Raw genomic sequence first — 55,611 nt, 5'->3', positions numbered from 1 at the left:
GCGGGACCTCGGCGTACGTCACTTCTCGGCGCTCTCCTATCCCCATAAGCCCGGGATGGCGAGATGGCTGAACGAGTGGGGTGCGGAGTTCGCGGCCGACAAGCCGGACTGTCTGCAGTCCGCGACGTTCTTTCCGGAGCCGGAGGCGGGCGAGTGCGTGCGTGAGGCGGTCGAGGCCGGGGCGCGGATCTTCAAGGCGCACGTCCAGGTCGGTGACTACGACCCGAACTCGCCGCTGCTGGACCCGGTCTGGGAAGTGCTCTCGCAGTCGCGTACGCCGCTGGTGATCCACTCCGGGCACGGGCCCGCTCCGGGCCGTTTCACCGGCCCGGCCGGCATGGAGACGCTGCTCGATCGCTATCCGGACCTGGTGCTGATCATCGCCCACATGGGGCTTCCCGACTACTCCCGATTCCTCGATCTGGCGGAGAAGTACGACGGGGTCCACCTGGACACGACGATGGCCTTCACCGCCTTCACCGAGGCGATGTCCCCGTTCCCGGCCGAGGAGCTGCCGCGCCTGAAGGCACTGGGGGAGCGGGTGCTGTTCGGGAGCGACTTCCCGAACATCCCCTATCCCTATCTGGAGGCGGTCGACGCCGTCCTGGGGCTCGGGCTCGGGGACGAGTGGGCGCGCGGGGTGCTCTACGAGAACGCTGCGCGGCTCTTCCGGGTAGGAGACACCGTCTAGCCCTGGGCTCGGTCCAGGAACGTGCGGGCCGTGTCGACGACCTGGGTGAGCGCGGCCCGCGACTCGTTCCGTCCCTGCCCGAACTCCTCTGAAGAGATCCGGGGCATCATCGCGTCGACGGCCTCGAGCGCCAGCAGACATCGCTCGCGGAGCTCTAGGTCATCGACCAGCAGCTCGACTCGCAGTCGTGCCGACACGGCTGCCGCGCGCACCTCGTAGTCGTGCCGCCGGAGGGCGTCCTGGTCATCGCGACCCTCGTCGACGGAGTGCCACCGGTCCATCTTGACGCGCCGGTAGGTGGTGAGAGCCTCGGCATAGGCCGATATCGCGTCCACCCGTTCCTGACGTCGGCGTTCTGCTCCGGCCAGTGCCTGCTGCTGACGAATGGTGCTCCGTTGGATCGCGTACGTCGCCAGAGAGCCCAGGAGGGTGCCGAGCACTGCCACCACGCTCGCGAAGATCGCTGCCACCCGCGTAGCCAACCAGGTCGGTGCGCGTCCGTGTGGGCTTTGGCGCAAAGTGTCCCGCGTGGAGGATCGATCAGGCCACGGCGGTCTCGTCGAAGCTGTCGGTGAGGAGATGGACGAGGTCGGGGTAACCGAGCGCGAGCCGGTTGAACCGCGGCGACTCCGCGGCGACGGTCAGATGCTTTGCTAGCTCCAGCTCGTCCCGGGTCTACGGGATCAGCCCGGCACGGTCCAGGTTGGCCGAATTGGCGGCGCCGTGCCCGGAGATCGAGCGGTACGTGATCACCGGGGTGCCCGAGGCGAGCGCCTCGAGCGAGGTGAAGCCGCCGGCGTTCTGGACGACGCAGGCGCTGGTCGCCATCAGCGCGCGTACGTCGGTGCGCCAGCCGAGCGCCACGACGCCGGGGATCCGCTCCAGGCGGCGCTCGAGACACGAGTCGGTCGCACAGAGGACCACCGGGGTCATGTCGCTGTGCGCGAGGATGTCGCGGGCGGTCTGCTCGAGCGCCCGAGCCGCTCCGAGTCGATGGACATGCGCCGGAATCTGTAGGCAGGCCGTGACGTCGTGGTGAACGAGACGCCCGACCGCGTCACTCTTCACCATCGGTTCGTCTCGCCGAACCTCTGAGCGTTCTATGGTTCATCCTGTGATCACGGCCCAGACGTTGCGCGATCGAGCGCGATCGGCGGTGGCCGAGCTGGGCGGCGGCCGTGTGGCGGTGGCCGTGGTGATGCGCCAGGTCGTGCGGCGGTTCGCGGTGTCGCGGGGGCTGGTGCTCTCCGATACTGCGCTCGACGCTGCGGGGCTGCTGCTCGTATCGAGCACCGCAGACCATCCCTGGTCGGATCATCTGCTCTCGGACTATCTCTTCCCAGACGGGATGTCGGCGGACGATCTCGTTCTGGAGGAGATCGGTTACGTCTACGAGGCTCTGCTCGAAGACTCCTCGCGACGTGACAACGGCGCCCACTACACCCCGCCTGAGCTCGCCGACGAGATCGTCGCGCACACCCTCGCGCCGGTCGCCTCCCCAACGGCGACCGTGGTCGACATCGCCGCCGGGAGTGGTGTCTTCCTCCTCGCCTCCGCCCGCTATCTGGCGTCCTCGTGCCAGGTGCCGGTGGCCGAGATCGTGACCGGCTGTCTCTACGGCGCCGACATCGACCCGGTCGCGGTCGACATCGCCAAGCTGTCCCTCTGGTTACTCTGCGAGGACCCCGCGCTCCCGCTGACCTTTCTCGACGACCGCATCCTGTGCGGCAACTCGCTGGTCGGGCTCCTCGACCCGGCGGAGCTGCCCGCCGGCGTACGCGACCCGAGGGCCTACGCCGACGCCATGGTCGCGGTCGCGCTGCCGCTGGGCGGCCGGCCGGGACGACGGCTCGAGGAGGCGTACGCAGCGCTGCGCAGGGGCCGCCGCCTGCCCGTTCCTGCCGTCCGACCGATCCACTGGGCGTTGGTCGCCCCCGAGGTGATGGCGCGCGGCGGCTTCGACGCGGTCGTCGGCAACCCGCCCTACCTCGGGGTGAAACGGGTGCGGGACGCGATCGGCCAGGAGCTGCGGGACTACCTCGCCCACACGCTCGCCGGGGGCACCACCAGACGGGCCGACTACGTCATTTACTTCCTGCTTCGCGCCGCTGCGCTCAGCCGCGGCGAGATCGGGCTGATCACGACCGACTCGGTCAGCGAGGGCGACACGGCGCGGTTCGGCCTCGGGGCTCTCCTGGACCGTGGCTGGCAGGTCGCCCGAGCGGAGCGTTCGGCCCCGTGGCCGACGGCGGGGGTGCGGTTCGCGAAGATCTGGCTCACCACCCGACCGCTCGACCGCGCGTGGCTCGACGGAGGTCCGGTGCCCGCGATCACCGGGACGCTCGAGGACGGTCTCTCCCTCCCGGAGCCGGCACCGCTGGATCTCGACGTCCCGTTGCCGCACGGCTATCAGGGCACGATCGTGCTCGGCCGCTCGCTGGTGCTGACGCCGTCCGAGGCGGAGGCGTTCGCCCGCGGTCCGCTCGGGCACACGGTGCGGCCCTATCTGAGCGGGGAGGACCTGGTGAGACCGTGCGGCTCGATCGCCTCCCGCTTCGTCGTGGACGTCGGCAAGCTGGGGCTCGAGGAGCTGGCCGAGGACCGCGCGCTCGCCCGCCTCGTACGGTCGAAGGTACGTGCCGAGCGCCGTCGCCAGTTCGCGAAGTATCCCCAGCTCAAGGAGCGTTGGTGGGGCTTCCTCAGCCCGGTCGACGAGCTCTACCGTGACGCCGCGGCGCTATCGCACGTCATCGCGTTCAGCAAGCACAGCAAGCACCTGTGGCCGGTGCTCGTCGGTGCCGACCATGTGTTCTCCAACGGCCTGGTCGTCTACCCGACGCAGGATCCGGCCGCGTACGCGTTCCTGGCCTCCGACCTCCATCGCGTCTGGGCGATGCGCGCCGGGGGCACGATGCTCAACACCGCCTACCGCTACAACCCCTCGCGCCTGCGCGCCACCTACCCGTTCCCCGCGGATCTCAGCCCGCTCCGGCCGGCCGGCGAAGCGCTCCTGACAGCCCTGGACCGCGTCGGCACCGAGCGCCGGGTCGGCATCACCGGCGTACTCAACCTCGTCGGCGACCCCGTCACCCACGACCCCGCGACCACCGACCTGCGCCAAGCCATCGCCGACGTCAACCGTGCCACCGCCCGCCTGCAGGGCATCGACGAGTCCCTCGCCACCCCCGACCTCACCCCCACCGGCTTCGGTCTCACCCCGATCCGCCAGCGAGCCTTGATGGCCGCCCTCGTCGACCAGAACCTCACCCTCGCCGAGACGTCAGGTACGTCGGCCGAGACGTCAGGTACGTCGGCCGAGACGTCACCACGGTGACATCTCGGCCGACGCGAGCGACGTCTCGGCCGACGGGGGTGACGTCTCGGCTAGACGGGGGTGGCGGGGCCACCCTCGACAGGAGCGGTGAAGTCGACGGTGCGCTTGGCGTTGGCCAGGGCGGTGACGGTGGCGGTGCCGATGGTGCCCTCGCGGTCGAAGACCTCGGCGGTGCCGACGGAGATGCCCTCGTGGGCGACATGGTCGATGGTGGCGAGGCCGACCTCCATCCCGGCGGGGCGGCGGGCGAGGGCGAGAGAGATGTCGGTGTTGATCCACTCGACACCGTTGCTGCCCCAGTTGGTGACCATCGAGGTGGCGTCGGCGATGGAGGCGACGGTCTGGAACGGGGTCATCGGCTCGCCGGCGACGGTGGGCACCGCGACCTGCCAGGTGACGTGGCGCCCGGCGTTCTGGTGCTTGCCGAAGTCGTCGGACCAGGGGTTCTCGGAGACGAAGAAGGGTACGTGCGGCTCGGACGTCGGCGGGGCCACCTCGAGCGGCGGGGGAGTGGCGCGCTCGGTCGCCGACCAGACCTCCCCGGCCGGGTTCTCGCCGGCGAGCAGGTAGGTGCAGGTCGCGCGCGCCACGACCCGCTCCGAGCCGTCGCCGGACGACTGAACCATTTCGGCATCGAGCAGGGCGATGCGCGGGCCGTTGCGTACGACCCGCGTGCGGATCTTCGTCGGCGCCATCCGCGGCGGTCGGAACAGGTCCACGTGGTAGCGCGAGGGCACCAGTTCCGAGGCACGTCCGAGCTCCTCGATCTGGTCCTCGAGGCCACGGGCGATCAGCCCGCTGGCGGCCACGCCGTGCATGTGGTCCTCGGCCCACATGCTGCGAGCCATCGGCGTAGGCTCGAAGGCGTTGTCGGTGCGCCGGAAGAATGCAAGATCCATGCGGACATTCTAGAACGTGTCCTAACTTCGGATTCAGTTGCGAAATCCGGTAAAGAGTGTCGGTTCCGTCATCAAAAGTGCCTGAAAACCACGTACCATCGCACCAAAGCAGCCCCGATCGAAGAGGATGACGATGAGCACCACGCCTCCCTACCAGGTGACCGACCCCGCAACCGGCGAGGTGATCGAGACGTTCCCGTTCGCCACCGATGCCGAGGTGGAGGAGGCGATGGACCGGTCCAAGAAGGCGTACGAAGCCTGGCGCTCGACCCCGATCGAGGAGCGTTCCGCGATCGTGAAGCGCGCCGCGGACCTCTTCACCGAGCGTGCCGCTGAGCTCGGGAAGATCATCCGCACCGAGATGGGCAAGAAGGCCTCCTCGGGTGCCGGCGAGGCCGAGTTCTCCGGCGAGATCACCGCCTACTACGCCGACCACGGTCCCGAGCTGCTCGCGGAGACCGACCTGCCCGGCCACGAGGGCAAGGCGGTCATTCAGCGCCTCCCGCTCGGCCCGGTGCTCGGTGTCATGCCGTGGAACTACCCCTACTACCAGGTCGCCCGCTTCGCCGCGCCCAACCTGGTCGCCGGCAACACGGTCATCCTCAAGCACGCCGAGAACTGCCCGCGTTCCTCGGCCGCGATCGCGAAGATCTTCGCCGACGCCGGCCTTCCCGAGGGCGTCTACCAGAACCTCTACGCCACCCACGAGCAGATCGCCACGATGATCGCCGACCCGCGGGTCCGTGCGGTCTCCCTGACCGGTTCCGAGCGTGCCGGCACGGCGGTCGCCGAGGCGGCCGGCCGCCACCTGAAGAAGGTCGTCCTCGAGCTCGGCGGCTCCGACCCCTACATCATCCTCGACTCCGACGACATCGACGAGGCCGCCGAGACCGCCTGGGCGACCCGGATGGAGAACGTCGGCCAGGTGTGCAACGGCAACAAGCGGATGATCGTGAACGAGGGCGTCTACGACGACTTCGTCACCGCCCTCACCAAGCGCGCGGCGGCGATGAAGCCGCTCGAGGGCGAGGACGGCGACGACACCGTCTACTCCCCGCTGGTGGCCCGCAAGGCGGCCGAGGCGCTGCGCGAGCAGATCCAGGACGCCGTCGACAAGGGTGCGACCCTCCACGCCGGCGGCGAGATCTCCGACGGCCCCGACGCCTTCTTCGCCCCCGCCGTCCTCACCGGCGTCACCCCGGAGATGCGCGCCTACACCGAGGAGCTCTTCGGCCCGGTCGCCGTCGTCTACAAGGTCAGCACCGACGAGGAGGCCGTCGAGCTGGCCAACGCGGTCGAGTACGGCCTCGGTGGCGCCGTCTTCTCGACCGACGAGGCCCGCGCGATCGCCGTCGCCCAGCAGCTCGACGTCGGCATGGCCAACGTCAACACGCCGGCCGGCGAAGGCGCCGACGTCCCCTTCGGCGGCACCAAGCGCTCCGGCTTCGGCCGCGAGCTCGGCCCGCTCGGGATCGACGAGTTCCTCAACAAGCGCCTGTTCTACGTCGAGCGCTGAGCGAGCGCTCCGGCCGGACTCTGCAAGAATCCGAAGTGTGGCTGAGAAGGTGACCTTCGCGAGCATGTCCGGGCCGATGCTGGCCGGCCTCATCGACCTGCCTGAGGGTGAGGTGCGTGGCTGGGGAGTGTTCAGTCACGGCTTCACCCTCGGCAAGGACTCGCCGGCCGCGGCGCGGATCTGCAAGCAGCTGGCTGCCGAGGGCATCGGGATGCTTCGTTTCGACAACCTCGGGCTCGGCGACTCCGAGGGCGACTGGGGTGACGGCTCCTTCACCCACAAGGTCGCCGACACCGTGGAGGCCACCCGGTTCATGGCCGAGCGCGGCACCCCGGCCGAGCTGCTCGTCGGTCACTCCTTCGGCGGTGCGGCGGTCCTGGCTGCGGCCGGTGACGGGGTCGGCGTCGACGCCGTGGTCACCGTCGGTGCCCCGTTCCAGCCGGCGCACGTCGAGCACAACTACGACGCGGTGCTCTCCAGGGTGCTCGAAGAGGGCCAGTCACCGTGGATGGCCGGCGGCAAGTCGCTGACCCTTCGGGAGCACTTCGTCCACGACGTACGCCGCGCCGACCTGCGCCACAAGATCATGCAGCTCAAGAAGCCCCTCCTGGTCATGCACAGCCCCACCGACACCACGGTGGGCATCGAGAACGCCTCCGACATCTTCAACACCGCCCGCCACCCGCGCTCCTTCGTGGCATTGGAGGGCTCCGACCACCTCCTCACCAGGAAGGGTCAGGCCCGTCGGGCCGCGCGGATCATCTCGGCTTGGGCGGACCAGTACCTGGTGGACTGAGCCCGATGTTTGATCAATTGACAGAAAACGCGGAACGAGACTTCCGCTAACAGGTGTGGGTGGGGTTACACTCGCTGCAAGCGCCCGGCTCGTGGACGTTCGTCGTGGGGACCGAACGAGTCACTGGCCCGGTCGATGAGGCGCCGATCGCGCGTACCCGCTGTTTGGATGCGGTCGTCAGTCGTCTGCCATCGATCTGCGTGAGCCCTGGGAGGGCGACCGGCCGATGAGGTCGGTATCTGGACATGCCACTCACCCGTGCGTGGCCCCAAGGAGGATTCAGTTGGCTCAGGGAGCCGCTACCCGGCGCAACAACCGGTCCGGCCGTTCGCGAAGCAACGGCAGTGCTGGCAAGTCCGGGCAGAACGGTCGCCGCAAGGGCGTCCATAAGGACAACGAGGGCATCATTCCGGTGCTCGCTCAGGTCGTCCGCGAGGTTGAGTCGGCCGTGCAGCGCCGCTCGGCCATGCCCGACGTACGCACCAAGTTCCAGGTCGTCGCGCTTCTCGCCCGAGACGAGCGCCACCGGGTGCTCGAGGACGAGACCCTCAACGAGGGCCGCCGCGCCGAGCAGCTCAAGCGTCTGGACGGGATCGCCACGATCCTCGCCAAGACCGCGACCATGGACTCGCGCCTGTTCGAGCTCCTCGCCGAGGACGCCGAGATCTCCGACGCCGCCGTCGACCTCAAGCACGAGCTGATGGCCCGTGGCGGCGTCGACGTGCCGGAGGACGAGGAGGACGACGAGGACGAGACCCCCGCTGTCGCGGTTCCCGACAAGCGCGTGGTTCCGACGAGCGTCATCCAGCGCCAGCTCTCCAACCCGTTCCTGGCGCCCGACTTCACCAACGCCCGCCCGCCGGTGCACGCCCGCCGCCTCTCCGGCTGGGAGCTCCTCGGGCCGCTGTTCCGAAGCTTCGAGTACGCCGACTCCGGGCCCTCCTGCATGCCGCTGCCCGAGCCGCCCGCCTACGGCCCCGGTCACATCGACGCGCCCGGCACCCGTGAGCTCATGCATCACCAGGCGCAGCTGGTCGCCTCGGCGGCCGAGGGACACCGCTCCTACCTGCTGGCCGACGAGCCTGGGCTCGGTAAGACCGCGCAGGCGCTGCTCGCTGCCGAGGCGGCCGACGCCTACCCGCTGCTCGTCGTCGTACCCAACGTCGTCAAGGCCAACTGGGCGCGCGAGGTCGACCTCTGGACGCCGTCCAAGAAGGCGACCGTCGTGCACGGCAACGGCGAGGACATCGACGGCTTCGCCGACATCATCGTGGTGAACTACGAGATCCTCGACCGCCACGTCGGCTGGCTCGGCGAGTTCGGCTTCAAGGGCATGGTCGTCGACGAGGCCCACTTCATCAAGAACAAGTCCTCCCAGCGCTCCCAGCACGTGCTGGCGCTCTCGGAGAAGATCCGGCAGCGTACGGCCAACCCGCTGCTGATGGCGCTGACCGGCACCCCGCTGATCAACGACATCGAGGACTTCCGGGCGATCTGGCAGTTCCTCGGCTGGATCGACGACGTCAAGCCGCTCAACGGCCTGCTCGAGGGGCTCGAGGAGACCGGGCTGACCCCGCAGGACAACAGCTTCTACGGCGCCGCCCGCCGCGTCGTCGTCAACCAGGGCATCGTGCGCCGCCGCAAGATCGACGTCGCCAGCGACATCCCCGCGCGCCGCGTGGCCGACCTGCCTGTCGAGCTCGACGACGCCGAGGGTCGCTCGATCCGGGCCGCCGAGGCCGAGCTGGCCAAGCGGATGATGCAGCGCTACGACACCGCGATCGAGACCCGGGTGACCGGTGCCAAGCCGGCCCCTGGCGAGCTCGACCTCGAGCTGATCCGCCGCGTTGCCACCTGGGAGCGCGAGGACCAGGACGCCTCCACCGGCGAGAACGTCTTCGGCATGATGCGCCGCATCGGTCGCGCGAAGGCCTCGCTGGCCGCCGACTACGCCGCCCAGCTGGCGCGCAACGTCGGCAAGGTCGTCTTCTTCGCCAAGCACATCGAGGTCATGGACACCGCGCAGAAGCTCTTCGATGAGCGCGGCATCCGTTACTCCACGATCCGCGGCGACCAGACCTCGAAGGCGCGCGAGAAGGCCATCGATGAGTTCATGAACGACCCCGAGGTCAAGGTCATCGTCTGCTCGCTCACCGCCGCCGGTGTGGGCATCAACCTGCAGGCCGCCTCCAACCTGGTCCTGGCCGAGCTCTCCTGGACCGACGCCGAGCAGACCCAGGCGATCGACCGCGTCCACCGCATCGGTCAGACCGAGCCGGTCACCGCGTGGCGCATCATCGCGAGCCAGACCATCGACACCCGGATCGCGGAGCTGATCGACTCCAAGGCAGGCCTCGCGGCTCGCGCCCTGGACGGCTCTGACGAAGAGGTCACCGACTCCGCCGACGTACAGCTCGAGGCCCTGGTCTCGCTGCTCACCGATGCCCTCCGCAAGCGGGAGTCCGGCCGCCGGAGTCGCCGGACCGCCTGATCCGTCCGACGGCTCCGATCAGGCGCCATCTCAGGGAGAATCCTGAGGTGGCGCCTGGGTGCACCGGCGTAGGCTGGATCACATGTTCTGGATCATTCTCCTCGTCATCGCGGCTGCTGTCGGCGGCTACGTCTTCCGAGTGCCGATCGTCGCCAAGCTGACCGGTCAGCCACGCAGCCGCATCGAGCGTCAGATCGGGCCGAAGAGCAAGCGCCTTCCCTGATCCCCGCGGGGAATCCTCAGCAGCACGCGTGCGTTGAGGCGTACGTGTCCGCCGATCTGGCGCGCACGTGACTCCAGACCGGAAGTGAGACTCCCATGCCCACCGTCGAGCTCGGCGCAGAGAACTTCGAGAGCACCGTCACCGACAACGAGATCGTCCTCGTCGACTTCTGGGCGTCCTGGTGCGGCCCGTGCCGCCAGTTCGGCCCGATCTACGACGCCGCCTCCGCGGAGCACCCCGAGATCGTCTTCGGCAAGGTCGACACCGAGGCCGAGCAGGCGCTCGCCGGCGCCGCCAACATCACCTCGATCCCGACGCTGATGGCCTTCAAGAAGGGCAACCTGGTCTTCTCCCAGCCCGGTGCGCTCCCCGCGCCGGCCCTGAAGCAGGTCATCGACGCGGTCGTCGAGCTCGACATCGACAAGGCGCTCGCCGAGCAGGCCCCGGAGTCCGGCGAGTAAGACCGGTCGGAGCTCCGGGACTCGCATCAGGTTTGATAGCGCTGTGACCGAAGACGCCCACGACGAGCTGCTGCGCCTGCGCGGCAGCATCGACAACCTCGACGCCGCCCTTGTCCACCTTCTCGCGGAGCGCTTCAAGTGCACCGAGCAGGTCGGACGACTGAAGGCGCGCGCGGGCTTCCCCCCGGCCGACCCGAGCCGTGAGGCGGTCCAGATCGAGCGGCTCCGCCGGCTCTCCGACGACGCCGGCCTCGACCCCGAGTTCGCCGAGAAGATCCTCAACGTGATCATCGCCGAGGTGATCCGCAACCACCGCCAGTTCGTCGAGGACTGACAAGGTCGGGGTAGTCCGGTAGCAAACTGCCCATTTACTCGTCGGTAATAGGCAGTTTGCTACCGGACTACCCCGAAATGTCAGCCGAACACCCGATCCAGCCACGCGTTCCAGAACCGGCGGTCGGGGTCGAAGCGGCGTACGAGGTCCTTGAAGTCGTCCCATCGCGGAAACTCGGCACCGGGGTCCTTGGTGGTGAACAGCTTGCCCCAGTGCGGCCGGCTGCCGGCCGGAAGCCGCTGCTCCAGATCGGGCAGCAGCTCGCGTACGCCGCCGGGGTCGGCCTTCCAGGTGAAGTGGAGCGCCAGCGCGTCGGTGCCGTAGGCGGGGGAGAGCCAGAGCTCGTCGGCGGCGACGGCGCGGATCTCGCTCACCTGCAGCAGCGGCCGCACACGGTCGGCGAGCGATCGGACGGCGTCGACCGCCTCCTGCGCGCGTTCGATCGGCACCAGGTATTCGCTCTGCAGTTCCGCCCCGACGCTCGGCTGGAAGTCGAGTCGGAAGTGGGGCAGCCGCTCGTGCCACGGCCCCGGCAGGCCGAGCTGCTCGGTGCACGGGGCGGCATCCAGCCCGGGGACGACGTGCCGCGGCTGGCTCGCGAGCACCGTTCCAGGGATCTCCGGAGCCGTCGAGCGCGACTTCGCCCAGACGCGACCGACCGACCCGTCGGGCTCGTCGGCCCACCGGGTGAAGATCGACACCGAGTAGGCCGCGCCGAGGATCTCGCTGACATGTTCTCGCAGGTCAGCGAAGGTGAGACCCTCGTGGACCGTCTGTGCGATCTGGTAGGTCGGCGAGGTTCGTAGGTCGAGATGAGTCACGATCCCCAGGGCGCCGATGCCGACCACGGCCCCCGCGAAGTCGGGTGAACCGGACTCCAGACGCACCAGGTCACCCTGGCCGTCGATGATCTCGACGGCGGTCACCGAGGTGGCCAACGAGCCGTTGCCGATCCCGGAACCGTGGGTGCCGGTGGCGACCGCGCCGGCGACCGAGATGTGGGGGAGCGAGGCGAGGTTGGGCAGCGCCCGGCCACGCTCCTGCAGCCAGGCGGCGAGCTCGCCGTAGCGCATCCCACCAGGCACCCGGACGACGTCACCGGCCATGGTCGGTGGCTCCTCGAAGCCTTCGAGAGAGACCAGCACCCCGGCGGTGTCTGCGAGGTCGGTGAAGGAATGCCGAGACCCCAGCGCGCGCAGGCCTGGCTCGCGCAGCACGAGGTCGCGTACGTCATCCACGGAACGTGGTCGCACCAGCTCGCGCGCGGTGTAGTCATAGCTGCGAGCCCACGTCGATCCGGGGGCCTCGGGGAGGGAAGGCATGCGTCGGATCGTAGCGATGACACGCGCTTGAAGTCGGTGGTCTACTGGAGTTCGAGCACGTCGATCTGAGCGAGGGGTAGATGAGCGAGTACGCAGCAGAGGCAGATCTCGAGGAGCAGGCGACCGATCTCGTGACGGAGACCGTCGACGACGAGGCGCCGCTGGACGCCGAGGAGACGATCACCTCGGCGCCCGACGATGTCAACGAGGCCGACTACGCCGAGCAGAAGCTCGACGCGGGCAGCCCCGACGATGTCGACGACTACTGGGCCTAGGGCAGCCTAGGAGTTCTGCGGGAACCCCAGGTTGATCCCGCCGTGTGACGGGTCGAGCCAGCGGGTGGTGACCGCCTTCTCCCGGGTGAAGAAGTCCAGCCCGGCGGGGCCGTACGCCTTCGCGTCCCCGAACAGCGACGACTTCCAGCCACCGAAGGAGTGGTAGGCGACGGGCACCGGGATCGGGACGTTCACGCCGACCATCCCGACCTGCACCTCCCGCTGGAACCGGCGGGCGGCGCCGCCGTCGTTGGTGAAGATCGCGGTGCCGTTGCCGAACTGACCGGAGTTGATCAGCTCCAGGCCCTCCTCGTAGCCGGAGACGCGGACGACCGAGAGCACCGGGCCGAAGATCTCCTCGGTGTAGACGGTGGACGTCGTGGGGACCCGGTCGACAAGCGTCGGCCCGACCCAGAACCCGTTGGGATCACCGTCGACCTCGATCCCTCGTCCGTCGACGACGATCTCGGCGCCGTCTGCCGCGGCCACGTCGACGTAGCTCGCCACCTTGTCCCGGTGGGTCCCGGTGATCAGCGGCCCCATGTCGGTCTCGCGGGTGCCGTCGCCGGTCTTGAGGGTGGCCATCCGGGAGGTGATCTTCGAGATCAGGCTGTCGGCGACCGAGTCGACCGCGAGCACCACCGAGATCGCCATGCAGCGCTCACCTGCTGACCCGAAACCCGCGTTGACGGCCGAGTCGGCGACCAGGTCGAGGTCGGCGTCGGGCAGCACCAGCATGTGGTTCTTGGCGCCCCCGAGCGCTTGGACCCGCTTTCCGGCGGCGGTGCCGCGCTCGTAGACATAGCGGGCGATGGGGGTGGAGCCGACGAAGGAGATCGAGGCGACGTCGGGGTTGTCGAGGAGCGCGTCGACCGCCTCCTTGTCGCCGTGGACGACGTTGTAGACGCCGTCGGGCAGCCCCGCCTCGGCCCACAGCTCCGCGATCCAGCTCGAAGCGGTCGGGTCCTTCTCCGACGGCTTGAGCACGACGGTGTTGCCGGCCGCGATGGCGATCGGGAAGAACCACATCGGCACCATGGCGGGGAAGTTGAAGGGGCTGATGATGCCGACCACGCCGAGCGGCTGCTTGAGAGTGGTCACGTCTACGCCCGAAGAGACCTGCTCGGAGACGGTGCCCTTGAGCAGGTGCGAGAGCCCACAGGCGAACTCGACGACCTCGATCCCGCGGGCGATCTCACCGGCGGCGTCGGAGAGCACCTTGCCGTGCTCGGCCGTCAGGATCTCGGCGAGCTCACCCTTGCGGGCGTTGAGCAGCTCACGGAACTTGAAGAGCACGGCCGTACGCCGGGTGAGCGAGGTCTCGCTCCACTCTTCGAATGCCTTCTTGGCCGCCGAGACGGCGGTGTCGACGTCGGCGGCCGCCGCGAAGCGTACGTGCTTCTGGACGGTGCCGAGCGCGGGGTTGTAGACGTCGCCCAGACGGGTGCCGGTGCCGGGGTTGGTGGCCCCGCCGATCCAGTGGTCGAGGATGGGGAGATCGGTCATGTGAGGAGTCCTTAGTAGAGCTGTTACAGCGAGCCGAGCACGTCGTCGTAGATCGAGATCGCCTCGGCGACCTCGTCAGGAGTGACGACACATGGGGGCACCACGTGGATGCGGTTCTCCATGGTGAACGGGATCAGGTTGCGGGCGATGAGGTCGCACTTGATCCGGCCCATCGTCGCGGCTGGGAGCGGCTCACGCGTCTCGCGGTCGGCGACCAGCTCGAGGGCCCAGAAGACCCCGGTGCCGCGAACCTCGCCGATCACGTCGTGCTTCTCGGCGAGCGAGGCGAGGCCGGGAGCGATGTGGTCGGTGCCGATGGTCGCGGCGTTGTCGACGATGCCCTCCTCGTTCATCGCCTCGATGGTCGCCACGATGGAGGCCATCGCGAGCGGGTGGCCGGAGTAGGTGAGCCCGCCGGGGAAGACCTGGTCGTCGAAGGTCGCCGCGACCGGGTCGGAGATGATCACCCCGCCGGCAGGTACGTAGCCGGAGTTGACGCCCTTGGCGAAGGTGATCAGGTCGGGAACGACGTCGTAGGCATCCAGGGCCAACCACTCCCCGGTGCGGCCGAAGCCGGCCATGACCTCGTCGAGGATGAGCATGATCCCGAACTCGTCGGCCAGGGCACGGACCCCGGGGAGGTAGCCCGGCGGCGGGATCATGATCCCGGCGGTGCCGGGGATGGTCTCGAGGAGGATCGCGGCGATCGAGGAGGGCCCCTCGGACTCGACGACCCGGCGCAGGTGCTGCAGGGCGCGCTCGGCCTCCTGCTCGGGCGTGGTCGCCCAGAACTCCGAGCGGTAGAGGTAGGGGCCGAAGAAGTGGACGTGGCCGCGGGCGTACTCGTTCGGGAGCCGTCGCCAGTCGCCCGTCGCGACGATCGCCGCACCGGTGTTGCCGTGGTAGGAGCGGTAGGTCGAGAGCACCTTGTCGCGGCCGGTGTGGATGCGGGCCATCCGGATCGCGTTCTCGACCGCGTCTGCGCCGGCGTTGGTGAAGAAGACCTTGTTGAAGCCGACCGGCGCGATGTCGGTGATCCGCTCGGCCGCTTCGCCGCGGGCCAGGTTGGCCGTCGTGGGTGCGATCGTGGTCAGCGTCTCGGCCTGCTTCTTGATCGCCTCGACCACCCGCGGGTGCTGGTGGCCGATGTTGGTGTTGACCAGCTGGGAGGAGAAGTCCAGGTAGGTGTGCCCGGAGTCGTCCCACACCCGCGAGCCCTGCCCCCCGGCGATGACGAGCGGTTTCAGCGACCCCTGGGCGGACCAGGAATGGAAGACATGGGCTCGGTCGAGGTCGTAGGCACGGGCGTCGCTGGCGCTGGTCAAGGCTGTCCCCTGGGGTGCGTGGATGGACATGGATCTGGATGATCACTCTACGCCGGAAGCAGCGGGGTCACCGCTGATCCGTGATACTGATTACGACGGTATATCAGGCATCCGCCTACGTTTTCGTTACATTCTCAGGCGCCGAGCAACGAAATCGCGCGCTCATGCCTTCGCGGTCGCCGGTAGGTTGACCCGGGGGATCACCCGATCGCCGTACGCAGCCAGGGTCTGGTCCATCGCGTCGTGCTGCAGATAGACGGCGAACTGGTCGACCCCGAGGCTCTTCAGCTGCTCGAGCTTGGCGACCTGCTCCTCGACCGAGCCGAGGATGCAGAACCGGTCGACGATCTCATCGGGCACGAAGTCCGTATGGGTGTTTCCGGACTGCCCGTGCTCGTTGTAGTCGTAGCCTTCGCGGCCCTTGATGTAGTCGGTGAGCGTCTGCGGGACCGCGCCGCTCCCGTACTTGGCGACGATGTCGGCGACGTGGTTGCCCACCATCCCGCCGAACCACCGGCACTGCTCGCGGGCATGATCCAGCGCCTCGGGCGACCCGTCGGTGACGTACGCCGGTGCGGCGACGCAGAACGTCAGCGACTCCGGGTCGCGGCCGGCGTCGGAGGCCGCCTTCCTGACCGCCCCGATCATCCACTCGGTGATGTCGGGGTCGGCCAGCTGCAGGATGAACCCGTCGCCGACCTCCCCGGCGGCCTTCAGTGCGAGCGGGCCGTAGGCCGCGATCCACACCTCCAGCTCGGAGCGCTTGGCCCACGGGAACTGCAGCGTGGTGCCGTTGATCTCGACCGGGCGCCGGTTGGCGAGCTCCCGGATGACCCGGGTCGCCTCGCGCATCTCCTTGATCGTCGACGGCTTCCCGTTGAGCACCCGCACGGCCGAGTCGCCGCGACCCATCCCACAGACGGTGCGGTTGCCGTACATCTCGTTCAGGGTCGCGAAGACCGACGCGGTCACCGTCCAGTCGCGCGTCGCCGGGTTGGTGACGAACGGGCCGACCTTGATCGTGCGGGTCTCGGCGAGGATCTGGCTGTAGATGACGTACGGCTCCATCCACAGCAGGTGGCTGTCGAACGTCCAGACGTGGTCGAAGCCGTACGCCTCGGCCCGCTTCGCCAGGTCGACGACCCGCCAGGCGGGCGGGTTGGTCTGGAGGACGACACCGAAGTCCATGACGTCACACCAGGTACTGGGAGAGGTCGCGCTTGAGGTAACTGCCGTGGCCCGTGGTGCCCTTGAACTCGCCCTCGGCGACGACCACGGAGCCACGGGAGAGCACCACATCGACATGCCCGTCGATCTCGTAGCCCTCCCAGGCGGAGTGGTCCATGTTCATGTGATGGGTCTTGCCGACTCCGATGGAGGTGTGGCCGTTCGGGTCGTAGACGACGATGTCGGCGTCCGCTCCCGGCGCGATGACGCCCTTGCGGCCGTAGAGGCCGAACATCCGTGCGGGCGTGGTCGCGATCAGCTCCACCCACCGCTCGAGGGTGATCTGCCCGGTCACCACACCCTGGTAGAGCAGGTCGACGCGGTGCTCGATCGAGCCGATCCCGTTCGGGATCGCCCGGAAGTCGTCCTTGCCGAGCTCCTTCTGCTCCTTCATGCAGAAGGGGCAGTGGTCCGTGGAGACCATCTGCAGGTCGTTGGTGCGCAGCGCCTGCCACATCGCGTCCTGGTGGCCCTCCTCGCGCGAGCGCAGCGGTGTCGAGCAGACCCACTTGGCGCCCTCGAAGTCGCCCCACTCCTCCGACCTCGCGCCGAGCTGGTCCTCGAGGGAGAGGTAGAGATACTGCGGACAGGTCTCGCCGTAGACGTTCTTGCCGCGGTCGCGGGCTGCGGCAAGCTGCTCGACCGCCTGCTTGGCGCTGACGTGCACCACGTAGAGCGGTGCCCCGGTCACGTCGGCGAGCATGATCGCCCGGTGGGTGGCCTCCTCCTCCATCTGCCAGGCCCGCGCGATGCCGTGGTAGTAGGGCGACGTCTTGCCGGACTCGGCCAGCTGCGCGGCGAGCACGTCGATCGCCGGCCCGTTTTCGGCGTGCATCATGGTCAGCAGCCCGTGGTCGGTCGCCTTCTGCATCGCCCGCAGCACCTGCGCGTCGTCGGAGTAGAAGACGCCCGGGTAGGCCATGAACAGCTTGTAGGAGGTGATCCCCTCGTCCACGAGGGTGTCCATCGCCTTGAGCGCGTCGTCGTCGACCCCGCCGATGATCTGGTGGAACGCGTAGTCGATCGCGCAGTTGCCGGCGGCCAGCTCGTGCCAGTGGGCCAACCCGTCCTGTACGCGTTCGCCGTAGCGCTGCACCGCGAAGTCGATGATCGTCGTGGTGCCGCCCCAGGCCGCGGCCCGGGTGCCGGTCTCGAAGGTGTCGCTGGCGTTGGTGCCGCCGAACGGCAGCTGCATGTGGGTGTGGGCGTCGACGCCGCCGGGAATGACGTACTTCCCGGTCGCGTCGATGGTGACGTCGGCATCGATCGAGCCGAACGGGCTGGCACCGGGGGAGATGAGCGCGACAATCTTCTCGCCGTCGACGAGCACGTCAGCAGTTGTGCGGCCGGTCGACGAAACGACCGTCCCGCCTTTGATGAGCGTGATCACGGGGTGCTCCTTCTCTCCGCTGGTCGAGCCGCCGGAGCCGCAAGGCGGAGGCGTGTCGAGACCAACACAGTCGCTTCAGGGTCGGGGGATAGCCGTGTACGAATCGGGCCGCCGGTCGCGGTAGAACTGCCAGTCGTCGCGCATCTCCTGGACCATGCTCATGTCCAGGTCGCGTACGAGCAGCTCCTCCTTCTCGCCCGAGCCGAGCTCGCCCACGTAGTTGCCGCGGGGGTCGACGATCTGCGACATCCCGTAGAAGTTGACCGCCTCTTCGCCGTACTCGTTGTCCTCCAGGCCGACCCGGTTGGGCGCGAGCACGAAGTAGCCGTTGGCGACCGCGGCAGCCGGCTGCTCGATCTCCCAGAGCCGGTTGGAGAGCCCGGGCTTGGTGGCGTTGGGGTTGAAGACCATGTGGGCCCCGTTGAGCCCGAGCTCGCGCCAGCCCTCGGGGAAGTGGCGGTCGTAGCAGATGTACATCCCGACCTTGCCGACCGCGGACTCGAAGACCGGGTAGCCCAGGTTGCCGGGGCGGAAGTAGAACTTCTCCCAGAACTTCTCCACGTGGGGCAGATGGTTCTTCCGGTACTTGCCGAGGATCGTGCCGTCGGCGTCGACGAGCACGGAGGTGTTGTAGTAGACCCCGGTGTCGGCCTCCTCGTAGATCGGCAGCACCATCACGATGCCCAGCTCCTTGGCCAGGCTCGCGAAGCGCTGCACGATCGGGCCATCGGCCGGCTCGGCGTAGCGGTAGTACTTCTTGTCCTGGCTGATCCCGAAGTAGGGCCCGTAGAAGAGCTCCTGGAAGCACATCACCTGGGCGCCCTGGGCGGCGGCGTCACGCGCGAAGCCCTCGTGCTTGTCCAGCATGGAGGCCTTGTCCCCGGTCCAGGTGGTCTGGCTGATTGCCGCTCTGACGATGCTCATGCAACTACCTCCCCCTCAATAGAAGCATGCCGCTGCGACCCGTGGGGCTACAGCGGCATTTTTCTTCGGAACGACGAGGTCGTTGAAACTCTTCTGCTCTACGGAGCCGTCGCCGGATGACGTACGACCACGTGCTCGACCGCCTTGGCGAGCTCCTCGCGGAGCTCGGGCGCGAGCTGGGGACAGTCGACGGAGAGGAACAGTTCCATCGCGGAGCGGGTCGCGCGGGCGCGCTCGCCGGGTGATCGCTCAGGAAGACTCGGCGCGATCTCGGCGAGATGGGCGCTGGTCTCGACCACGGTGTTGCAGTCGTGCGGCGTGAGTGGGGCGCGGGCCTCGCGGCCGGCGCGGACGAGGACGCTGAGAACCTCCACCTTGGCGGCGGTGGTCAACGACATAGCGCTCCTCGACGAGTCGAACAGATGCGACCCCACACCGTTCGCGTTGTGCGACGACATGTATCTCCTCGGTGGGACGTGTGCCTCCCCCGAGGCACTCTCGCCCACTCCAACGAGCGGGGGAAGAGATCGGTGACGCCCTTGGGCGCTTTGTAACCCACCTGTGGGCCAACCCGTGGGTAGCCGACAGGTATGCGGTCAGGTCGTGGAGATCTTCTCGATCAGCGCGGTGGTGGAGATCGCCGGCGTACGCGGCAGGTAGACGACCTCGCAGATGTCCTTGAACTCGTCGAAGCGCCCCGCCCAGTCGTCGCCCATGACCAGCACATCGGCCTGGTGCTTGAGCAGGTAGTCGCGCTTGAGCTCGAGGCTCTCCTCGAGGAAGACCTCGTCGACCGGCTTCAGCGCTGAGACGATCGCCAACCGCTCGTCCTCGCTGAAGACGGGGTAGCGGCTCTTCTTCTTGAAGTTGAGGGCGTCGGCCGAGACACCGACCACCAACCGGTCGCCATACTCAGCCGCGCGCTGGACGATGCGCAGGTGTCCGACGTGGAAGACGTCGAAGGTGCCGAAGGTCAAGACCGTGCGGGGGAAAGACATGCCGGCCAATGCTGCCATAGGTGGGCACCATTTGTTCAACTGGCGTTCCACAATCCACCTCCTTCCCGGTGCCCTTCCCGATGTCTCAGTGCGTCGCTGCGCGCCACCTGGTGCGACCCGGCACAATTGAGCCCATGAGTTCTCCTGGGGGCGCCGGGATCGGCGGCCTGATGGTCGAGACCGAGGCCGATGTCGTACGCCGCCAGGCACTGCGACGGATGCGGATCGTCGCCACCGGGCTGCTGGTCGTGGCGGCCATCGTCTACCTGCTGACCCTCGGACGGGACGGGTTCTGGGGGTTCGTGAACGCCGGTGCCGAGGCGTCCATGGTCGGCGCGATCGCCGACTGGTTCGCGGTCACCGCGCTGTTCCGCCACCCGTTGGGCCTGCCGGTGCCGCACACCGCCCTCATCCCGAAGCGAAAGGACGAGCTCGGCGCCAGCCTGGAGGAGTTCGTCCAGGACAACTTCTTGCAGGAGGAGACGATCCGCGAGCGCCTCGGCGTGGCGATGCCGTCGCTGCGGCTCGCGTTGTGGCTCTCCGAGGAGCCCAACGCCAAGCGGGTCGTCGACGAGGTCTCCACCGTGGTCGCCGACGGGCTGTCCCGGATCAGCAACCGGCACATCGTCGAGATCATCCAGGACGGGTTCGTACCTCGCCTGCGCGAGGAGCAGATCGCGCCGCTCCTCGGGGGCACGCTGCAGGCGGCGCTGGACGACGGCGTACATCACGGTCTCGTCGACCTGGCCCTCGTCGAGCTGCACGGCTGGCTCGAGGAGAACGAGGAGATCGTCACCGAGGTGCTCGGTGAGCGGGCGCCGTGGTGGACGCCGCAGGTGCTGCGCGAGCCGGTCACCGCCCGCATCCACGTCGAGCTGGTCCGCTGGATCGCCGACATCCGCGACGACCCCGAGCACCGAGCCCGCAAGGCGATCGATGCCATGCTCGCCGACCTCGCCGACAACCTGCAGCACGACCAGGCGACCATGGAGCGTGCCGAGCGGCTCAAGGAGCGCGTGCTCGAGCACCCGGGCGTCATCAACACCGCCATCTCCATCTGGGACGCGCTGCGCCGCGCGCTGACCTCCTCCCTGCGTGACCCCGAAGGCGTCGTCCGCCTCCGCGCCCTCGACGAGGTCATCCGCTACGCCCAGAAGGTCGTCCTCGACGAGACGCTCCAGCGTCGCTACGACGCGCTCGCCTCCGACGTCGCCGTCTACGTCGTCAAGCGCTACGGCCGCGAGGCCACCACCGTCATCACCCACACCATCCAGCGCTGGGACGGCAAGCAGGCCGCCAGCCGCATCGAGCTCTTCGTCGGCCGCGACCTGCAGTTCATCCGCATCAACGGCACCATCGTCGGTGGCCTCGTCGGCGTGATCATCCACACCGTCGCGGTCCTGATGATCTGACCCGCCGAGGCGTCACTCCCGTCGGCCGAGACGTCAACGCCGTCGCACGAGACGTCACATAGGTCGGCCGAGTGGTCAATGTGTGCCGACTCGAACGACGTGCGTGACGTGTCGACCGACGTGTGTGACGTGTCGACCGACGTGCGTGACGTGTCGACCGACCTCAGTGACGCCTCGGCCGACCTATGTGAGGTGTCGAACGACAGGGGTGACGTCTCGGCCGGTATTTGTGACGTCTCGGCGGGCGGGGGAGGATGGCATCGTGAGTGAGCCTTTCGACGTACCCATCTCCGACGAGGTCATCCGGCTCGGTCAGTTCCTGAAGCTGGCCAACCTGGTCGAGGCCGGTTCCGAGGCCCGACCGGCGATCGTTGCCGGCGAGGTGAAGGTCAACGGCGAGATCGAGCTCCGCCGCGGCCGCCAGCTTCGACTCGGTGACGTCGTCGAGTACGCCGGCCAGGCGGCCCGGGTCTCCGACGAGGCCGACTTCGACGTCCCCTGGTAGGCGGAAATGGGAGCGAGGCGGTGACCCCGAAGGGTCACCGCCTCGCTGCGTACGAACTGCTTACTTCTCGACCTTGACCAGGTCGCAGACGAAGATCAGGGTCTCGCCGGGCTTGATCGCGCCGCCGGCGCCGCGGTCGCCGTAGCCCAGGTGGGGCGGGATGACGAGCTGGCGGCGGCCGCCGACCTTCATGCCGAGGATGCCCTGGTCCCAGCCCTGGATGACCTGGCCGATGCCGACGCGGAAGTCGAGCGGCTCGCCGCGGTTGTAGGACGCGTCGAACTCCTCGCCGGTGGACAGCGCCACGCCGACGTAGTGGACCGAGACGCGGTCGCGCTCGGTGGCCTCGTCGCCGTCACCGATGGTGATGTCCTTGATGACGAGGTCGGTCGGAGGGGTCGGGTCGACGAAGTCGATCTCCGGTTTGCGTTCTAGCATCGTTGCTCCATGAAGTCTGGGGAGGGCGAATGACAGACCGAGCCTACGTGCGAATCAGTCTTGACACCGAAGCGTCGGCTTCGATCACCAAGCAGCGTGATCGGCTGACCAAGAAGGTTCTTGGGGATGACGGCGACCCCGACAAGATCGCCTGGTATGAGGACAGGTCGGTATCGGGGAGCAAGGTTGCGTTTCGAGATCGCCCCGAGGGCGGACGGCTCTTTCGCGAGCTGAAGCAAGGCGACCGCGTGCTGGTGACGAAGATCGACCGAGCCGCGCGGAACGTCGAGGATCTGCTGGGACTGGTTCGCTTCGTGGAGGAGACCGGAGCGACCATCACATTCGCCGACGACGACATCGACACCAAGAGCAACAGTGGCAAGTTGATCCTGACCGTTCTCGCTGCCATCGCAGAGTTCGAGGCACGACTGATCGGTGAGCGTCGCCGGCAGTCACTTGAGGTGATGAAGAAGGAGGGGCGTCACGCTGTCGGCTCTGCTCCGTACGGCTTCGTCGCCATCAAAAACCCCAACGGCAGGGGGCTGGTGATCCGACCAGACCACGAGGTTCGGATCCCGTTCCGTCTCTCGCCCGCTGAAGCGCTGCGCGATGCGGTGATGGCGGTCATCAACGGTAAGACGTACGAAGAGGCGAAGGCTGCCCTGCCGGTCTCGATGTCCGGCTTCAAGCACCTGCTACACAACCCACGACTGGCAGGAATGACGCCAGACCACGACTACGAGATCTACACGACCAGCACCGGGCGGGAGGCGTATCGGCTGAGTCGAGCCAGTGAGGGCGTGCTCATGGTCGACGGCACGCCACTGATCGACCCCGACATGGCTCTATTGACGATGGCCGAGTGGATGGCGCTGCGGGAGATGCTGGAGAGCCGCAAGTTGAAGGCGTGGGAGGTTGCCAAGGGCTACGGCTCCGGGATGACCTGCGGCGTCTGTGGGGAGAGGCTGTATCGCCACCACACCGACAAGCGACCGAGCAAGACTGCACTTGCTTGCATCAGGAAGAAGCACGCCAAGGGTGATCCGGGCGTCTCGATTGCGGAGCACCGAGTGAATCCGTACATCGAGGAAACGTTCCTCAGGCTGTACGGACAGCGCGAGCACGTCGAGCACCAGACCATCGAGGAGAGTGCCGTACGGCTGGAGGCGATCTCTCGCGCCAAGGTGGCCCTGATCGAGGCTCAGAAGGCGCTCACAGCGGCCGTGGACGATGCCGAGGAGGACGAGGCGTACCAGGCCGTTCGAGCCGCCAAACGAGCCGTCCGCGAGGCCGAGGCGATGCCCACCGAGCGCGTCACGAAGCTCGTACCCACTGGGGAGACTTGGGGTGACCTGTGGGAGTCGTCTGACGACCTAGAGCGTTGTGAACTGCTTCGCCTCGCCGGCACTTGGGCGGTGGTGCCTGGACGAGGGCTTGCTCTGGACAAGAAGATCGTTCACACGCAGAAGCCGTTCGGGATCGCCGTTGACGGCGAACGTGTCGTCATGCCGGCGGATCTGTTGGAGACGATCACCGCTGATCCGGAGATCCGGGAGGATCTTGCGAGCCTCTGGGAGTCGATCAAGTAGGCGAACACAACGCGCATCGCGGTACGTGCATCGAGGGTGGCATCACTCAACGCGTCAGGCTCGCCTCGGTGAATCTTTACGAGATCCTTCGACGCCTTGTCGTAGATCCTCGTATGCCATGGCCCCTACGCTCCGGAGTTCGAGCATAAGGTCGTCAGTGACGACCTTGTCTGTATCGATGCCCAAATCGACTCGCATCAGTATCAGATACACGCGCATTGCACGAAAAAAGACTTCTATCTGCTCGCGCGCCCTCTGTGGAGCTTCTGAGTGAATCATTGCGTTGACGGCGACCACGGCCTCCTTGGCGGCACGGGCACTCTCAGGCGATCCGTAGACCTGCACCTGAGACTGTAGGCGAATCAAGCCTCTGCCAGCTTCACCCCATTCCGCATCGTCACTAGACACATCGCCTCGCTGCCTACTCAATCGCATCTGATGGACTTGGTCCGCAACGATGTGGACTTCGTCCATGAACGCGGCATGGGCAGTCCGTTTCGCCTCGAAGAGCCGATCCTGCGCTTGACGTTCCCACGCACGTTCAGCCTCGGCGCGGGACGAGCGCCGCTGGAGGATGGTCTGGAGGAGGCTCATCCCGCCTGTGGCGAGTGCGCCGATAACCACGCCGATGATCGCCCAGAGTTCTGTGCTCATGTCCCAGCATGGTGTCCTACGAGCCACTGAGAGGACAGGGACCTCCGTAGTGTGGCTACCCAACGTTGGGGACGCGATCTCGCTCGGTGAGTGGCGCTCAGCGTCTCGCCGAAGGATTCGGACCGTGGACGAGACCCAAGTCGTTGTAGTCGCTGCCGTCGTCGCTGCTGTTGCTGCTGTACTCGCCTCTGCTGTCGGTGCCGGCGGCGCGATCCTGGCGCAGATGCTCACCGTTCGGGCAACCGACAAGGCGAGCGCCAAACGGTTCGAGTGGGAGCAGAAGCAGGCGATCCGACGCGAGAAGGCCGAGCGTGATGCCATCTTCGCTGAGACCACGCGTGAGCTCTTTTCCAAGTACCTTGCGGCCCACTACGAGTATCGACTCGAACTTGCGCGGTCTTGTTTTGAAGACTCTTCGACGGTTGTGGAAAAGATGGATGCCGCAGTAGAGAAGTACGCGGGCGAGATTCTTCAGATTCAATCTGAGATCGCTCTCATTGCTCCTTCGTTGGCCGATGCGACCCAGGAGTTGCTGTCAATGGGTGTCGATGCCGGCCAAGCGATGCGTAAAGCGGCGGAGAAGGACGGCGCGACTGGAGCCAAAGGTCTTCGTGGGGAGTTTGACGCCTTTCATGACTCGGTTGAAGACTGTCGAGAAGCCATGGCGGCTCACCTGCGGGGCGAGCCCATTCCCGAAGCCTGATCCTGCCGAGTTCCAGGCGACTAGGGCGCACAGCGCGTGCTGGCAGGCCGGGTTCTGTCGACTGTGAAAGATAGAGTTCATCTTGTCGGTGGGGACGCCGCCGGGCGATGTTCTATCCTGGCGTCCATTACGGCAGTCTATAAAATCTGTCGGTGGCGGATGATAGCGTTCTTCTTGTTGGCGGGAAATCCTGCCGCAGAAGAGCATCTGCACGTGTGTGATTCCGGTAGTCACGGAAACTGTCGCTAGTGCCAAGTATTGTTCTTCTTGTTGGAGCGCAAGCCCCAACATCTTCCCAGATCTTCCGCGCCGCTGGTTCTGCCTCGCCAGCGTTGAATGCGGAACAGGCTCGCACCGCGACGCGAGCCGAATGCACGGCAGGGCTATGCCCGTTCCTTACTCCTGTTCAGGGGTAGCCCTGCCGTGCCCTCATTGCCAAAGCAATCACTTGTTCGCTAACCAAGAAAGGAAGTGAGTCACCGACTGTGAGCCAAGTACAACCCGAGGGCTACGAGCCGCCCGACTGGACCAGGACCGAGTACGAGCCGCCCAAGGCCATAGAGGCCAAACGGTTGGCGAAGGACCAGCTACAGAAGAAGTGGGAGCGCCAACGACAGAAGAGGGAGGCTGCATGACGAAGTTCGACCCGTGGCAGGAAGCCAGAGACAAGCTCGTACGACGCTATGAGGACGGCGATACGACGATTGCTCCGTATCTGGTCGAGCGGATCCGCGAGTGGAAGCAGAAGCGGCTCCTGGACGCTGCTCACACGTTCGTCATGGCAGCGGACGGTGACGAGTGACCAACGGCGCGACCGACATGTGGCAGTGGCTCTACGCCACGTACGCCGCGGAGGAGGCGAACGCTCGGTTGCTGAGGCCCAGGCCGGCCGACTCGATCGACACTGGGCAGCAGGCGTTCACGGACGCGTGGCACTCGCGCCTGCACGCAATCACGGGGCTGTCGAGGCGCGAGGAGAAGGCGCGAGACTTCGTGGCGTACTACTTCCTCCAGCCCAGCCGCACGATGAAGAGCGCCACCGAGTCGTACGGCATCAAGCGCGACACCGGAGCGGGCTACATGAAGGTAGCCATGAGTAAGGGCTGGGTCGCAGCAGGAGAGACCCCGATGCAAGTGGGGGAGCGGACGCCAGGACGGATCTACCGTCGCGTGCTCTTCTGGTCAGACTCATTCTGGGAAGACGCCGCGAGCCCAGCGGCGTAAGCGTGCCCGAAAAAACGGGCACAAAAACGGGCACTTATAAAACCCGGAGCGTAGGCGAGCGTGCGAGCCGTTCCGCGACGGGTTCGGCAAGCGACTCCTAGCGCTGAGCGACCCATGAAGCGCCTTCGGCGGACTCATGCTCGCGCTCCGTTGCTCTTGCTGGCAGTGGAGGAGAAGAAGGACTAGGACCTAGATCTTCGTCTTTGTCTTCTAGTTTCCCTCCACTGATCGAACGTCACGCATTACGGATCCGCCTTTGGCGAGTCCGTGGATCCGTGCTGCCAAGACACATCACCAACTGAAAAGGAGAACAACACCAAGTGACACCAACCCAGTACAAGCAGGTCCCGCCTGAGATTCAGGCCGACCTTCGATCCAACGGCCTTCTAGCGGCTCCAGGAGAGCGCTGGGAACACCCTGCCGGCTCGTTCCATCTCCAGGCCCTTCCCAGTGCCTTCAACGCTAAACAGCGGCGTCGGGGATCACATCCCTTCACCGTCCGCACTCACCGCACCATCACCAACTGAACAGGAGAACACCAGAATGACGAAGAACACCCTCTCGCCGCGTATGGCGAAGGCAAAGGCCGACTACATCAACGGCGGCACTCTCTCGCGCAATGAGGTCATCAACATCTACTTCGAGGAGATCCTCGATGAGTGGCGAGCAGAGCGCGCCGCCAAGGAGCAGGCCGTCCTCCTCGCCGAGATGGATTCGTGGACGACGGAGATCGCTGACTTCGTTGTCGCTGTCCTTGAGGACGCCGATGGACTCGGCATCCCACGCGCGGCTGTAATCACCACCGACCCCGAGCAGATCAAGGACGGCAACCCTGCCGTTTTGGTGAAGCGGCATGGTCCTGTCGAGCACACTGGCTACGGCCACGCCAGCGGTGGCGTGTGGCTTGAGTTCTACGGTGGCGTTGAGCCAACCCGCAAGGCGCTGAAGTCGCTGTTCGAGTCGCGTACGACGCGGAAGGTCGGGCTGTTCACCGTCCCCTCGCTCAAGTATCAGGGCAAGGACTTCAAGCAGCCGGGTCTCGGGTTCTCGTCTGATGGCTGGATCCTGTCCAAGCCGTTTATCGCTCACCCCTCCGCTGCCGGCCTCGCCCGTGTGCTCGGTCAGTCCCTGGACTCGATGGGACAGTCGTATGACCCTGCAACGGGTGCCTTCGTGGAGACGCTTGGCGTCTACGTTCAGCACGAGATCGGCGTCTCGGAGGTCGCGAGCATCGACGGTGACACTGCAGTGCTGCGCGGTCGTCTGGCTGTGCATAGTCGGTCGAGTCACCCGTCGGTGGTTCCCTTCTCGATCAACGAGCTGAGCGAGAAGGCCGAGCGGGAGTGCGCTGAGATCACCAAGCGTGGTGGCTTCGTGCAAAACGTCGGCTTCGTGCAGGACGCCAAGGTGACCAAGACCGAGCCCTTCCAGATCGAAGAGGCGAACGGCAAGGCTTTCGGCGTCAGTGTCGAGTTCGAGGTCACCGCGACCGCGAGCTACGGCACCGAATGAGGGGACAGCGCCGGAGACTGCCTCCCATCCAAGTTGGCGAGCAGTACGGGGTGCTTACCGTGCTGAGTGAGGCTGAGGCTGTCAGGAACGGCAACACTCATCGGCGCAGATGGCATGTGTCGTGCTCAAACTGCGGCCAGGACAGCACTGTTCGGCAGGACGACCTGCGGCGCGAGAGTCGCAGGAACACCTGCTGCGTCAAGTGCCGCATGAGCGCAGGAACGAACCCTCGATGGACTCCTGAGCCGACCTACGCCGCTATGCACCTTCGGGTGAAGAGCGAGCGCGGAGCCGCTGGCGATCACGAGTGCATCGACTGCGGTGGACAGGCTGCTGACTGGTCCTACGTCCGCGGCTGCTCCGAGGAGCGCCTCCCGATCGACTCCTACGCGCGAGCCAAGGGCAACCGTTCCCCGTACTGTCCTCACGAGGAGCACTACGCGCCCCGTTGTCGGGGTTGTCACGCCAAGATGGATAAGGGCGAGCTGCACTCTGTTCGGCGGCTGCGAACCGTCCTTCTCGCCAACCTCGGAGATGCCGATGAGTGACGAACCGAAGGGGATCGCATGCCCCTATTGCGGCGATACCGTCGTGGTGCCGTTCCCCTGGACGCCGCGCAAGTGCGACGCCTGCGATGACGCCACCATGTCGTCCATGGGACGCCCACAGAGGCCATTCAACGGCCAGCGTGGCTCGTGGAGGCCGGCTGGAGCGGAAGCCAGAAAACAGAGATACGACCGGAAGCGAAACTGACGAAAGCGCCCCTTGGAGCCTAGAAATAGGCCCTGAGGGGCGTTTCGCGTCTTTGAGGCCCGGAAACCTGCGCAGTCTCATCGACTTCAAAACTGTGGCGGAATCTTTGACGCTATGACGGGGCGGTGGGGGCTGCTCGCGTGAAGGGGTCATACCCCTATACCCAGTCGACTTACTAGTCAATGGAGCATGCCGGCTGCGAGCTGTGCATTGTCGAGTGAACTTGTGGACTATCCAGGGCATGCACCGTGGCGTACCCCGTGAGTGCGTGCCTATGGGGCCGATGGAGGCAGGCATGAGAGCGCGTGCATGCCGTTCTGTGGGCCACACAAGGAGCGTGTGGAGGATTGCTTTGTGCATGCCCCGATGGGCCGTTAGAGGGGCATGCAAGAGCGACTCTTCCAAACTTTTTTCTGCCGTCTGATCTGCGGTTATTGCTGATCCGGAGAACTAATCCTCGCGTTCGACTTGCATGGATGTACGTACATCCTCTAGTGTTCTTTCCTGTCAGCGAGAACGGGACGGGCCGAAAGGCCGAAAGCGGCTCGCATGACAGGGCAAGACTTGAGAACTCAATAGTGGTCACGTGGTAGGCGCGGAACTCTCGCGTCGACAAAGGATTAGGTACGTAGGTACGGACTACGTTGCACGCTCGCAATCGTGAGCGATGCGCGATCGGTAGGGGTCTCCCTCTCGCGTAGCAAGCGGAAACGGAATCGCCAGAGTCGACGGCAGAAACGCCCGGTAGTGAGAGACCGGGATTATGAGCCCGTTCAGAACGTGACGAGATGAAACGGTCGAGGATCGGAGCCAGCAAGAGCGCCGATTGTGCGATGACCCGAAGAGCCTCTCTCTTTCGGCGAGCGTGACGGGCTAGGTGCAAGTCCTAGGCGATCCACTGAGCAAGTCCGACAGGGGCTTGCCTTTCCGAGAGGGATACAAGATGACCATTGCTGCCGTACGAACCGATGTCATGCCGCAGGTATGGCTCGGCTGCCTTGCCTGCTACAACGACGGCAAGTTGGTGGGCGAGTGGTATAACGCCGACATTGCGGACGGGATCACTGCAAAGCGACTCCACGCTGCATGCGGGATCACGACCGACGAGGCGGGCTACGTCTCTGGCGAGGAGATCTACGGCCCGCATGAAGAGATGTGGGTGATGGACCACGAACTCCCGATTGAGGGGGAGTGCTCGCCGTCGACCGCTGGCAAGTGGGGTGCGCTGTTCGGCGAACTGATGCCATGGGAGTACGACGCGTTCCGGGCGTATGTCCGCACGGGACTCGGGTCGGTCGATGGTGACGGACTTCCTGATCTTGCCGAGTTTCAAGAGGGGTACGCCGGGGAGTGGTCATCGTTCGATGACTACGCCGAACACCTTTGGGACGAGATGGGATACGACGACGAGATCCCCGAGCACCTTCGTCCCTACATCGACATGAGTAGGTGGAGCTCCGACCTTGAGTTCGACTACTCCGTCGAGAACGCGAGCAATGGAGCGGTGCACGTGTTCCGCTCGCTTTAGCAGGATGTACGTACATCGTAGATCTGGCGAAACAGGCACTCCGTAGGTGCCTGTCCGGTGACTTGGCATGTCGCCGCTGATGAGCCTGCCAATACCGAGAGGGACCAACCATGAGCACGACCTTTGACTTTGCGTACGCCGAGGGCGTGGTTTACGTCGACGGCAACACGACGAACGCCATCGACTTCAACATTCAGATCATCAACTTCGCCGCCACCTACTTCGGGCTTGAGGTGGAGGAAGACATGCGCAAGATGATCCGTCACACCACGAAGCAGTGGGACGACTCGGAGCACGTCGAGGCGATCCGCCTTGAGGCCGACTGGGCTGTTGACCACATGAACGACGAGTCTCCCGAGGGCTACGTCTGGAGCGTCGAGAACTCGACTCTGCGTCTCGACCTGATGGACGAGGACGACAAGCCCGAGGTTGAGCCAATCACGGTCGCACACGAGATCGAGATCTGCCACGACTGTGCCTGCGTCATCGCCAACGGCGAGTGCGTCGTGATGTCCGGCGAGTTCGGGGAGGGCTACAAGGACATCGCCGGAGACCTGATCGACCTGTGGCGTGAGCGGTGGCCCGTCGAGATGAACCGCGTCGTCCTTGCCTGTGGTGACGACTGTGACGACTGCCCGAACAACGCCTACCGCACTTGCGACCTGTGCGAGCGCTCCGACTCAACGAGCGACCACAGGGCGGCAGTGCTGAGCCGATGAGCCGAAACGGATGCTCCGTAGGCATCCGTCGTCGCGGGGTGACGGCCCACGACCTGAAGAGGCACGTCACCTTCGAGAGGAACACCATGAAGACGAGCGTGAACACCTACCGACTTGGCACGTCCAAGGAGACCTACGACGACATCGAGTACGCATGGGCGATGGGCTCGGTGGTCAGTGACCAGACGGCCCGCACGATCGCGTCGTACTGGCACTCGCCGGCCAACACGAGCCGCAACCTGACGGCGCTGTCGCACGGCAACGAGTTCGACACCGACGAGCTCCGCGAGGAGATCGAGCGCGAGGTTACGCACCCCGACGACGCCAACGCTCTGCGGGCGTGGGTCGACAACCTGGACGGCTTCCTCGCCGCGACCGCGTGAAGGGCTCGAAGATGTGGAGCAAGGTCGAGATGGACGACTCAGCACGACTGCCTGCCTACATGTCCCTGCACTACGGGTCGGTGTTGTCGATGCCAGATCTGGCCGACGAGTTGAAGGACGCCAGCGAGGCCGGAGGCGTCGTGGACATCGACGCGGCAGTCACGATCGCGGACATGCTGGCGGACGCTTCCCGCTGGCCGGACACGTGGCAGAGGCGCGTGCTTCGAAGGCTCGCCGATGGGGAGAAGTCCTACCGGCTCGACGTGCTCCAGGCGATCCACGCACGTCGCTGTGAGGCGACCCCGAAGCAGGAGATTGACCTGCGGCTACTGGCGGTGCTGGAGGGATTCGTGCTCTCGCACTGAGACGCATGGCGGGTGGGTGCTCAGGCGTAGTGAGCGCCCACCCGCCTTCAAACGTACACGACGAACCGGAGGAGGTGACATGGGAATCGAGTTGGTGACAGAGGCTGTGCGGAACTGGAGTTACCTCCCGGGAAACCCCTACAAGGTGCTGGTCTTCATGGCGGCGCACACGCTCGATGCAGGCAAGATGACCGAGCACTTCGGATGGGTTGATCGCGGCTACTACTTCCGCGGGCATGTCGCGCTTGCCGGTGCTATCGGATACGGCCCGAAGACCGCGCCGGGGAAGAAGGCTCAAGAGCAGGTACGGCTCGCCGTCAAGGTGTTGCTGACGGAAGGTGCCATCGTCCGCGAGGTCGATGGCAAGCCCGGACAACGTGCCGAGTACCGGCTGACGCTGGAGGCTCAACCTGTGGAAAACACCCTCGCGAGACACCGGACCATCCCCCTCGAAACCGGGGGGACGATCCCCCTTGATTCAGGGGGCACGGAAGCCCCCGATAACCGGGGGGACCTATACCCCCTCGAAGAGGGGGACCAAGGAGGGATCAAGGACTCAGTAGAGGAGAAACCCAAGGACCCATCTGTCGACTCCCAGACCTACGTACAGAGCGCCAGGGCGGCTGTGGACGAAGCGAAGAGACGATGGCGACTCGATGGCGAGGCTCAGGAGGTGAGTCTGGGATGATGTCGACCATGGCGAAGAGAGACGCTGGCGGGCGCAACGTTGGAGCATCGAAGGTGCGCCAGTTCCGGTGCTCTGATGAGCTCTGGGAGGCGGCGCAAGCCAAGGCGGAGACCAAGGGCGAGACGTTGAGCGACGTACTGCGGGCGCTCCTAGCCGACTACGTGGGCGACAAGAGCATCCCTGTCATGGCGGAGTCGGAGTGGGACTTCCACTCGGCAAGCGCCAGGGCGCAGCGAGAGTCGGAAGCCTGATTAGGCGGAAGGCTTGAGGCGATCAGGCAGGGTCGAGTCGAACCGTGTCGGGGTGATCCATCGCCCAAGCGAGCCTCATGCGCTGGCTTGGGTCCATGGTGACCTCAAGAACATCTGACCGGGGGATCCACTCGACGCGAGGGCTCTCTGGGCTGCGGGTTGGTTCGCCGGCCACGTACTCGGCCCGGTAGACGATGGCGAACTGCTGACGTACCTCGCCGTTGTCGTACTCGATGCGGTGCAGCGGGTCTGTGAAAACGCCGACCATGCCGGTGCACTGGATCTGAATGCCGGTCTCTTCCAGTGTTTCCCGAACCACACAGGTGGTCAGGCTCTCGCCGTACTCCATCGTGCCGCCAGGCATGGACCACTTGCCGTTGTCGCTGCGTTGGATGAGCAGGATTTTGTCGTCGTGCTCGATGAACGCCGCTGCTGCTGGCTTCAGGCTGTTCACTGGTGGGGCTGCTGGGTCGTCGTGCCAGTCCGTCCGAGGCATGTCGTCCAGCCTATTCAGGCCGTCGAGCGCTGGACCAGACGCGATCGAACGCGCCCATGTAGTAACTGTGCAGATGACCGCCAGGGACATCGGCCAGTTCGAGAACAGGGGAGTCCTTCGCCGGTAGCCCGTGGCTGTGGACGTTGACTAGGAGAGTCTGGTCGAAGCGGTACAGCGAGGCGTACAAGGCCGTGTCATGCAGGCGGATCTCGATGCCAGGCAGTGACGCCGAGGCCGCGAGGAACTCGAATGCGGACGCTGCCCTGCCAGGGACGTTCGGCATGCCTTCGTCAAGCCCACGCTGCACGAGGACATCGCTCGTTGGATCGCCCAAGAGGATGCGTGCCTTGCCGCCGGCCTTGCTCAGGCGTGCGAGTGTCTCGGGAAGGCGGTGGGTGTCCGTAAGGAACATGGCGGCGTAGACGAGCACGTCGATGTGCTCCCGCGCGTTGTCCAGGTGCCGTTGCCACACGTCCGATGGCACGGCTGAGCGAGCGGGCCAGACTCTGGTGATCTCTGAGGTAGTGGGGCTGACGGCATGGTCGGTGCCGAGAAGGACGGGCCAGAAGTAGGTCTCGTCCTTGCCCAGCTCGGCGGCGACCCGGGCTCGCGCTTTGGGTCTAGGGATCCGATCCTGAGTGATCCAGCGCTCGACGGTCTTGGCGTCCACATCGACCATTTCGCCAAGGCGTGCGGGGGAGAGTCCGAGCGCGTTCATCGCGCTGCGTAGGCGGACATTACTCATGGTCCCGAACTCTGCCACGAGTGTCCCTCAATGTCCCTCAAGCGAGGTGTTGTCGTCCCCGCGAGCCGAACGAAACTGACAGAGCCCGGGGCACCAAGGGGTTTCCACCTAACCGTGCCTCTGCATAGGGAGGCGTGTGGTGGCCCCGGGCATCCAGTCAACTCTCGCGACGGAGAACCAATGAGTTCCGCAGTCATGGACAGGCGTTCTCGCCCTGGTCGACCTCGGCACATTCAAGACCGATCTACGCTATCGCCCCGCGATCAGATCTTGGACGCGGCTGCTCGCCTGTTCGTTGACCGGAGTTTCGCTGGCACGTCGACCCGCGAGATCGCCGAAGCAGTTGGCATCCGGCAGGCGTCGCTCTACTACCACTTCGCGAACAAGGACGAGATCCTTGGCGAGCTACTGGAGATGACCATCCGTCCGGCGCTGGACAGCCTTGATGACCTCGACCCGATCGAGAGTCCCGAGTCCAGGCTCTATCGACTCGCCCTTGTCGACGCCCGCGCGCTCGCCGGCCTCATGCACAACATCGGCCTTCTTCCCAGGCTTCCAGACATCGCGCACACGCCCGAGGCCAAGGCGTACGGGGCGGCGCGGCGAGATCTGCTTCAGACATACAGCACACTCGCGATCTCTTGCGCGTCTGAGGCAGTGGTCGCCACGGTGGACAGGTCTCAGCTGGGCGGGATCGTCATGGAGCTCGTGGAGAGCGTCATTGGCACTCGCGCCGAAAGCAATGTCGTCAGCGAGCGCGAACTCCAGAACGTGGCGGCGGCGTGCCTGCGAGTTTGCGGCGTGTCGAACGAAGCGATCGAGGCGGCTCGCACAGCCGCCCGCGAACTTGCTGCCTGAGGTCGCACAAGCGGTGCGGGGACCGACTCCCCCGAAGCAGAGCCCACGAAAGGTACGCGCATGACTGCAATCCCTGAGTTCGAGTTCCGCACGTCCACCAAGTGCTCCTACGACAACAGCGACCCTCGATGTGTGGAGGTCGCGACCAACCGCCCTGGCAAGGTAGCGGTGCGTAGTTCCATAACCGGCAAGTCCGTCGAGTTCACGTCGGATGAGTGGACAGCCTTCATCGACGGTGCCAAGGTGGGGGAGTTCGACATCAAGGCGTAGGGAGTGGCCGTGGACGAGTGCCCGCAGTGCAGCGGCAGCGTCGAGGAAGACCCCGAGCAGCCTGGAGTGCTGCGCTGCATGTCCTGCTGGCGATCCTGGTTCACTCCCAAGGCGTGCTCAGGACGCCGGCCCATCCTGAACTCGGCGCTGCGCAGCCTGGCGGATGCCAGGGACCTGCGCCGCTAGGCACCCGCTCTGACTGCTCAAAGAACGGCCCCGACCGCGATCAAGACGCGCAGTTGGGGCCGTTCTCGGTAACTGGAACTAACTAGAACCACGACCTGACTTGTCGATCTCAGGCTTCTGGCTCATGGTCGATCAGTCTACGTATCGGTTCTCGCTGGGGCACACCGACGCCGTCGCGTCGCCAGTCGCGTCGCCAGTCGCATTGGCAGGTGAGGGGTAGGTCGGGGTCAGACCGTCGGCCCGCTCGCGACCGAGATTCCACTCCAGCCAGTCGCCTTCGCGATCCTCAGGCCCGAGCACACAGCTGCGCAGGTCGGCGGGGAGCTTCTCCAAGGCCGGCACCGCGTCGTCGCTGAGCCCGGAGAGGAAGTCGGTGTCGACCTTCCCGGTCTCCTCATAGCGGGAGACGTTGTGCTCGGCGATCCACGCATCCGGGTTGATCACGGCGATCCCGAGCAGCGCGACAGCACCGCTGACCAGGGCGAACCGACCGAGCCAGAGCCCGCCGCCGATCGCGGTGCCGGTCACTGCGGCGACCAGCCCGGCGATCACGAGCAGACCCAGCCAGGCCTCGAAGACATCGACGAGCAGGCGGAGCTGGGTGAAGCCGTACGCCTCCTGGTAGAGGTGCATCCGATACAGCGCCGACCCGACGACGACCAGTGCCTCGGCGGCGAGCAGCCCGAGCGCGACCCGCAGCCACAGCCGGTCGGAGACGGTCTCCACGGGCGCCTTGCGCGCCGCCGCCCAGATCACCAGCAGGGTCAGTGCGGTCGCGACGGTGAGCTGGCCGAAGCCCTGGTGGACGTATTCGGCGTACGTCAGCCCCGTCGTCTCGCGCAGATAGTCCTCGCCGCCGAAGACCGCGGCTGCCTGTGCGGCCAGGAACGCCGCGAAGACTGCGACCACGACGCCGACCGGAGCCAGCCACTCGTAGCGGTTGGCGACGGGCTGCGACGTACGCTCGTTGCGGTCGATCCGGGGCGGGTTCACCGCCAGGTACGCAGCGCCCAGCACGACCCCGAAGACGAAGACGGTCATGAAGATCCGAGCCGCGAAGGTGTCCGGCCGTACGTCCGGAACGAACTGGTCGACCCAGCTGCCCAGCACTGCGTCGGCGGTGGTGAACAGAAGCCCGAAGATCACCAGGCCGAGCAGCGAGAGCACCGTGGTGCGGGCGACCGCCGCGCCGTGACCGCGGCCAGAGACGCTGGTCAGCGTGCGGCCCAACCACGGGATCCCGCGTAGCCCGGCCAGCGGCCAGGAGATCCCGGTCAGCACGATCCCGAGCAGCGTCTTCGCCTGGGTGGAGGCACACAGGATCACCGCGATCGCCGTGAGGAGGCACAGGACGACGAGCCACTCGGCGTCTCGGAACACCGCGACCGAGGAGAGCAGCGCGAACAGTACGTAGCAGACGATCGGGAACAAGGTGCGACGCTTCTCGCTCGCCATCATCACGACCCCGCCGGCTGCCAGCAGCACGATGACCGTGCCGAGCCCGGCGTTGCGGTCGGGGATCAGCAGGCCGCCGAGTAGGCCGGCCACTGCGGCGCCGATGAAGAGCCCGAACCTGCCCGCGACACCTGAATCGGGCCAGTAGGTGCCGAAGATGTCGTCGAGGACCGACGGGGTGGCGTAGGCGGCCTTGGGGTCCGTGCTGGGGGCGTCGACCGGCCGGGCCGGTTCGGCCGGCTCGGCCGCCGGGGGAGTGGTGGGCATCTGGGTCTCCTGGTGGGTGGGGGTGAGCTGACTGGAGCTGAGCTGATGGGGAACGGCGCGTGCGGGCGGCCACAGCGGAAGGTCGACGCGTACCCGGGCGCCAGCGGTGCCGGGCAGCGGGTCGAGGAACGCGATCGAGCCACCGTGCAGGTCGGTGACCCACCGAGCGATGGCGAGCCCGAGCCCGGTCCCCCCGCCATCGGCGGAGGCGCTCAGCGTGCCGAAAGGCTCGAAGACGCGACCCCGGTCGGAAGGCGGGACACCAGGCCCGGAGTCCAGGACCTCGAGGTGGTAGCGCTCGCCGTCGCGGCCCGCGCGCACGGTGACCACGCCGTCACGGGGACTGTGCCGGGAGGCGTTGTCGAGCAGGTTGACGACGAGCTGGCTGAGCCGGTCGGGGTCGGCGTCGACGACCAGGTCGGCCGGTGCGTCGACCTCGTAGGAGACGGGGCGTCCGTTCGCCCGCGCCTCGGCGACGCATGCCTCGAGCAGCGGGCCGAGGTCGACCGAGGAGGTGCTCAGCGGCGCCTTGCCAGCGTCGACGCGCGCCAGGTCGAGCAGGTCCTCGACCAGTCGGCTCAGGCGCTCGGCCTGACCGAGTGCGGTCTGGAGGGCGGCCGGTTCCGAGCCGACGCCGTCCACGAGGTTCTCCAGCACGACGGTGAGAGCCGCCAGCGGCGTACGCAGCTCGTGAGAGACGTTGGCGACCAGATCTCGGCGCTGGCGGTCGACCGCACCGAGGTCGCTGGCCATCGTGTTGAACGCGCGGCCCAGCTGACCGACCTCGTCGGCCCCACCGGACGGCACCGAGACCGTGTAGTCGCCCCGAGCCATCCGCCGCGCCGCGAGGGTCATCTGCCGCAGCGGTGAGGTCATCCCGGCGGCCAGCAGCTGGGTGACCGCGAGCGCGATCCCGATCGTGACCGGGATCGAGACCCACGGCGAGACCCCGGCGACGCGTCCGACGGAGGCGACGACCGCCGCCACCAGGGCGCTCGCGGCGACCAGGAGTCCGAGCTTGACCTTGATCGAGGAGACCCGTTCCAGCGGAGTCATTCGCCGGCCTCCAGGGCATAGCCGACGCCGTGCACGGTGCGAACGCGGTCGGCGCCGATCTTGGCGCGCAGCCCCTTCACATGGCTGTCGACGGTGCGAGTGCCGGAGGCGTCGTTCCAGCCCCAGACCTCGGCGAGCAGCCGCTCCCGGGTGACCACGGCACCCGGGTCGGTGGCCAGACAGACCAGCAGGTCGAACTCGGTCGGGGTCAGCCTGACCTCGTCGCCGTGGACCCAGACGCGTCGCGCCGCCGGATCCAGCCGCAGCCCCCCGATCTCCGCCGTACGCCGGGGCGACGCCGCGAGCTCGGCGGCCCGCTCCACCCGCCGCAGGAGGGCGTTCACCCGGGCGACCAGCTCTCGGGCCCGGAACGGCTTGGTCAGGTAGTCGTCGGCCCCGACGCCGAGCCCGACCAGCACATCGGCCTCGTCGACGCGCGCGGTGAGCATGAGCACCGGCACCGGACGTACGGCCTGGATCCGGCGGCACACCTCCAGCCCGTCGTACCCGGGCAGCATGACGTCGAGGACGACCAGGTCGGGCGAGGTCTCCTCGAAGCAGGAGACCGCCCCGGGGCCGTCCCATGCTCGGACGACGTCGTACCCCTCCGCCTGGAGCCGGTCCGAGACGGCCTGGTTGATGATCGGCTCGTCCTCGACGACGAGGACCCGGCGGGTGGTCGTATGTTCTGGCACATGCTCAGGCTAGAAGCCCGAGCAGTCGGAAAGGCTGCAGAAGTTGTGCAGGTCCTGTGAAGGTCGGATCCGACAACGGCCTCAGGTCTGGTGAACGTACGCCTCGAGCTGGTCGCGTTCGAAGGCGAGCTGGTCGATGCGGTGCTTGACCAGGTCGCCGATGCTGACGATTCCGGCCAGGTCGCCGTCGGCGGAGACGACCGGCATGTGCCGGATCCGGCGCTTGGTCATGATGCCCAGGATCTCGTCGATGGTGGCCTCGGGGGCGCACGTCTCCACCGAGGAGGTCATGATCGAGGAGACCTCGGCGCTGAGCAGCGCGTCGTTCTCGTGGAGGCGCCGCACGACGTCGCGCTCGGAGACGATCCCGGCCACGTCGGTGCCGTCGCTGCTGACGACGCAGGCGCCGATGCCGTGCTCGGCGAGGACCCCGAGCAGGTCACGTACGGTGGCGGTTGATGCGATCGTGACGACTTCAGCGATCGCCTTGCGAGTGAGTACGTCCGCGATCTTCATGCACCAACGGTAGCGGCCGTGACGTGCGTCACGCCAGGGTCTGTCTCGGAACGCGCCTACTCGGTGCCCGGCCGGCGGAACGCAGTGACCGACCCGGGCTGCGCGGCCGGCCAGTCGGCGTCGTTGTTGCCGTCCGGCAACCCACCGAGGAAGGAGAGCACCGCGTCGTGCAGGTGGCCGTTGGTGGCCAGCGCGTTGCCACCCCACGGTCCCGGGTCGCCGGCGAGGGACGAGAAGGACCCGCCGGCCTCGCGCACGATGATGTCCAGCGCGGCCATGTCGTAGAGCTCGAGCTCCGGCTCGACGGCGATGTCGACCGCGCCCTCGGCCACGAGCATGTAGGACCAGAAGTCGGAGTAGGCGCGGGTGCGCCAGCAGCTGCGCATCAGCGCCAGGAAGTCCTCGAGCCGGTCGCGCTCCTCCCAGCCGTGCAGCGAGGAGTAGGACATCGAGGCGTCCTCCAGGCGGCGTACGTCCGAGACCTGGCAGCGGGTGGACTTCATCAGCGACTTGCCGGTGTGCGCGCCCTGGCCCTTGGCCGCCCACCAGCGCCGCCCGAGCTGTGGCGCGGAGACGACCGACATCACGACCTCGTTGTCGACGGCGAGCGCGATCAGGGTCGCCCAGACCGGCACGCCACGCACGAAGTTCTTCGTGCCGTCGATGGGGTCGACGATCCAGCGGCGGCTGGAGGAGCCGGACGAGCCCGACTCCTCTCCGGTGATCGCGTCTCGCGTACGCGCGCGGGAGAGCGTACGCCGGATCGACTCCTCCACGGCCTTGTCCGCGTCCGAGACGGGAGTGAGGTCGGGCTTGGTCATGACGTGCAGGTCGAGCGCCTTGAACCGCGACGTGGACAGCGAGTCGGCGTCGTCGGCCAGCAGGTGCGCCAGCCGCAGGTCGTCGTTGAAGTCAGGAGTGCTCGCCACGAAAGGTCACTCTAGTGGCTCAGGCCCCGGAGCGAAGCCTCCCCTGGTAATAGGTCAGAGCGCGTACGTCGGCACCGACCGCGCCTCCAGCAGGCGCCGGAACGACGTGACCCGCTCCGCGTCGAGCTGGCCGGCCTCGATCGCCAGGTCCAGCCCGCACTCCGGCGCATCGGCCGCGTGCGAGCAGCCGCGCGGGCAGGCGGTCGTCGCCTCTTCCAGGTCGGGGAAGGAGACGATGAGCTTTTCGGGCTCGACATGGGCCAGCCCGAACGTACGGATGCCCGGGGTGTCCACGATCCAGCCGGCACTGTCGGCAGAGCCCGGAAGCCGCAGCATCAGTGCCGAGGTGGACGTGTGCCGTCCCCGCCCGGTGACCGCGTTGACGTGCCCCACCTCTCGGCCGGCATCGGGGACGATGGCGTTGACCAGCGTCGACTTGCCGACGCCGCTGTGGCCGAGCAGCACCGACGTACGTCCGTCGAGCTCGTCCTGCAGAGCGCTCATGTCCCCACCCCGCTGCGTCACCACCCACGGCACCCCCAGCGACCGATAGACCGAGACGAGCGACTCGGGATCGGCCAGGTCGGCCTTGGTGATGCACAGCAGCGGGTCGATGCCGGCCTCATAGGCGGCCACCAGGGCGCGGTCGATGAACCCGGTGCGCGGCTCGGGGTCGGCGATCGCGGTGACGATCACCAGCTGGTCGGCGTTTGCGACCACGACCCGCTCGACGGGGTCGTCGTCATCGGCCGTACGCCGCAGCACGGTCTCCCGCGGTTCGACCTCGACGATCCGGGCCAGCGCGCCCTCCGCGCCTGTGGTGTCGCCGACGACCTTCACCCGGTCTCCCACGACGACGCCCTTGCGGCCGAGCGGGCGAGCCTTCACCGCCCACACCTCGACCTCCGGGGCCTCGTCCATGACCAGCGTGAACCGGCCACGGTCGACCGTGATCACCCGGCCGAGGTCGGCGTCGTCATAGCTGGGCCGGTCCTTCGTCCGCGGCCTCGTGCGGCGCCGAGGACGGTCGTAGTGCTCGACGTCTTCGGTCCCGTATCGCCGCTGTGCTTTCGCCATGTCGTCAGAAGATGCCGGCCCAGAAGGGCGCGAAGTCGGTGAAGGTCTTGGAGGTGGTGGTGATGTTCTCGACCAGGACGCCCTCGACGGCAGCCCCGATGATGACGCCGGCGTGGGCCATCCGGTGGTCGGCGTAGGTGTGGAACACCCCGCCGTGCAGCGTCGCCGGCCGGATGGTCAGCCCGTCGGGGTGCTCGGTGACGTCGGCCCCGAGCGCACCCAGCTCGCGCGCGAGCGCGGCGAGCCGGTCGGTCTCGTGGCCACGGATGTGGCCGATGCCGGTCAGGTGCGAGGGCGTGGAGGCGAGCGCGCACAGGGCCGCGACGGCCGGGGTGAGCTCGCCGATGTCGTGCATGTCCAGGTCGATCCCGGTGAGCTTTTCCGGCCCAGTCACGGTGAGCCCGTCGTCGCCGACGCGCACCTCGCAACCCATCAGCGAGAGCACCTCGCGCAGCTGGTCGCCCGGCTGGTCGGTGGCCTGCGGCCAGTCGCGGACGGTGACCGCCCCACCCGAGATCGCTGCCAGCGCAAGGAACGGAGCCGCGTTGGACAGGTCCGGCTCGATGGTGCGGTCCAGCGCCTTGATCGGCCCTGGTGCTACGGTCCATCGGTTGGCGTCCGAGTCGTCGACCGCGACGCCGTGCTCGCGCAGCATCGCGACCGTCATGTCGATGTGGGGGAGCGACGGCACCGGCTTGCCGTCGTGGCGTACGTCCACCCCCTGCTCGTATCTCGCCCCCGCCAGCAGCAGTGCGCTGATGAACTGGCTCGAGGCCGAGGCGTCGACGACCACGGTCCCGCCGGGCACGGTGCCCTGCCCCTGGATCGTGAACGGCAGCGCGTCACCCTCGATGTCCACGCCGAGATCGCGGAGCGCACGCAGCACCTCGCCGACCGGACGCTTGCGCATGTGCGGGTCGCCGTCGAAGGCGATGGTGCCGGTGGAGAGCGCGGCCATCGGAGGTACGAACCGCATCACCGTCCCGGCCAGCCCGCAGTCGACCGCGGCGTCTGCGTCGAACGCCCCGGGCGTCACGACCCAGTCGTCCTCCGAGGTGTCCACCCGTGCGCCCAACGACGTCAGCGCTGCCGCCATCAGCAGCGTGTCGCGGGACCGCAGCGCACGACGTACGACGCTGGGGCCCTCTGCGATCGCGGCCAGCACCAGCGCCCGGTTGGTGAGCGACTTGCTGCCGGGCAGTGACACCGTCGCGGTCACCGGCCCAAGGGCTCGGGGCGCCGGCCAAGGGTCCGCGATGTCAGCTGCACGATCGGTCGTGGAAGTCACGGAGCCAACCTTAGTGGTTCCGACCTGCGAAAACCGCAGTGCGTCCACCGGCCTGAGCCGACGGACGCGCGTCGAGCGGATGTGGGATCAGTCGATCCCGATCGCCTTCAGGAAGCCCTTCCAGGTCAGCCCGCCGGCGCGAGCGCCGCGCTCCTCGACAGGAGGCCCGTCATCGGGTGTCTTGGCGGGGCTGGCGCTGCTGCTGGGCTCGCCGGGGTCAGCGCTGCTGGCGGACTTGCCGGGGGCGCTGGAGCTCTTCCCGGGGTCGGGGGAGTCGCTTGGCGAGACAGGCAGCTGCGGCGGGTCGGGCGTCCCGGGTGCCGTCGGGGCCTGCGGCACGTCCGGGATCGGCGTGAGCGTCGGCAGCTGCGGCACGTCCGGGGTCGGGGTCGGCGTCGGCGTCGGCGTCGGGGTAGGTGTGGGAGTCGGCGCGGTTCCGGAGGCGCTGACACGGTCGTTCTCGCCATCGGGGTCCGTGTAGCCCACGGCGGTCAGGGTTCCCACGAACGACCAGTCACCGTCGGGGACGAAGTCGAAGTGGAGCACTTCCTGGCCGTTGTTCGTGCTCGACAGGGTGCACTCGCCCTCGACGACTCCGCCTACCGGTACGGATGGGACACCGAGCTGCGAGCAGGCCCACATCGACAGCCCCGGGTAGCGCTGGCCGACGCCGGTGAGCCGGTATCGGAAGGTCGCGGTGAAGTCGCCTTCGGGGATGCCGTCGGCCGTGACCACGATGTGCTCGTAGTCGTCGTTCGACACGTGCTCCCGGGCGATGCTGGCGTCGTGCTCCGGCGGAGCCTCCTCGAAGGTCACCTCGACGGCACCGTCGTCGTTGCCGCCGTGGCCGTCCGAGATCCGATAGCTGAACGTGTCGCTGGTCCCGGTGTCGCCCTCGTCCATCGTGTACTCGATCTTGCCGTCGACGACCGCGGCCGTGCCGTGGGCAGGATCGGTGACCGAGACGATCTCGAGCGTGTCCTGGTTGGCATCGGCGTCGTTGGCGAGCACGTCGATGGTGGTCTTGGCGGTCCTGGTCTGACCGCCCAGGCCAACGCCGTTGTTGCCGTCTCCGACGACGACCTCTGCCTCGGCGTCGTCGTCTTCGGCCTTCGGGGCAGCGTTGGGGGTGGTCACGTCGACGGTGCCGGAGACGTCGCCGCCGTTGCCGTCGGTGAGGACGTACTCGATCGTCTCGGTCCCACGCCAGCCAGCGGCGGCCTGGTAGGTCACGGTGGTGACGGGCTCGTCGGCCATCCGCAGGCCGCCGAAGACCGCGCCGCTGACGCCTCCGCCCTTGCCGCCGGAAGACGTGGCGCCGCCCTTGGTGACGGTGCCGCGGGCCGGGGAGGCGAGGGTCGCCTCCTTCACCGAGAGCGGGTCGCCATCGGCGTCACTGGCGCCCTGGGTCAGATCGATGACCGCCTTGCCGCCGGGAGGGACCTCGACCGTCGGCAGGGGCGAGGTGATCACTGGAGCCTCCTGCGGCTGTGCCGGAGGAGCGTCGGCGGGAGGTGCGGCCGGTGGCGCGGCAGGCGGGGCCGCGGGAGGGTCAGCAGGCGGGGCCGCGGGAGGAGGAGCAGCCGCCGGTGGTGCCGCGGCAGGTGGCGCGGCCGCAGGCGGTGCAGCAGGAGCCGGGTCGGCAGCAGCGGGCGCCTCCGCGGCGGGTTCGTCCGCGGCCGGCTGCTTCGGGGACGGGTCACCGCCGGTGAGCGCGAACCCGGCGACCACAGCCGCAGCGGCCGCGACACCGGTGGCCCCAGCGACCGTACGTCCCACAGGATCGCCGAGGGCCCAGTCCCTGACCCGTCCGAAGAAGAGCAGCACACCGCCCTTGGCGGCGACACCGCCGCCGACGGCGAGGTAGCCCGCGCCTGCGGCGCCGAGCAGGGCCGGTGCGAGCCAAGCGCCCATGCCGGAGTTGACCTCGGTGAGCTCGAGGTAGATCGCGGTGCAGGGGCGGCAGTCCTGGAGGTGGTCGTCGACCTTCTTCGAGTCGCGCTTGGACAGGCCGTTGCGGATGTAGGCACCCAGGTTGGCCCGCGTCGTGGCGCAGGCCTCCTCGCCGGCATCCTGCGCATGCATCGAGATGAAGGCCTGCTTGAGACCCTCGCGAGCGCGGTAGGCGAGCGCGGAGACCGAGTTGGCGGACATGCCGAGCAGGGGCGCGATCTCGGCGGGCTTCTGTCCCTCGACCTCGGTGTGCCACAGCACCTGCTGCCAGCGTTCGGGGAGCTGCTGGAACGCCTTCGCCGCCGCCTGGTTGTCGAAGCCCGACACCGCGGTGTCCTCGAAGGGGACGCCCGGGTCGAACGGCGTCAGATCGTCGGTCGTGGTGAGCTTGGAGGCGGCGCGGATCTTGTCGACGTGGAGCCGGCGCAGCGACGTCAGCAGGTACGCCCGGAACGCCAGGTCCGGGCCGCCGCCTCTCTGCAGCACGTTGAGCACCTTGGCGAACGCCTCGGAGACGAGGTCGTCGACGTCGCCCGCCGACACCAGCTGGCGGGCGAGGCGGCGAGCGGACTCGACGTGGCGCTCGAACAGCAGCCCGTACGCATCCAGGTCACCGCCGCGGACGGCGGTGATCAGCTCGGCGTCGCCGGGGGCGTCGAGGGTCGGCAGAGAGGTGGGGGTCGTTTCGCTCACAGCACCAGAGACGTTTGGGGGGCGGAGGTATGACGCGGGTTGCGCCATCGGGAGACATGCGTTGTGCTAACGACAGCGGCTGCCCGCACGTCACGCCCCCTCCCGGGATCTGACAACAAAGTTTCGAGAAACCCGAAAAGGCGGGCTTCTATCGCGTCATGCTTGCCGATTTCGTGCGTCAAGTCCATGTGAGCGCGAGGGAGACCGGCGTGCGCACCACTGTATCCATGACCCGACGACATCGGACGAGGAACGACAGCAACGTCAGGAAACACGAGAAAAGAGGTGAGCTGTGCGGCTGTTCCCCCGGGGTCGGCGTGCGCGTGCATCCACCTCGCCTGAGACCACAGAGCTCTCCGAGCAGCAGCGTGCGGTGCTCCCGCCGCGGTTCGAGGCTGTCGCAGAAGCGCTGGCCGAACGAAGCAGCTACATCGCCGAGGCCTGTTGGGTGGTAGGCCACGACCTCGCTGAGACCGGGGTGTCGCTCGGGGAGAGCCTCGAGGATCTCCGGACGACGACCCAGACCGTCGAGAGCCGCGATCCGGTCTTCGCCGAGGTGCACGCGCTCTCGGTCGCCTGGAGCGAGGCGACGCTCGGCTACCTGCACACCATCTCCTGCGCAGACCCGCTCACCGGCCTCTCCACCCTCGCGCACGTACGTGAACGGATCTCGGAGCTCTACCGCGACGCCAAGGCCTGCAGCCATGCGTTGGTCGTCACCGACGCCCACCTCCCAGGCGATCCCGGCGGGAAGGCCGACAACATCGCCACCGCGCGTCGGATGTCTCTGCTGGGCCAGACCGCCCGGACGGTCTTCGCCGGCGCGGCGGCAGTCGGACAGGTCGGTCACAGCCGGATGGTCGTGGTCGCACCGCGTGACGAGACGTTGGTCAAACGGCTCGGGCTCCTCAAGCGGATGGTCGAGCACAGCGCCGACCGGATCTGGATCGAGGGGCTTCCAGAGAACGACCGGTCGGCCGGCATCCTGCTCGACGAGCTCGCCCGCGGAGCCTAGGAATACCGCGAAACACCACGCCCGCTCGGCGCTATGGTGAACGCATGTGCGGTCGTTACGCGTCCAGCCGCCAACCCGACGAGCTGGCCGAGGAGTTCGAGATCGATGAGCTGCGCCTCCAGGAGCCGCTCACCGAGAGCTACAACGTAGCCCCGACCGACGATGTCTACGCCGTCCTCGAGCGCCCGCCGCACGAAGACAAAGCGTCCAGCGAACGCCAGCTCCGCTCCGTACGTTGGGGGCTGGTCCCGTCCTGGGCCAAGGACGTCAAGATCGGCAACCGGATGATCAACGCCCGGATGGAGACGGTCGCCGAGAAGCCCGCCTATCGCCGGGCCTTCGCCAAGCGCCGCTGCCTGCTGCCGGCCGACGGCTACTTCGAGTGGTACGCCACCGAGGCGAAGGACGCGAGGGGCAAGCCGCGCAAGCAGCCCTACTTCATCACCCCGAAGGACGGGGGAGTGCTGGCGATGGCCGGCCTCTACGAGCTGTGGCCTGACCCCGGCAAGGCCGAGGACGACCCCGGCCGGTGGCTGTGGAGCTGCACCGTGATCACCACCGAGGCGGAGGACTCCCTGGGACGGATCCACGACCGGATGCCGCTCATGGTGGAGCGTGAGCGCTGGGACGAGTGGCTCGACCCGACCCGTCCGGGCGACGTGGAGCTGCTGACTCCGGCGGCGCCCGGCCACCTGGAGGCCTTCCCGGTCTCGACACTGGTGAGCAACGTACGCAACGACGGCCGCGAGCTCATCGAGCCGCTGCCGATCGAGGAAGCCTGGGGATGACATGGGTGGAACCACGACGCAGATGATCGACACGCCATACGGACAGGGGCGGCTCTACACCCGCCGGGCGCGGCGACCACAGGCGACCCTGCTGCTCTCCCACGGCGCGGGCAACGGCATCGACACCCACGACCTGATGGCGCTCAACGACGCGCTCCCGGGGCAGGGGATCACCGTGGTCCGCTTCGAGCAGCCCTGGCGAGTCAAGGGGAAGCCGGTGGCCACGCCGCCCAAGTCCCTCGACGCTGCGCTGACCCTGGCCGCCAACTGGATGCGGGTGCGTACGCCGCTGGTGGTCGGAGGCCGCTCGGCCGGCGCTCGCTCGGCGGTCCGCACGGCCCGGGCCTTCGGGGCTGCCGGGGCGCTCTGCCTGGCCTTCCCGCTGCACCCGGTGAGCAAGCCCCAGGTCTCTCGTGCGCACGAGCTGTTGGAGGCCAAGGTGCCGACGCTGGTGCTGCAGGGCACCCGTGACCGGTTCGGCAGGCCCGAGGAGTTCCCTGAGGGAATCGAGGTCACTCCGATCCCCGGTGCCGACCACTCGCTCGTCGTCGGCAAGCGCAGCCCGGTCAGCCAGGCCGAGGCGGATGCGATCCTGATCGAGTCCACCCTGGAGTGGCTGGTCCGTGAGGTCATCACCTAGCAGGTGGACCGGTGGGAATGTTTGCCGGCGGTCGTGGCGTTCAGCAAACATGACCATCCTGCTCGAACGCCCCGCGGAGAACGTGTCGCCGTTGGGCGCCCCGATGCTCGCGCGCGTACCCTGGGACGTGATGAGCGACAACAACGATGAGGTCGACCTGGCCACCGAGACGCCCGAGGAGCGCGCGCTGCGCTTCGAGCGGGACGCGCTGCCCTTCCTCGACCAGCTCTACTCGGCGGCGATGCGGATGACCCGCAACCCGTCCGATGCGGAAGATCTGGTGCAGGAGACCTTCGCGAAGGCATACTCCTCCTTCCACCAGTTCAAGCCCGGCACCAACCTGAAGGCCTGGCTCTACCGCATCCTCACCAACACCTTCATCAACACCTACCGCAAGAAGCAGCGCCAGCCGCAGCAGTCGATGTCCGAGGACGTCGAGGACTGGCAGCTCGCTCGGGCCGAGTCACACACCTCGACCGGCTTGAAGTCCGCGGAGATGGAGGCGCTCGAGCACCTGCCCGACTCCCAGGTGAAGGACGCGCTGCAGCGTCTCCCGGAGGAGTTCCGGCTCGCTGTCTACCTCGCCGACGTCGAGGGATTCGCCTACAAGGAGATCGCCGAGATCATGGAAACCCCGATCGGCACCGTGATGTCGCGGCTGCACCGCGGCCGGCGCCAGCTGCGCGATCTGCTCTCCGACTACGTACGCACCAACGACCTCACCGGCGCTCGTGGAGGTGCGTCATGAGTGCCCACGAACACGACGCCTCACCCAGCGACTGCGCCGACTTCCTCGAGCAGATCGTCTTCCTGATCGACAACGAGCTCGCCGCGGCCGATGCCGACCAGGTCAAGATCCACCTGCAGAGCTGCAGCCCGTGCCTGGAGACCTACGATCAGCAGCGCATCGTCAAGGCGGTCGTCGCACGCTCGTGCTCCGAGGTCGCCCCGGGTGAGCTGCGATCGAAGATCATGGTCCAGATCCAGGAGCTTCGCACCAGGTCCTGACGAGGCCCGACGAGACGGCCCCAGACGCGACGAGAGCCCCAGCCGATGGCTGGGGCTCTCACGTCTTTTCAACAGTTCAGCTGTTGGGGCGCTTGCCGTGGTTCGCGCCCTTCTTGCGGCGCGCGCGGCGCTTGCGGCCAGTCTTGCCCATGATGATCTCCTCCATTGGGGTGCGTGGACCCCGAGGGGCCTCGGGACAGTCTCTCAAACCCGGTGCAGAGACGTGAAATTCGCCCCTGCTCATCAGGCCCGGGATCAGCCCAGGTAGGTGCGGTTGGACTTCTTCAGGGCCGCGACGATGACCAGCAGCAGATCACCACGGATCTGTGGCGGGTCGTTGCTGAGGGCGAGCTGGATGTAGAGGGCCCGCAGGAAGGCCTCGGCATTGCCGGTGAGCAGGAACGGGTCGCGGTCGGGGGTCTCCGGGGTGGCGGTGGCGACGGTGACGATCCGGTTGATCCACGGCTCCATGATGGCGAGCGGGACCAGGTTGCGGCGCAGCACGGCCATCGTGGCCGCCGCCAGCCGATCGGGCTCCCCGTGGGCGTAGATCGTGTCCCCGCGGGCCAGCACACGGTCGGCGACGACGTCGAGGATCACCGTGAGCTCCGGCTTGCCGAGGTGCACGGAGGCGGCCAGGATGCCGAGGGCGTCGGCGCCCCGAGCGACCGCGTGTGCCCAGCCGCGCTCGGGGACGAAGGCCCGCAGGTCGCGCTCGCGCAGCAGCCAGGTGGCGATCCGGTCGCCCCACTCCAGCACCTTCTCCGCCCGCACCAGCGAGCGGGCGTTGTCGCGGGCGATGCACTCGGCCAGGGCCTCGACGGAGGAGGCGCGGCGGAAGACACCGTTGTTGCCGGAGTCGCCGAGACCGACCACGAGACCGGCCGCCATCCCGTCGCCCAGACCCGCGAGCAGGTCGTCGTAGACGCCGCGCTGGATCCATGTCGACAGGGCCGGGACGGCCAGCCCGCTGCGTACGTCCGGGTCGGGGTCGCCGAGCATCCGGGTGAGCTCGATGGTGAGGTCACCCAGGGGCCGGTCCGTGGGTACGGCGAGACCGGTCGAGTGAACCTCTCGCCAGTACGCCTCGGACATGGGGGACATCCTGCCAAACCCGCCGGCGCGTGGACATCCGACCCGCGCAATGCACATACCTTGGTCTACATCTACGCTGTCGCCGTGCCCACCCTGAGTGAGCTTGCCCAGCATCACACCGACCTCGACGGCGACGACGTCGGGTGGCTTCAGCTGCTCATGGCGGACTGGCAGATCCTGGCCGACCTCTCCTTCGCCGACCTGGTCCTGTGGTTGCCCGACAAGTCCGGCAACGGCTTCTGGGCGGCCGGTCAGATGCGGCCCACGACCGGTCCGACAGCCTACGTCGACGACATCGTCGGCATGTTCGTGCCGAAGGGACGTCATGCCACCCTCGACGACGCCGTGGACGTCGGCCGGCTCGTACGCGAGGGTGACCCGGAGTGGCGCGACGATCTCCCGGTGCGGGTCGAGACCATCCCGGTACGCCGCTCCGGCCGGATCATCGCGGTGCTGAGCCGCAACACCAACCTGCTCGGCGTACGCACGCCGTCCAAGCTCGAGCTCTCCTACCTGCAGACCGCCAACGACCTGACCCAGATGGTCGCCAACGGCTTCTTCCCTGCGGTCGGTCAGCGCAGCGACCACACCGACACCCCTCGGGTAGGGGACGGGTTCGTCCGGGTGGACGCCGACGGCGTCGTCGACTACGCCAGCCCCAACGCGCTCTCGGTCTTCCGTCGGCTGGGCCTCTCCGGCGACCTCGCCGGCCAGTCGCTCGCCGGGATGACCCGGGCGCTGGTGCCGCCGCGCAAGCGCCCCGACGAGGAGACGCTGAGCGCAGTGCTCGGCGGACGTGCGCACCGCGACACCGAGATCGACACCGGCGGGATGGCGATCATCATGCGCTCCATCCCGTTGCGGCCGCGCGGCGAGGCGATCGGTGCGCTGGTCCTGCTGCGCGACGTCACCGACCTGCGCCGACGCGACCGTGAGCTCGTCACCAAGGACGCCACGATCCGCGAGATCCACCACCGGGTGAAGAACAACCTACAAACCGTGGCCGCGCTGCTGCGGATGCAGGCGCGCCGTGTCGACTCCGGTGTGGCGCAGGACGCACTGAACGAGGCGGTACGACGGGTCGGGTCGATCGCGCTGGTCCACGAGATCCTCTCTCAGCAGGCCGTCGAGGAGACCGTCGAGTTCGACGAGATCGCTGATCGGCTCGCCTCCATGGTCGGTGAGGTCACCTCGGTCGGGGTGGCGGTGCGGGTCCGTCGTGAGGGGTCGTTCGGGTCGCTGCCGTCGGAGGTGGCCACGCCCATGGCGATGATCGTCACCGAGCTGCTGCAGAACGCAGTCGAGCACGGCTACCGCGGCAGCGGTCCGGGCGACCCAGAGACGGGCACGATCGTGATGTCCGTACGACAACAACCCGCCGGGCATCTCCAGGTGACGATCGAAGACGATGGTCACGGACTACCCGACGGGTTCAGTCTCGACACATCGACAAACTTGGGGTTGTCGATCGTGAAGACTCTGGTCGAAGGCGAGCTCGGTGGCCGACTCTCGTTGGGGCCCCGGCCTGTTGGTCACGGGGCGAGAGCTGCGGTCGAGCTGCCGTTGGAGCTGTAGGGGGATCTCTCGGGGGTTGGTCAGACGGCGGTGCGGACACGTGAACGGGCGTTGCGGCGCTTCAGCGCACGACGCTCGTCCTCGCTCAATCCACCCCACACGCCGTGATCCTGACCGGCTTCGAGAGCCCACTGAAGACACTGCTCCCGGACGTCGCAACGCCGGCAGACCTGCTTGGCTTCCTCGATCTGCAAGATCGCCGGACCGGTGTTTCCGATGGGGAAGAACAGTTCCGGGTCTTCATCGAGACAAGCCGAACGGTGGCGCCAATCCATGGCTGGGTAGACCCTCTTTCTGACATAGGATGGGCAAGGCCTTGGTGGTTCGAGACCCTGCGAGTGGGCACGTGGCGGGGATGTGTGAATGTCTTCACGTGCGTGCTGTTCCTAGAGTTCCAAGAAATGGACGCCGAAACAACCCCTAACCAGTGTCTGCTTCGTCACCGGACCGTAACACTCAGTTGTTCTGGTGCTAGACAATTCGGTAACGCGGTGAGTTACCCAAAAGTGCCGTGGTGTATGCTTCCCCGGATTTTTCGAGTCCGGGACGGGGTCCTAGGCTGCTGAGGTGACCGCGCCGCATCGCCCCTGGACCCTTCTGCTGACCGTGTTCGCCGCCGGCTTCGAGAGTGTGGCGCTGCTGCTGTGGGGAGCGCTGGAGTTCGTACGCATCCCCGACGCCGCCTCGCTCACGACCGCGATCGCCGGCGGGCTCTTCTTCCTGCTCTGTGCGGCCGGAATCGGCTGGTGCGTGTACAAGTTCTGGCGCCTGGAGTCGTGGTCGAGGGCGCCGCTGGTGCTCGTCCAGCTGATCGTGCTCGGCCTGGCCTGGAACCTGCGCGAGGACCTCGCGATCGCAGGCGCGCTGGCCCTGGTCGCGGCGATCGCGCTCGTGGGGATCTTCGCGCCGCCGAGCATCGCCGCGCTCGAGGAACCCCAGCTGTGAACGCCTAGTCCTCTTCCAGCGCCTTCCGGAGCCGGGCGAGCGAGCGATTGAGCAGCCGTGAGACCTGCATCTGCGACACGCCGATCTCGGCCGCGATCTCGGTCTGGGTCTTGTTGCGGAAGAACTTCAGCATCAGCACCTGCTTCTCGTGTGCGGAGAGGCTGTCGAGCACGGGCTTGATCGACTCTCGTACCTCGACGTCGTCGAGACGCAGGTCGTGGGCGGTCAGCGAGTCGAGCATCGGCGCGGTCTGGTCGCTCTCGGCGTCGAGCGACAGCGCTGCGTACGCGTTGCTGGACTCCAGCCCCTCGACGACCGTCTCGAGGCTGACCCCGAGCCGGGTGGCGAGATCGCGGGCGGTGGGGGAGCGGCCGAGCTCCTGGGAGAGCTCGGCGGTGGCGTCGCGGAGGTTCTGCTGCAGGTCCCGAAGGCGGCGGGGGACGCTGACGGCCCACCGGCTGTCACGGAAGTAGCGCTTGATCTCGCCGAGGATGGTCGGCACCGCGTAGGTCGAGAACTCCACGTCACGGGTGAGGTCGTAGCGGTCCACCGCGTTGAGGAGACCGACCACGCCGACCTGGACGAGGTCCTCGTGCGGTTCGCCGCGTCCGTAGAACTGGGAGGCGCAGTACTCCACCAGCGCCATGTTGAGATGGACCAGCTCATCGCGCGCAACGGCCCGCTCCGCATCGCTCAGGTCAGGCCCGGCCAGGGCCGTGAAGAGCTCACGGGAGCGCGCGCGGGCCTCATCCACCGCGCCGGCGCTCCGGGACCTCGACGACCGGATCGTCTCCTGCGCCATGTCAGCGCGCGGCTCCAAGCGGGGTCGCGCCGGCGACCAGGGAGATCCTGAGCTGATCGCCGTAGGGAGTGGCGGTGACCTCCCTGGCCAGCGTGGTGAGCACCTGCCACGCGAAGCTCTCCTCGTCGATCACGGCCTCGGCGTCGCAGGTCGTGGTCACGCTCACCCCGATGGTGTTCTCGCCGATGTCGAAGACGATGGCCAGCTCTGCGGCCTCGGCCGCGCACTCCAGACAGATCGCCGCTGCCTCGCTGACGGCCATCCGCAGGTCCTCGATGTCCTCGAGGGTGAAGTCGAGACGCGCCGCGAGGGCAGCGGTCGTCGTACGCAGCACGGAGACGTAAGCACCTTCTGCGGGAAGGCGCAGCTCGACCTGGGGCATCTGGGTAGTCAGTCCTTCTGATGGGCGTCTCGATGATTATGCAACGAGACCGTTCCCGCAGGGCCCGAAACCCACCGCAGCCGCTCCGAGAACGGAGCGGCTGCGGCGTACGAGCGTTCTTGCGGTCGTTCGAAGGAGGCCTCAGGCCTTCTTGGTCGCCCAGAAGATCTCGGCGATCTCGTCGATCTTGGCGAGGAGCTTGTCGGCGACCTCGACGTCGAGGGTGCCCTTGGTGCCGGAGGCACCGGCGAGCTTGGTGGCCTCGTTGACGAGGGTGTGGAGCTGGGGGTACTTCTCGAAGTGCGGGGGCTTGAAGTAGTCGGTCCACAGCACCCACAGGTGGTGCTTGACCAGCTCGGAGCGCTGTTCCTTGATGATCACCGCGCGGGTGCGGAAGTCGGGGTCGTCGCTGTCGAGGGCCTTCTGGATGACGGCCTTGACGGACTCGGCCTCGATGCGTGCCTGGGCGGGGTCGTAGACGCCGCAGGGCAGGTCGCAGTGGGCGGATACCTCGATGGTGGGAGCGAAAAGTCGCGCGAACATGCGGGTCCTCTCAAAGAGTGTTCATGTGTCCTACGGATTGCGACACTACTCCGCATGGAAGACATCGCGGCCAGGGCACCCCGACACGCCTGGGGGATGGCGAAGGTCGTGGGGGACTCGATGGTGCCGACCCTGCGGGCCGGGGACCGGTTGTGGGTCTCCTACGGACGTACGCCGGAGCCCGGAAGTGTCGTCGTCGCCCGGCTCGCCGACGGGGCGGTCGTGGTGAAGCGGGCGGTGGAGCGACGTACGACCGCGTCCGGGCGTCCGGGGTGGTGGCTGCTCTCGGACAACCCGGCCGCTCCCGGGGTGATCGACTCCCGGCATCGCGGGCCCGTCGCGGACGCCGACGTGATCGGTGTCGTCGTGGGCCGGATCTGGCCGCGGCCGCGCATCCTGGGGTGAGTCTCTGGATGAGGGCTCCAGATGAGGGCTTGGTCACCTTGTAGGAAACATCAACCGCTTCCTCCGGTAGCCTGTGGGAAACTGCCATCCGGGCATCACATCCCTGTAGATGGCGCCATGCGCGGCTCCACCCCTCGGCTCGCGTTCGACCGCCCGACGTCCGAGTCCGTAGTTTTCTGGAGGCCCCCAATGACCGAGTCCACCCTGTCCGCCGAGACCACCGCCTATGACGGCGACCCGGTCTTCGAGCTCCACCGCGGCGGCAAGATGGCGATCGCGGCGACCGCATCGGTCTCCGACAGGGCATCGCTGTCGATGGCCTACACCCCCGGTGTGGCGCGCGTCTGCACCGCGATCGCCGAGCAGCCCGAGCTGGCCCGGACCTTCACCTGGGTGCCCAACACCGTCGCGGTCGTCACCGACGGCACCGCGGTGCTCGGTCTGGGTGACATCGGTCCGGCCGCCGCGATGCCGGTGATGGAGGGCAAGGCGGTGCTGTTCAAGGAGTTCGGCGGAGTCGACTCGATCCCGATCTGCCTGGACACCACCGACGTCGACGAGATCGTCGAGACCGTCATCCGGATGGCGCCCTCGTTCGGGGGGATCAACCTCGAGGACATCTCCGCGCCGCGCTGCTTCGAGATCGAGGATCGCCTCAAGGAGGCGCTCGACATCCCGGTCTTCCACGACGACCAGCACGGCACCGCCGTCGTCACCCTGGCCGCGCTGATGAACGCGCTGAAGCTGACCGGCCGCAACCCGGAGTCGACCCGGGTGGTCATCTCGGGCTCCGGCGCCGCGGGCGTCGCCGTCGCCAAGATCCTGCTCGAGTTCGGCATCAAGGACCTCGCCCTGCTCGACCGCAAGGGCGTCATCTCCTCGACGCGTTCGGACCTGACCGCGTCGAAGAAGGCGATCGCCGAGGTGACCGCAGACATCACCGGCCGCTCGGGCACGCTGGCCGAGGTGCTCGACGGTGCCGACGTCTATGTCGGCCTCTCCGGCGGCACCGTCCCCGAGGAGCTCGTCGCGACCATGGCCGACCAGGCGATCGTCTTCGCGATGGCCAACCCGAACCCGGAGATCCACCCCGACGTGGCGCACAAGTACGCCAGCATCGTCGCCACCGGTCGCTCGGACTTCCCCAACCAGATCAACAACGTCCTCGCCTTCCCCGGCATCTTCCGGGGCGCGATCGACGTCCACGCCTCCTCGATCACCGAGGGCATGAAGCTCGCCGCCGCCCAGGCCCTGGCGGCGCTGGTCGAGGACGAGCTCTCGGAGGTCAAGATCATCCCTGAGCCGTTCGACCCCCGCGTCGGCCCCGCCGTCGCCGCCGCGGTCGCCGACGCAGCTCGGGCCGACGGCGTCGCCCGCGCCTGACCACCGACTCCGGGATCGCCGAGTCGGCTCGTTCTGACGAGTTCGGTCGTCGAGTCGGCTCGTCATGACGAGCCGACTCGGCGCTCGGATCGGTCAGGATGAGCCGACTC

The 55,611-nt window shown here is 67.4% G+C and carries 61 protein-coding genes (1 of these 61 cut by a window edge); 33 read left to right on the top strand and 28 right to left on the bottom strand.

The window, feature by feature from the left end; translation table 11 throughout:
* Positions 1–691 carry the 3' portion of an amidohydrolase family protein gene (locus IEY84_RS07315; RefSeq protein WP_229788426.1) on the top strand. The gene continues 221 nt to the left of window position 1, outside the view, so 691 of the gene's 912 nt are visible here — the last part of the coding sequence; its start codon lies beyond the left edge, outside the window; the stop codon is at positions 689–691.
* Here the strand turns inward: IEY84_RS07315 and kilB are convergent.
* Together kilB and IEY84_RS07305 are read right to left on the bottom strand one after the other, a co-directional pair.
* Positions 688–1,161, bottom strand: coding sequence for a plasmid transfer protein KilB (gene kilB, locus IEY84_RS07310; RefSeq protein ID WP_183543816.1), 474 nt, complete (start codon positions 1,159–1,161; stop codon positions 688–690). The genes IEY84_RS07315 and kilB overlap by 4 nt on opposite strands.
* A gap of 205 nt (positions 1,162–1,366) precedes the next feature.
* Entirely contained in the window at positions 1,367–1,762 is a 396-nt protein-coding gene (locus IEY84_RS07305; RefSeq protein WP_183543814.1) for a glycosyltransferase family protein, read from the bottom strand.
* A 43-nt stretch (positions 1,763–1,805) separates the two neighbouring features.
* Here IEY84_RS07305 and IEY84_RS07300 point away from each other — a divergent pair, with 43 nt between their 5' ends.
* Entirely contained in the window at positions 1,806–4,025 is a 2,220-nt protein-coding gene (locus IEY84_RS07300) for an Eco57I restriction-modification methylase domain-containing protein (protein WP_183543812.1), read from the top strand.
* 50 nt (positions 4,026–4,075) lie between these two features.
* On the opposite strand, the gene IEY84_RS07295 is transcribed toward IEY84_RS07300, so the two are convergent.
* Positions 4,076–4,924: an acyl-CoA thioesterase domain-containing protein gene (locus IEY84_RS07295; RefSeq protein ID WP_183543810.1), complete on the bottom strand. Its 849-nt coding sequence runs from the start codon at positions 4,922–4,924 to the stop codon at positions 4,076–4,078.
* Between the two features lie 133 nt (positions 4,925–5,057).
* Here IEY84_RS07295 and IEY84_RS07290 point away from each other — a divergent pair, with 133 nt between their 5' ends.
* From IEY84_RS07290 to IEY84_RS07265, 6 genes are all read left to right on the top strand, one after another.
* The gene (locus IEY84_RS07290; protein ID WP_183543807.1) at positions 5,058–6,440 is read left to right on the top strand and encodes an NAD-dependent succinate-semialdehyde dehydrogenase; all 1,383 of its coding nucleotides are present in this window, start codon (positions 5,058–5,060) and stop codon (positions 6,438–6,440) included.
* A 37-nt stretch (positions 6,441–6,477) separates the two neighbouring features.
* Positions 6,478–7,236, top strand: coding sequence for an alpha/beta hydrolase family protein (locus tag IEY84_RS07285; RefSeq protein ID WP_183543805.1), 759 nt, complete (start codon positions 6,478–6,480; stop codon positions 7,234–7,236).
* Positions 7,237–7,519: 283 nt separating this feature from the next.
* The gene (locus IEY84_RS07280; RefSeq protein ID WP_183543803.1) at positions 7,520–9,727 is read left to right on the top strand and encodes a DEAD/DEAH box helicase; all 2,208 of its coding nucleotides are present in this window, start codon (positions 7,520–7,522) and stop codon (positions 9,725–9,727) included.
* A gap of 82 nt (positions 9,728–9,809) precedes the next feature.
* A complete protein-coding gene (locus IEY84_RS07275; protein ID WP_183543801.1) occupies positions 9,810–9,950 on the top strand; it encodes a hypothetical protein in 141 nt (46 codons plus the stop codon).
* Between the two features lie 95 nt (positions 9,951–10,045).
* Positions 10,046–10,411, top strand: coding sequence for a thioredoxin (gene trxA / locus IEY84_RS07270; RefSeq protein ID WP_183543799.1), 366 nt, complete (start codon positions 10,046–10,048; stop codon positions 10,409–10,411).
* 43 nt (positions 10,412–10,454) lie between these two features.
* Positions 10,455–10,745: a chorismate mutase gene (locus IEY84_RS07265; protein WP_201451241.1), complete on the top strand. Its 291-nt coding sequence runs from the start codon at positions 10,455–10,457 to the stop codon at positions 10,743–10,745.
* Positions 10,746–10,825: 80 nt separating this feature from the next.
* On the opposite strand, the gene IEY84_RS07260 is transcribed toward IEY84_RS07265, so the two are convergent.
* Entirely contained in the window at positions 10,826–12,067 is a 1,242-nt protein-coding gene (locus IEY84_RS07260) for an FAD-binding protein (protein ID WP_183543797.1), read from the bottom strand.
* Between the two features lie 80 nt (positions 12,068–12,147).
* On the opposite strand from IEY84_RS07260, the gene IEY84_RS07255 reads away from it, so the two are divergent.
* Complete coding sequence (locus tag IEY84_RS07255; protein ID WP_183543794.1) at positions 12,148–12,342, top strand: hypothetical protein; 195 nt, start codon at positions 12,148–12,150, stop codon at positions 12,340–12,342.
* A gap of 6 nt (positions 12,343–12,348) precedes the next feature.
* Here IEY84_RS07255 and IEY84_RS07250 read toward each other — a convergent pair whose 3' ends face one another.
* The 7 genes from IEY84_RS07250 to IEY84_RS07220 all read right to left on the bottom strand — a co-directional run bounded on the left by IEY84_RS07250 (position 12,349) and on the right by IEY84_RS07220 (position 19,712).
* On the bottom strand, positions 12,349–13,848 hold the full coding sequence (locus IEY84_RS07250) for a CoA-acylating methylmalonate-semialdehyde dehydrogenase (RefSeq protein WP_183543792.1): 1,500 nt from the start codon (positions 13,846–13,848) through the stop codon (positions 12,349–12,351).
* 23 nt (positions 13,849–13,871) lie between these two features.
* Positions 13,872–15,203: an aspartate aminotransferase family protein gene (locus IEY84_RS07245; RefSeq protein WP_229788424.1), complete on the bottom strand. Its 1,332-nt coding sequence runs from the start codon at positions 15,201–15,203 to the stop codon at positions 13,872–13,874.
* Positions 15,204–15,335: 132 nt separating this feature from the next.
* Positions 15,336–16,361 (bottom strand): TIGR03842 family LLM class F420-dependent oxidoreductase, encoded by a 1,026-nt coding sequence (locus IEY84_RS07240; RefSeq protein ID WP_183543788.1) that lies wholly within the window; start codon positions 16,359–16,361, stop codon positions 15,336–15,338.
* A 4-nt stretch (positions 16,362–16,365) separates the two neighbouring features.
* Entirely contained in the window at positions 16,366–17,790 is a 1,425-nt protein-coding gene (gene hydA, locus IEY84_RS07235) for a dihydropyrimidinase (protein WP_183543786.1), read from the bottom strand.
* A 75-nt stretch (positions 17,791–17,865) separates the two neighbouring features.
* The gene (locus tag IEY84_RS07230) at positions 17,866–18,714 is read right to left on the bottom strand and encodes a nitrilase-related carbon-nitrogen hydrolase (RefSeq protein WP_183543784.1); all 849 of its coding nucleotides are present in this window, start codon (positions 18,712–18,714) and stop codon (positions 17,866–17,868) included.
* 98 nt (positions 18,715–18,812) lie between these two features.
* Positions 18,813–19,112 carry a hypothetical protein gene (locus tag IEY84_RS07225; protein WP_183543782.1) on the bottom strand — a complete coding sequence of 100 codons (300 nt, stop codon included), beginning with the start codon at positions 19,110–19,112 and terminating at the stop codon, positions 18,813–18,815.
* 198 nt (positions 19,113–19,310) lie between these two features.
* Positions 19,311–19,712, bottom strand: coding sequence for an FAD synthase family protein (locus tag IEY84_RS07220; RefSeq protein WP_183543779.1), 402 nt, complete (start codon positions 19,710–19,712; stop codon positions 19,311–19,313).
* A 134-nt stretch (positions 19,713–19,846) separates the two neighbouring features.
* On the opposite strand from IEY84_RS07220, the gene IEY84_RS07215 reads away from it, so the two are divergent.
* Together IEY84_RS07215 and IEY84_RS07210 are read left to right on the top strand one after the other, a co-directional pair.
* A complete protein-coding gene (locus IEY84_RS07215) occupies positions 19,847–21,124 on the top strand; it encodes a DUF445 domain-containing protein (protein ID WP_183543777.1) in 1,278 nt (425 codons plus the stop codon).
* 262 nt (positions 21,125–21,386) lie between these two features.
* Positions 21,387–21,629, top strand: coding sequence for an RNA-binding S4 domain-containing protein (locus IEY84_RS07210; protein WP_183543775.1), 243 nt, complete (start codon positions 21,387–21,389; stop codon positions 21,627–21,629).
* 60 nt (positions 21,630–21,689) lie between these two features.
* On the opposite strand, the gene IEY84_RS07205 is transcribed toward IEY84_RS07210, so the two are convergent.
* Complete coding sequence (locus tag IEY84_RS07205; protein WP_183543773.1) at positions 21,690–22,067, bottom strand: FKBP-type peptidyl-prolyl cis-trans isomerase; 378 nt, start codon at positions 22,065–22,067, stop codon at positions 21,690–21,692.
* Between the two features lie 2 nt (positions 22,068–22,069).
* Between IEY84_RS07205 and IEY84_RS07200 the strand changes: the two genes are divergently transcribed.
* A complete protein-coding gene (locus tag IEY84_RS07200) occupies positions 22,070–23,656 on the top strand; it encodes a recombinase family protein (protein ID WP_183543771.1) in 1,587 nt (528 codons plus the stop codon).
* Positions 23,657–23,710: 54 nt separating this feature from the next.
* On the opposite strand, the gene IEY84_RS07195 is transcribed toward IEY84_RS07200, so the two are convergent.
* Entirely contained in the window at positions 23,711–24,310 is a 600-nt protein-coding gene (locus IEY84_RS07195) for a hypothetical protein (protein ID WP_183543769.1), read from the bottom strand.
* 124 nt (positions 24,311–24,434) lie between these two features.
* Here IEY84_RS07195 and IEY84_RS07190 point away from each other — a divergent pair, with 124 nt between their 5' ends.
* From IEY84_RS07190 to IEY84_RS07145, 10 genes are all read left to right on the top strand, one after another.
* Positions 24,435–25,013, top strand: a complete 579-nt coding sequence (locus tag IEY84_RS07190) for a hypothetical protein (RefSeq protein ID WP_183543767.1) — start codon at positions 24,435–24,437, stop codon at positions 25,011–25,013.
* A gap of 631 nt (positions 25,014–25,644) precedes the next feature.
* Complete coding sequence (locus tag IEY84_RS07185; RefSeq protein ID WP_183543765.1) at positions 25,645–25,815, top strand: hypothetical protein; 171 nt, start codon at positions 25,645–25,647, stop codon at positions 25,813–25,815.
* The gene (locus IEY84_RS07180; protein ID WP_183543763.1) at positions 25,812–26,237 is read left to right on the top strand and encodes a hypothetical protein; all 426 of its coding nucleotides are present in this window, start codon (positions 25,812–25,814) and stop codon (positions 26,235–26,237) included. Before IEY84_RS07185 ends, IEY84_RS07180 begins: the two co-directional genes overlap by 4 nt.
* 543 nt (positions 26,238–26,780) lie before the next feature.
* Complete coding sequence (locus IEY84_RS07175; RefSeq protein WP_183543761.1) at positions 26,781–27,749, top strand: hypothetical protein; 969 nt, start codon at positions 26,781–26,783, stop codon at positions 27,747–27,749.
* Between the two features lie 1,696 nt (positions 27,750–29,445).
* Positions 29,446–30,030 carry an antirestriction protein ArdA gene (locus IEY84_RS07170; RefSeq protein WP_183543759.1) on the top strand — a complete coding sequence of 195 codons (585 nt, stop codon included), beginning with the start codon at positions 29,446–29,448 and terminating at the stop codon, positions 30,028–30,030.
* Positions 30,031–30,140: 110 nt separating this feature from the next.
* Positions 30,141–30,749: a hypothetical protein gene (locus tag IEY84_RS07165; RefSeq protein WP_183543757.1), complete on the top strand. Its 609-nt coding sequence runs from the start codon at positions 30,141–30,143 to the stop codon at positions 30,747–30,749.
* Positions 30,750–30,835: 86 nt separating this feature from the next.
* Positions 30,836–31,132, top strand: a complete 297-nt coding sequence (locus tag IEY84_RS07160) for a hypothetical protein (protein ID WP_183543755.1) — start codon at positions 30,836–30,838, stop codon at positions 31,130–31,132.
* Positions 31,133–31,143: 11 nt separating this feature from the next.
* On the top strand, positions 31,144–31,497 hold the full coding sequence (locus IEY84_RS07155) for a hypothetical protein (RefSeq protein WP_183543753.1): 354 nt from the start codon (positions 31,144–31,146) through the stop codon (positions 31,495–31,497).
* A gap of 79 nt (positions 31,498–31,576) precedes the next feature.
* Positions 31,577–32,185, top strand: coding sequence for a hypothetical protein (locus IEY84_RS07150; RefSeq protein ID WP_183543751.1), 609 nt, complete (start codon positions 31,577–31,579; stop codon positions 32,183–32,185).
* An 8-nt stretch (positions 32,186–32,193) separates the two neighbouring features.
* Positions 32,194–32,436 carry a hypothetical protein gene (locus tag IEY84_RS07145; RefSeq protein ID WP_183543749.1) on the top strand — a complete coding sequence of 81 codons (243 nt, stop codon included), beginning with the start codon at positions 32,194–32,196 and terminating at the stop codon, positions 32,434–32,436.
* Positions 32,437–32,458: 22 nt separating this feature from the next.
* Here IEY84_RS07145 and IEY84_RS07140 read toward each other — a convergent pair whose 3' ends face one another.
* Both IEY84_RS07140 and IEY84_RS07135 read right to left on the bottom strand, forming a co-directional pair.
* Complete coding sequence (locus IEY84_RS07140; protein WP_229788423.1) at positions 32,459–32,890, bottom strand: NUDIX hydrolase; 432 nt, start codon at positions 32,888–32,890, stop codon at positions 32,459–32,461.
* Between the two features lie 52 nt (positions 32,891–32,942).
* The gene (locus tag IEY84_RS07135) at positions 32,943–33,677 is read right to left on the bottom strand and encodes a helix-turn-helix domain-containing protein (protein ID WP_183543745.1); all 735 of its coding nucleotides are present in this window, start codon (positions 33,675–33,677) and stop codon (positions 32,943–32,945) included.
* A 270-nt stretch (positions 33,678–33,947) separates the two neighbouring features.
* On the opposite strand from IEY84_RS07135, the gene IEY84_RS07130 reads away from it, so the two are divergent.
* Complete coding sequence (locus IEY84_RS07130; RefSeq protein WP_229788422.1) at positions 33,948–34,535, top strand: TetR/AcrR family transcriptional regulator; 588 nt, start codon at positions 33,948–33,950, stop codon at positions 34,533–34,535.
* A 60-nt stretch (positions 34,536–34,595) separates the two neighbouring features.
* On the top strand, positions 34,596–34,805 hold the full coding sequence (locus IEY84_RS07125) for a DUF397 domain-containing protein (protein WP_183543743.1): 210 nt from the start codon (positions 34,596–34,598) through the stop codon (positions 34,803–34,805).
* Positions 34,806–35,123: 318 nt separating this feature from the next.
* On the opposite strand, the gene IEY84_RS07120 is transcribed toward IEY84_RS07125, so the two are convergent.
* The 7 genes from IEY84_RS07120 to IEY84_RS07090 all read right to left on the bottom strand — a co-directional run bounded on the left by IEY84_RS07120 (position 35,124) and on the right by IEY84_RS07090 (position 44,920).
* Positions 35,124–37,769 carry a DUF4153 domain-containing protein gene (locus tag IEY84_RS07120; protein ID WP_183543741.1) on the bottom strand — a complete coding sequence of 882 codons (2,646 nt, stop codon included), beginning with the start codon at positions 37,767–37,769 and terminating at the stop codon, positions 35,124–35,126.
* Positions 37,766–38,464 (bottom strand): response regulator, encoded by a 699-nt coding sequence (locus IEY84_RS07115; protein WP_183543739.1) that lies wholly within the window; start codon positions 38,462–38,464, stop codon positions 37,766–37,768. Before IEY84_RS07115 ends, IEY84_RS07120 begins: the two co-directional genes overlap by 4 nt.
* A gap of 81 nt (positions 38,465–38,545) precedes the next feature.
* On the bottom strand, positions 38,546–38,980 hold the full coding sequence (locus IEY84_RS07110; protein WP_183543737.1) for a CBS domain-containing protein: 435 nt from the start codon (positions 38,978–38,980) through the stop codon (positions 38,546–38,548).
* Between the two features lie 56 nt (positions 38,981–39,036).
* Positions 39,037–39,909, bottom strand: a complete 873-nt coding sequence (locus IEY84_RS07105; RefSeq protein WP_183543735.1) for an inositol monophosphatase family protein — start codon at positions 39,907–39,909, stop codon at positions 39,037–39,039.
* A gap of 54 nt (positions 39,910–39,963) precedes the next feature.
* A complete protein-coding gene (gene rsgA / locus IEY84_RS07100) occupies positions 39,964–40,986 on the bottom strand; it encodes a ribosome small subunit-dependent GTPase A (protein WP_183543733.1) in 1,023 nt (340 codons plus the stop codon).
* Positions 40,987–40,990: 4 nt separating this feature from the next.
* The gene (gene aroA / locus IEY84_RS07095) at positions 40,991–42,274 is read right to left on the bottom strand and encodes a 3-phosphoshikimate 1-carboxyvinyltransferase (protein ID WP_229788421.1); all 1,284 of its coding nucleotides are present in this window, start codon (positions 42,272–42,274) and stop codon (positions 40,991–40,993) included.
* Between the two features lie 87 nt (positions 42,275–42,361).
* Positions 42,362–44,920, bottom strand: a complete 2,559-nt coding sequence (locus IEY84_RS07090) for a sigma-70 family RNA polymerase sigma factor (protein ID WP_183543731.1) — start codon at positions 44,918–44,920, stop codon at positions 42,362–42,364.
* Positions 44,921–45,212: 292 nt separating this feature from the next.
* Between IEY84_RS07090 and IEY84_RS07085 the strand changes: the two genes are divergently transcribed.
* The 5 genes from IEY84_RS07085 to rsrA all read left to right on the top strand — a co-directional run bounded on the left by IEY84_RS07085 (position 45,213) and on the right by rsrA (position 48,371).
* Complete coding sequence (locus IEY84_RS07085) at positions 45,213–45,935, top strand: hypothetical protein (protein WP_183543729.1); 723 nt, start codon at positions 45,213–45,215, stop codon at positions 45,933–45,935.
* Positions 45,936–45,979: 44 nt separating this feature from the next.
* On the top strand, positions 45,980–46,723 hold the full coding sequence (locus IEY84_RS07080; RefSeq protein ID WP_183543727.1) for an SOS response-associated peptidase: 744 nt from the start codon (positions 45,980–45,982) through the stop codon (positions 46,721–46,723).
* Positions 46,724–46,745: 22 nt separating this feature from the next.
* Positions 46,746–47,363, top strand: a complete 618-nt coding sequence (locus tag IEY84_RS07075; protein WP_229788419.1) for an alpha/beta hydrolase family protein — start codon at positions 46,746–46,748, stop codon at positions 47,361–47,363.
* Between the two features lie 103 nt (positions 47,364–47,466).
* The gene (locus IEY84_RS07070) at positions 47,467–48,111 is read left to right on the top strand and encodes a sigma-70 family RNA polymerase sigma factor (protein ID WP_275944477.1); all 645 of its coding nucleotides are present in this window, start codon (positions 47,467–47,469) and stop codon (positions 48,109–48,111) included.
* On the top strand, positions 48,108–48,371 hold the full coding sequence (gene rsrA / locus IEY84_RS07065) for a mycothiol system anti-sigma-R factor (protein ID WP_183543723.1): 264 nt from the start codon (positions 48,108–48,110) through the stop codon (positions 48,369–48,371). The genes IEY84_RS07070 and rsrA overlap by 4 nt, the downstream gene beginning before the upstream one ends.
* 76 nt (positions 48,372–48,447) lie before the next feature.
* On the opposite strand, the gene IEY84_RS27060 is transcribed toward rsrA, so the two are convergent.
* Both IEY84_RS27060 and IEY84_RS07060 read right to left on the bottom strand, forming a co-directional pair.
* Positions 48,448–48,522 carry a 50S ribosomal protein bL37 gene (locus IEY84_RS27060; RefSeq protein ID WP_370249596.1) on the bottom strand — a complete coding sequence of 25 codons (75 nt, stop codon included), beginning with the start codon at positions 48,520–48,522 and terminating at the stop codon, positions 48,448–48,450.
* Positions 48,523–48,626: 104 nt separating this feature from the next.
* Positions 48,627–49,466, bottom strand: a complete 840-nt coding sequence (locus tag IEY84_RS07060; RefSeq protein WP_183543721.1) for a DUF2785 domain-containing protein — start codon at positions 49,464–49,466, stop codon at positions 48,627–48,629.
* An 84-nt stretch (positions 49,467–49,550) separates the two neighbouring features.
* Between IEY84_RS07060 and IEY84_RS07055 the strand changes: the two genes are divergently transcribed.
* A complete protein-coding gene (locus IEY84_RS07055; RefSeq protein WP_183543719.1) occupies positions 49,551–51,041 on the top strand; it encodes a sensor histidine kinase in 1,491 nt (496 codons plus the stop codon).
* Between the two features lie 20 nt (positions 51,042–51,061).
* Here the strand turns inward: IEY84_RS07055 and IEY84_RS07050 are convergent, their stop codons facing one another.
* The gene (locus IEY84_RS07050) at positions 51,062–51,316 is read right to left on the bottom strand and encodes a WhiB family transcriptional regulator (protein ID WP_008362075.1); all 255 of its coding nucleotides are present in this window, start codon (positions 51,314–51,316) and stop codon (positions 51,062–51,064) included.
* Positions 51,317–51,608: 292 nt separating this feature from the next.
* Between IEY84_RS07050 and IEY84_RS07045 the strand changes: the two genes are divergently transcribed.
* Positions 51,609–51,986 carry a hypothetical protein gene (locus IEY84_RS07045; RefSeq protein WP_183543717.1) on the top strand — a complete coding sequence of 126 codons (378 nt, stop codon included), beginning with the start codon at positions 51,609–51,611 and terminating at the stop codon, positions 51,984–51,986.
* 4 nt (positions 51,987–51,990) lie between these two features.
* Here IEY84_RS07045 and IEY84_RS07040 read toward each other — a convergent pair whose 3' ends face one another.
* From IEY84_RS07040 to sodN, 3 genes are all read right to left on the bottom strand, one after another.
* Positions 51,991–52,788, bottom strand: coding sequence for a SigB/SigF/SigG family RNA polymerase sigma factor (locus IEY84_RS07040; RefSeq protein WP_183543715.1), 798 nt, complete (start codon positions 52,786–52,788; stop codon positions 51,991–51,993).
* Between the two features lies 1 nt (position 52,789).
* A complete protein-coding gene (locus tag IEY84_RS07035) occupies positions 52,790–53,170 on the bottom strand; it encodes an ATP-binding protein (protein WP_183543713.1) in 381 nt (126 codons plus the stop codon).
* A 141-nt stretch (positions 53,171–53,311) separates the two neighbouring features.
* The gene (sodN, locus tag IEY84_RS07030; RefSeq protein ID WP_183543711.1) at positions 53,312–53,713 is read right to left on the bottom strand and encodes a superoxide dismutase, Ni; all 402 of its coding nucleotides are present in this window, start codon (positions 53,711–53,713) and stop codon (positions 53,312–53,314) included.
* Between the two features lie 54 nt (positions 53,714–53,767).
* Between sodN and IEY84_RS07025 the strand changes: the two genes are divergently transcribed.
* Positions 53,768–54,118, top strand: a complete 351-nt coding sequence (locus tag IEY84_RS07025; RefSeq protein ID WP_183543709.1) for a S24/S26 family peptidase — start codon at positions 53,768–53,770, stop codon at positions 54,116–54,118.
* 189 nt (positions 54,119–54,307) lie between these two features.
* The gene (locus tag IEY84_RS07020; protein WP_183543707.1) at positions 54,308–55,501 is read left to right on the top strand and encodes an NAD(P)-dependent malic enzyme; all 1,194 of its coding nucleotides are present in this window, start codon (positions 54,308–54,310) and stop codon (positions 55,499–55,501) included.
* Positions 55,502–55,611 lie beyond the last annotated feature (110 nt).

The sequence above is a fragment of the Nocardioides albus genome (assembly GCF_014648255.1).
GTDB lineage: Bacteria > Actinomycetota > Actinomycetes > Propionibacteriales > Nocardioidaceae > Nocardioides > Nocardioides albus.
Note: the sequence above shows the minus strand (reverse complement) of the source record. Positions and strands in the feature narration are given on the sequence as shown.

Coding starts and splice junctions, on each gene's coding strand:
- IEY84_RS07305 (WP_183543814.1), bottom strand. CDS start 1,762: ATGGTGAAGAGTGACGCGGTCGGGCGTCTCGTTCACCACGACGTCACG.
- IEY84_RS07295 (WP_183543810.1), bottom strand. CDS start 4,924: ATGGATCTTGCATTCTTCCGGCGCACCGACAACGCCTTCGAGCCTACG.
- IEY84_RS07290 (WP_183543807.1), top strand. CDS start 5,058: ATGAGCACCACGCCTCCCTACCAGGTGACCGACCCCGCAACCGGCGAG.
- IEY84_RS07275 (WP_183543801.1), top strand. CDS start 9,810: ATGTTCTGGATCATTCTCCTCGTCATCGCGGCTGCTGTCGGCGGCTAC.
- trxA (WP_183543799.1), top strand. CDS start 10,046: ATGCCCACCGTCGAGCTCGGCGCAGAGAACTTCGAGAGCACCGTCACC.
- IEY84_RS07260 (WP_183543797.1), bottom strand. CDS start 12,067: ATGCCTTCCCTCCCCGAGGCCCCCGGATCGACGTGGGCTCGCAGCTAT.
- IEY84_RS07255 (WP_183543794.1), top strand. CDS start 12,148: ATGAGCGAGTACGCAGCAGAGGCAGATCTCGAGGAGCAGGCGACCGAT.
- IEY84_RS07250 (WP_183543792.1), bottom strand. CDS start 13,848: ATGACCGATCTCCCCATCCTCGACCACTGGATCGGCGGGGCCACCAAC.
- IEY84_RS07245 (WP_229788424.1), bottom strand. CDS start 15,203: ATGTCCATCCACGCACCCCAGGGGACAGCCTTGACCAGCGCCAGCGAC.
- IEY84_RS07240 (WP_183543788.1), bottom strand. CDS start 16,361: ATGGACTTCGGTGTCGTCCTCCAGACCAACCCGCCCGCCTGGCGGGTC.
- IEY84_RS07230 (WP_183543784.1), bottom strand. CDS start 18,714: ATGAGCATCGTCAGAGCGGCAATCAGCCAGACCACCTGGACCGGGGAC.
- IEY84_RS07225 (WP_183543782.1), bottom strand. CDS start 19,112: ATGTCGTTGACCACCGCCGCCAAGGTGGAGGTTCTCAGCGTCCTCGTC.
- IEY84_RS07220 (WP_183543779.1), bottom strand. CDS start 19,712: ATGTCTTTCCCCCGCACGGTCTTGACCTTCGGCACCTTCGACGTCTTC.
- IEY84_RS07215 (WP_183543777.1), top strand. CDS start 19,847: ATGAGTTCTCCTGGGGGCGCCGGGATCGGCGGCCTGATGGTCGAGACC.
- IEY84_RS07205 (WP_183543773.1), bottom strand. CDS start 22,067: ATGCTAGAACGCAAACCGGAGATCGACTTCGTCGACCCGACCCCTCCG.
- IEY84_RS07195 (WP_183543769.1), bottom strand. CDS start 24,310: ATGAGCACAGAACTCTGGGCGATCATCGGCGTGGTTATCGGCGCACTC.
- IEY84_RS07185 (WP_183543765.1), top strand. CDS start 25,645: ATGACGAAGTTCGACCCGTGGCAGGAAGCCAGAGACAAGCTCGTACGA.
- IEY84_RS07175 (WP_183543761.1), top strand. CDS start 26,781: ATGACGAAGAACACCCTCTCGCCGCGTATGGCGAAGGCAAAGGCCGAC.
- IEY84_RS07170 (WP_183543759.1), top strand. CDS start 29,446: ATGACCATTGCTGCCGTACGAACCGATGTCATGCCGCAGGTATGGCTC.
- IEY84_RS07165 (WP_183543757.1), top strand. CDS start 30,141: ATGAGCACGACCTTTGACTTTGCGTACGCCGAGGGCGTGGTTTACGTC.
- IEY84_RS07160 (WP_183543755.1), top strand. CDS start 30,836: ATGAAGACGAGCGTGAACACCTACCGACTTGGCACGTCCAAGGAGACC.
- IEY84_RS07155 (WP_183543753.1), top strand. CDS start 31,144: ATGTGGAGCAAGGTCGAGATGGACGACTCAGCACGACTGCCTGCCTAC.
- IEY84_RS07150 (WP_183543751.1), top strand. CDS start 31,577: ATGGGAATCGAGTTGGTGACAGAGGCTGTGCGGAACTGGAGTTACCTC.
- IEY84_RS07145 (WP_183543749.1), top strand. CDS start 32,194: ATGGCGAAGAGAGACGCTGGCGGGCGCAACGTTGGAGCATCGAAGGTG.
- IEY84_RS07135 (WP_183543745.1), bottom strand. CDS start 33,677: ATGAGTAATGTCCGCCTACGCAGCGCGATGAACGCGCTCGGACTCTCC.
- IEY84_RS07125 (WP_183543743.1), top strand. CDS start 34,596: ATGACTGCAATCCCTGAGTTCGAGTTCCGCACGTCCACCAAGTGCTCC.
- IEY84_RS07120 (WP_183543741.1), bottom strand. CDS start 37,769: ATGACTCCGCTGGAACGGGTCTCCTCGATCAAGGTCAAGCTCGGACTC.
- IEY84_RS07110 (WP_183543737.1), bottom strand. CDS start 38,980: ATGAAGATCGCGGACGTACTCACTCGCAAGGCGATCGCTGAAGTCGTC.
- rsgA (WP_183543733.1), bottom strand. CDS start 40,986: ATGGCGAAAGCACAGCGGCGATACGGGACCGAAGACGTCGAGCACTAC.
- IEY84_RS07080 (WP_183543727.1), top strand. CDS start 45,980: ATGTGCGGTCGTTACGCGTCCAGCCGCCAACCCGACGAGCTGGCCGAG.
- IEY84_RS07075 (WP_229788419.1), top strand. CDS start 46,746: ATGATCGACACGCCATACGGACAGGGGCGGCTCTACACCCGCCGGGCG.
- IEY84_RS07070 (WP_275944477.1), top strand. CDS start 47,467: ATGCTCGCGCGCGTACCCTGGGACGTGATGAGCGACAACAACGATGAG.
- rsrA (WP_183543723.1), top strand. CDS start 48,108: ATGAGTGCCCACGAACACGACGCCTCACCCAGCGACTGCGCCGACTTC.
- IEY84_RS07060 (WP_183543721.1), bottom strand. CDS start 49,466: ATGTCCGAGGCGTACTGGCGAGAGGTTCACTCGACCGGTCTCGCCGTA.
- IEY84_RS07050 (WP_008362075.1), bottom strand. CDS start 51,316: ATGGATTGGCGCCACCGTTCGGCTTGTCTCGATGAAGACCCGGAACTG.
- IEY84_RS07040 (WP_183543715.1), bottom strand. CDS start 52,788: ATGGCGCAGGAGACGATCCGGTCGTCGAGGTCCCGGAGCGCCGGCGCG.
- IEY84_RS07035 (WP_183543713.1), bottom strand. CDS start 53,170: ATGCCCCAGGTCGAGCTGCGCCTTCCCGCAGAAGGTGCTTACGTCTCC.
- sodN (WP_183543711.1), bottom strand. CDS start 53,713: ATGTTCGCGCGACTTTTCGCTCCCACCATCGAGGTATCCGCCCACTGC.
- IEY84_RS07025 (WP_183543709.1), top strand. CDS start 53,768: ATGGAAGACATCGCGGCCAGGGCACCCCGACACGCCTGGGGGATGGCG.
- IEY84_RS07020 (WP_183543707.1), top strand. CDS start 54,308: ATGACCGAGTCCACCCTGTCCGCCGAGACCACCGCCTATGACGGCGAC.